Genomic DNA, 48,625 nt, shown 5'->3' with positions numbered 1-48,625 from the left:
GGCAGGACGCACCTAACACGCCCGGGATTTACACACGTTTTGTCCTATAACCCGCGCCCGGCCACCGGAACAAAAGGCCGGGGCCGCCGCTGCCGTAGCCCATGAGCCCATAAGACATAGGGCCCACGCGGCAAAGAAATTCCTCAACGCAAAAACCCCGCTATTTCCAATGTCTTTACGACTGGAAATGCGGGGTTTAGCTGGTGGCTCCGACCGGCGTCGATCCGGTGACCTTTCGATTTTCAGTCGAACGCTCTACCAACTGAGCTACAGAGCCTAGGTGACATGTCACCTTGAGAACCGGAATTCCTTCCGGCGCTCAGAGCGACCCTGACGGGACTTGAACCCGCGACCTCCGCCGTGACAGGGCGGCGCGCTAACCAACTGCGCTACAGGGCCTTGCTTTGCGGTATCTCTACCGCGTTTTTTTCAAGGCTTCCAGCTTACCAGACTTTTTCAGTCCGATTTACCACTTGCCTTGCGTACCCCCAACGGGATTCGAACCCGTGCCGCCGCCGTGAAAGGGCGGTGTCCTAGGCCGCTAGACGATGGGGGCCTGAACTCAATTCGAACTCACAACGGAAGACAACGCTTTATGCGTTCTTTTCCGCTCTCGCTCGTCCGAACTGGACTCTAAAACCTTAGAGCATGGATGGCGATAATCCAAAATCGAGAGGAGCGTGACCTCGGACACGTCTAAAAACAGCGCGCGGGACATTGGCAGTTTTTTGCCCTGACGCGTCCGAAATCCGCCAGCCCCACGGACGGATGCCGCGCTAGATTTGCCCTATGACAACCCCCACCGCGGCCGGATCCGGCCAGCCCTCCAGCGACCAGGAGCGCAGCACCCCCGCGCCGGTCGCCGCGGCAACCATCAGCAAAGCCGGCATAGCCGCCGTCGTGGTCACCGTAGTCCTGTGGGCTTCGGCTTTCGTCGGCATCCGGGCGGTCGGCCCCAGCTTCTCCCCCGGCTCCTTGACGTTGGGACGCTTGGCCGTTGCCGCCGTCGCGCTTGGACTGGTGGTGCTGCCGACGTTGAAGGTGTGGCCGAAAGGCCGCCAGTGGCTGCCGATCGCGGCCTACGGGGTGATGTGGTTCGCCGGCTACAACGTCGCCTTGAACGCAGCTGAGCACATGCTCGACGCCGGTACCAGCGCCATGCTGATCAACGTCTCACCGATCTTGATAGCGGTCATGGCCGGATTCATCCTGAAGGAAGGCTTTCCGCGCTGGTTGCTGATCGGCAGCGCGGTGGCCTTTGGCGGCGTTGCGATGATCGCATTGGGCTCCGGGCAACGGTCGACGGCGGACGTGGCCGGCGTGTTGTTGTGCCTGCTGGCCGCTGTGCTCGCCTCGGTCAGCGCCATCCTGCAGAAGCCCGTTCTACGCACATTCACTGCCGGGCAGGCCACCTGGTTCGGCATCATGGTTGGCGCCGTCTGCTGCTTACCGTGGACGGGCCAGCTCATCAGCGAAATTCAGGCGGCACCAACGGCAGCCACGTTGGGCTTGGTATACCTCGGCGTTTTCCCGACGGCGATCGCCTTCACCACTTGGGCTTATGCGCTGTCCTTGATTCCTGCCGGAAAAATGGCCGCCACGACGTACCTCGTCCCGGGAACCACCATCCTGATTTCCTGGGCCGTCCTGCAGGAAGTGCCCACGATCTGGGGTTTGCTGGGCGGCGTGGTGTGCCTGCTTGGCGTAGCGCTGACCCGCAGGACCCCCAAGGCGGAGCGCGAAACAGTGCTGCGCGCGTCCAAGTCGAGGACGCGCGCAGCCAAAGGTTAGGTTTCAGCAAGAGTCAGCGGGCCATTCCGGCCAGCAGTTCCCGGTGCGTGGGCGGGTTCGCCCCGGAGCGGCCCACGGTAATGGACGCCGCCATGGAGGCGGTGGTGCCGATCCTCTCCAGCACAGTAGGAGCCAAACCATCGCTTCCCCGAAGGAGCAGTCCCAGGATCAGCGCTGACATATAGGAATCCCCCGCTCCGATCGTGTCGGCAACCGTGGACGGGATGGCCGGGACGTTCAACTGCGTCTCCCGCGTGGCCATGAGCGAGCCGTTCGCCCCCTGCGTGACCACTGCCAGCACGGTCCCCAGCGACAGCAAATGGCGGGCCGTTTCCGCCAGGTCCTTGCCTGGATACAGCCACCGGGCATCGTCTTCACTCATCTTGACGACGTCGGTCAACGGCACCAGTTCTTCAAAGAGGGAGAGGGCCTCGTGATGGCTGCCCAGGAGGTCGCGTCGGATGTTGGGGTCGTACGTGACCATGCATCCACCCTGTGCCTGTTCAAGCATGCCGCGCACGACGCTTGCTCCCGGCTGCAGGAACGTGGCGATGGAACCTGTGTGCAGGATCCTGGGCGCGTAAGGGAGAACTACTGGAGGCAGGGACCAGTCAATGTCGAAGGTGTACTCAGCGGACCCATCGTCGCCGATCTGCGCCGTAGCCGCGGCCGTCTTCCCCAACGACTTGGAACCGGGAAGCAGAACCACCCCCGCGCTCTGGAGGTGTTCGGTGATGGCGTCACCGCGCTCGTCGCGCCCGATCGCCGTCAACAGGCCGGCTTTGATGTCCAGGCGCCCCAGGCCGTAGGCCACATTGGCAGGTGAACCGCCCGGATACTCGATCTGCCCATCCGGAGACTGCACGATGTCGATCAGCGCCTCACCCACCACGACGACGTCGAGGGGTTCGGGTGCGAGGGAGGGAGTGGCGGTCATGCGGTTCCTGTTCGTTGGTTGGGGAGGTGTGGAGGTGCGGCCACGGAATGACGTTCAACAAGGGGACATTCGAACAATTCAGTGTGGCCCGGGGTTGGCGTACCGGCAAGGATCAACTCCACGGCACGCCTTCCCATGTCAATGAAGGGCAGTTCCAAGGTAGTCAGGCCAGGCCGCAGATGGGGCGCGAGTGACTCCTGGTTGTCGAAGCCGACCACGGACACGTCATCCGGAACGGCCAGCCCTTTCGACGCCAGCGCCTGGTAGGCGCCCCACGCCGTGCGGTCATTACCGCAGAAAATCGCTGTGGGCGGGCGATCCCCGGCCATCAGCTCAAGCGTCCCCCGGTAACCGCCGGCTTCGTCGCCGTCCCCCGCGAGGTGCAGTCCGCCGTCGTACGCAATACCCGCCTCTGCGAGCGCCTTCCGGTAGCCTTCAAGCCGCCCGACGACGGCAGGCAGTCCGTCCTCCACCGCACCGATGTTGATGAAACCGATCCTGCGGTGGCCTGCCTGGATGAGTGTCCGGGTGGCGGTGTACCCGCCGAGCACCTCCGACGGCGCGATGCTCGCGAAGGCGCCGCTGCGGTCCTGCGCGTTAAGCACGACGGCGGGCAGCTCACCCAGGACGTCCGGAACATCCACCTTCCGGTGATACATCGAGGCGTAGACCACCCCGGCCACTTTGTGCGAGAGCATGGCTTCGAGGGACGCAGCCTCCAGCCCGCGATCTCCGCCCGTGTTCACCGTGAGCAGCAACATCCCGGCCTCCCATGCCCGGGCTTGTGCGCCTTCAATGATCTTCCCGGCAAAAGGTGCGGTGGCCACGTGGTCCCCCACGAAACCGATCATTTCAGCGACGCCTTCGCGGAGAACCTTCGCGTGGGCGTTGGTGCGGTACCCCAGCTCCTTGGCGGCCTGATGGACGCGCCGCCGGGTTTCTTCCGAGACCCGGGCTCCCCCAACGTCGTTGAGGACCAGCGATACCGTGGCTTGGGAAACGCCCGCAGCGGCCGCCACGTGGTGCATCGTGGGGCCGGACTTGCCGCTGGTGCCGGGCCGGATCATGGAAGCCTGTCTGTCGTGCGGCTCCGGTTAGATTCAGGGGTTCAGTTATACGCATAACCGGGCCTCGAAAACAGTAACTCTCATCACACCCCGCGTCAATGCCGCATGCGGGCGTTACAGTCGGAACATGCCCTCAAATCTCCCTCCAGGCCTGCCTATCATCCCTGACGGCGACCTTCCTTCGTCCCCGTTGCCGGGCCGGGTCGCCCCCTTCCGGATGACGCCGGAGGAGTTCGAGGCCGCCGTCGAAGACGCTTTGCACATGATCCCGCCCAAGGCAGCCAGCGCCATGGACAACGTGGCCGTTTTCATTGAGGACACCTACGTTCCGCGGCCAGGCGAAGACCCGGACACGGTACTGCTGGGCCTTTACGAGGGCGTCCCTCTGACGGAACGCGATTCGTGGTGGGAGGCGGGTTCGCTCCCGGACCGCATCACCATCTTCCGCCAGCCCATCCTGGACATCTGCACCACCCGCGACGAAGTCATCGAGGAAGTGGCCATCACGGTGGTGCACGAGATTGCGCACCACTTCGGCATCGACGACGACCGCCTGCACGAACTCGGCTGGGGCTAGCCTTAGAAGTATGGGGCATGACCACAACCACTCGCACGGAGTCACAGCAACCGGCAGGCATCGCAAGAGGCTCATAGCAGTCCTGGCCATCACCCTGGGCGTGGTGGGTATCCAGGTGGTCGGCGCCATTATCTCCGGTTCCCTTGCGCTGCTGGCCGACGCCGGACACATGCTCTCCGATGCGGCCGGCGTGTTCATCGCGCTCATGGCGGCCTGGATCGCGACGCGCCCCGCCAGCGATCAACGCACCTACGGCTACCAACGGGCCGAGGTGCTTGCCGCCCTGGCCAATGCCCTGGTCCTGATAGTCATCGCAGTGGTGATCATGATCGAGGCCATCCGCAGGTTCGGCGAAACCCCGGAGATCCACACCGACATCATGCTGTGGGCCGCAATCCTGGGTGCCGCAGCCAACCTCGTCTCACTGTTGATCCTCCAAGGCGCGCAAAAGGAAAGCCTCAACGTACGCGGCGCCTACCTGGAAGTCCTGGGCGACCTCCTCGGCTCGATCGCCGTCATTGTGGCCGCCGTCGTCATCATGACCACGGGCTTCAGCGCCGCGGACCCCATCGCTTCCATGCTGATCGCGGTCATGATCATCCCGCGTGCCTGGCACCTCCTCCGCGATGTGGTGGACGTGCTGCTTGAAGCCACACCCAAGGGAGTGGACGTCAACATGATCCGCGAGCACATCCTGGCTGTGGACGGAGTGGTGGAGGCCCACGACATCCATATATGGACCATTACCTCGGGAGTGCCGGTGTTCTCGGCCCACGTGGTGGTGGAAGACGAGCTTCTCAACGCCGCCGGCGCGGACAGCATCCTTGACCAACTGGGGTCCTGCCTGGGGAGTCATTTCGATACTGAGCACTGCACCTTCCAGCTAGAACCGGTGAGCCACTCGGAGCACGAATCCCACCAACACGCATAGCTGCAATCGTTGTGCCGTGCCGGGCTTTGAAATGCCTGTTCAGGCGGGCGTTACCGTTCCGGAGGCGCCGTCCACCGTGATGCGCTGGCCGGTTGCGATCCGCACTGTGGCATCGGGGACGCCCACGACGGCGGGTATCCCGTACTCGCGGGCAACCACGGCACCGTGTGAATTGGGACCGCCCATTTCCATGACCAGCCCACCCGCCGTCAGGAACAGCGGCGTCCAGCCCGGATCGGTTGAAGGCGCCACCAGGATTTCGCCGGGCTCCAGGTGGGCTCCTACCGGGTCCATGATCACCCGCGCCAGCCCCGTTACTGTCCCGGTCGACGCCGCACTGCCGGTGAGTACTCCGGCGGACGCGTTGGCCGCTGACTCTTTGGCTGCGGGATCCACCACGGCTTCGGGTTCCGTTCCGTCCGAGAGCAGCATCCGCGGGATGTGGCGGCGCTGCAGCTCGCGGTCGTAATCCTGGCGACGTTCCGCCACCACCTGCTGGAAGCTGGTTCCGGCCAAGGCGAGTTCCACGTCCTTGAAATCCAGGAAGAAGACGTCATCGGCATCGTCCAAACGCCCTGCTTCTGCCAGTTCCCGGCCGATCCGCACCATGTGCCTGCGCACCTCGGCCAGGCCAAGGACCAGGTTGTATTTGGGCAATTCCCGCAGGCCCGCGTAGCGGCGCGTGCGATCGAGGGCGAAACGGATCACCGCGGCATGGAGGGCGCTCTTGGTCCTGCCACGGGCCACCAGATGTGCAACCTGGTCTTCGGCGTCGGTGGCGGCACTCTCAAACTGCCGGGCCGGGTCGGGTTGCGGCGTGGGTTCCGGCTGCCGTGGAAAACTTCCGGCCCCCGGAGCATCGCCGCCCTGCCCAAGCCGCAAGTAGTTCCCAAGAACTCCAAGAATGTGGGCGGGTTCCTCCGACCAGCGCGGCATCCCGATGTCTATCTCCGCGACGGCCCGGTCCCCGTATTCGGCAAGGAACCTCTCAAGACCGGCCTGCGGACGCGCCGGGAGCCCACCTGCTTTGTAGGCCTCCGCCAGTTCTGCGGCGCCACGGTAAACGAAGAACTCTACTGCCTCCGGGTCCTGTCCGATTTTGCTCGCCAACTCCCAGAGCGCAAGGTCCATCTCGGTGGTGACGTTATGGGGCAGGCCACGAATAACTGTTTGAAGTTCGTCGTAGGAAACGTCGGGACCCAGCAATTTCCGGACCAGTGCCAGCAGGGCAAAGCCAAGTGCCGGAAGGGGCAGGACTTGGGGAACTGTGGCAAATATCCGCTCTCCGAGGATTTGCTCCACGTGCCGTAACCTCTGATGGCTCGTGGCGGAGACGGGAAGATCGAAGGCGTCCTCCAAGTCTTGGCTGACCTTATCCAGGTGCCTCATGGCCGCTGCGGGCCTGAACAGACCCCGAAGGACCGTTTCCGGCACCCGGTATCTCGCTGCAACGGGAGCCACATGGCGGATCAGCTTGAAAGGAGTCTTGTTGGTCATGGCGAACCGGGGGTCTTCGCTGAGTCGCCTGATCAAAGCGGCGGACCGGGCCTCCATAATGTCGAAAATCCTGGGCGCAAGGGCCCTGCCCACCCTGCTCCGAAGCACTGAGGTGATGTCGAAGAAGATCCGCTGGCCAGCCTCGTAGTACGGCGAAGGGCCCTTGCGCGGGTCCGGCACGTCAAAGCCGGCCCGGCGGGCGACGCAGGAAGCGATCAGCCTGATTCCCGCCATCCCCATGGGCGTCAGGGGCCGGGTGAGGCCCTGGGCCAGGCTGAAGTTCAAGAACGCATGCTCGCCCCCGGAAGACGGTGTCCTTGTTGGTCGCGGGTACAGGGTGGTGATGGGCCTCGCCTGCGTCAACCACAGTTTCCCGTCCCGGTCCATGGCCCACTCGGTGTCCTGGGGAGCTGCGTAGTGTTGTTCCACCCGGTCACCCAGGGCCGCGAGCGCCCGGATCTGGTGGTCCGTGAGGCACGGTTCCACCCGCGAAACTTCGCCGTCAGTCCCGATCGCCGCAGCGTCAAGCCCGGTCTTTCCAAGCTGTCCGGAGTGTTCAATCCGTTCAGTCCCGCCACCGGGCAGGGGCCGGATCTCCACTCTCCGGTCACCGATGGTGCGCGTCAGGATGTGCCGGCTCCGGATATCCACCACGTACTGGTCGGGATTCACCGCGCCGGAGACCACTGCTTCGCCCAAGCCGGGACTCGCGTCGATGACCGCCTCGTGCCGACGCCCGGTCAGCGGGTTGGCCGTGAACATGACGCCGGCGGTGGCGGCGTCGATCATCTGCTGCACTACGACAGCGAGCGCCACCGTCGAATGCCGGATCCCGTGTGCAGTCCTGTAACTCGCCGCCCGGTCGGTCCACAGGGAAGCCCAGCACCGGCTCACTGCATCCAGCACGGCATCCACGCCAACCACATTCAGGAAAGTGTCCTGCTGGCCGGCAAAGCTCGCAAAAGGCAGGTCTTCCGCCGTGGCCGAGGACCGGACAGCAACCGGGACATCCGGACCCAACCTGTTGTACGCCGTGCGGACTTCTTCGGCCACCTCTGGAGGAACACCGACAGCCAGCACTACGGAGCGGGCACGGGCCGCGAGGGCATCAAGGGAGGAATCAACGACGTCGGTCCCGTCCAGGGCAGCCAGCACCTCACCCAACGCTGCGCCGTCAAGCGCCCGGCGGTAGGCCGCCGTCGTCAGGCAAAATCCGGGGGGCACCGGCAAACCGGCGGTGGACATTTCACCAAGGTTGGCTGCCTTGCCGCCCACCTCCGCCAGCATGTCTGAACGAATCCGGTCCAACGGAAGGATGAAACCGTACCCGGCTGTTGAAGCCTTCCCGGTTTGCCCACCCTGCTGCGGCCCTTCCGCCGCTTCACCGTCCATGCCGCCGTGAAGCGTCAGGTCCTAGTCGTTGCCCAGCATGGGGCCGAACTTGGGCCTGTCCGCAAGCCTGGAGTCTTCGCGATCCGGGACCACCATGACCGGCCCCTTGGCGTGGTGCAGCACGCCGTCCGAGGTTGAACCGAGGAGCATTCCGGCGAACCCGCCGCGTCCACGGGTGCCCAGGACCACCAGTTCCACTCCCCTGCTGGCCTCCACCAGGACGTCCACGGGAGAGCCGTCTGTCAGCTGTGTTTCCACCGTGAGATGCGGGAAATGGCTGCGGAGCCAGGCAACACCGGCATCCAGTTGGACCTTGATATCCGCGAACAGCGCATCCCTGTCCAAGGGAGCCGGAACCCAGGCCAGTGAGCCGCTGTACTGAGGCACAGCGCAGACCACCCGCAGCTTCGCGCCCATGCGTTCTGCCTGTTCAGCAGCCTCCAGGACCGCCACTCGCGCCTGTTCGGAGCCGTCAACGCCAACTACAACGATGTTCTCCACCGTGCGGGGACCGGCCTTCGCGTGTTCGGCCTTGATGTGCTTGTCCTCGGTGCTCTGGCCCAGGCGGTCGGCGCAGTACAACGGCACCGTCACTGTGGGGCACTTCGCGTGGGCCGGCAGCGCGCTGCTGACGGAGCCCAGCAGACGGCCGACGAATCCACCGCGTCCGCGGCTGCCCGAAACCAGGAGGGCGGCTTCTGCGGAGAGATCCAGCAGGACACCGGCGGCATCCCCGTTCTCCACCGAGGCGTCAACGTCGATGTTGTAGCCGGAAACCTTCTCCATGGCCTGTTTGGCGATGGCTTCGGCGCCTTCCCGGATCACGGAGTCGTCCACCGTTGCGTATCCGCCGTCCAACCCTGAAGCGGCGAAGATCGGCACTGAATAAGCGGTCACGATGTGCAAGGGAAGTTGCCGGCGTTCGGCTTCACGCGCTGCCCACACCAAAGCGCATTGTCCGTGTTCGGAGCCGTCCACTCCAACCACGATGCCGCCCGGTGCTACTGCTTCCGCGTCACCGCCGCGGGGATGTTCAACGTGACTACCGTGCTGGTCCATTTGGGGCCCGCCTCTCCACCTGCTGCTTGATGTTCCGGCCATTCTGCCAGAGGTTCCACGTAGGGGTGTTACACCTCATGTTGTGCGCGAATGTCCGTGAACGAGGAAGCCACGGGACTTCCTCGTCCAATGCCAACTATTCTCGTTTGCTTATAGCGAATCAAGGCGGCTTTTCCGCTATCTGCATAACGGTCCGGGCTCGGTTTCAAGGCCCTCCCGGGGCGCTCCGGGAAGAAGTAATAACACGCTGTCAGGAAGGCTACCCAACGCCCCAAAAGTTCTGTAGTGTTCGAGTCACCGAATGGCCGGAGAGAGTGTTCCAGAACACATACCGGCCATTTATTTGCGACCGTTTGGGGAACCGGAAGCGTCCAATTCTGCCTTTGGGCACGTACGTCAAGGAGGAACCACGCAGTGTCACTCATGCCTGATTCCGCCACGGAGCGAACCACCACGGTGGTGATCGGAGCCGGACTCTCAGGCCTCGCCGTGGCCAGCGAACTCAGCCGGTACGGCGTGGGTTCGATCGTGGTGGACGGCTTCGGCCCACTCGCGCAGACGGGTCCTTCCGTGCATACCGGCATGCTGCAACGTTGCGAGGTTGCCGATCCCGCTTCCATGCTGGAACGGAACCAGATCCTCCGCCACCTGCGGAACTACGCGGCCAGTCACCACCTGGATGTACGCAACACCACCAAGGCGGTCCGGCTGGACCTGCTCGCGGCTGCGGAAACTCCCCTCGCAACCCCTCGGCAGTGGGCCGTCCACACAGCCCACGGCATTCTTCTTGCCGACCACGTTGTGGTGACGCGTTGCGCACAGAGCCAGCTGCGCAAAATGCTGGCCGAGCTGGGCATTGCCGTTGGTCAGAACCTCGTGGCCGCCATGCGCGCGGTGGGCATGCATCTGGTGGGAGTGGGAGAACTCATCACGCCAACCCCCAAGGAAGTCCTCCGCCAGGCCAAGGCGGTGGGACAGGCCATCTCTTCGAAGGTGGCACTTCCCGCAGCGCCCGGCCTCGCGATCGCCTAAGTCCGGGCCAACCCCAACAGCGCCACCAAGGCAGCCCTGAAACAGGGCCCTTGAAGCAGTGGCCTTAGACCAAAAAGCTTTAAACCAAAAAGGCCGGCACCCCGGGAGGACAAAGCCTCCGGGGGTGCCGGCCTTTTTGTGAAGCGTAAGGCTTATGCGCCGGCGCGGACGTACGTGAGCGGGCCGGTTGCGGTCAGCCAGCTGATCGGGTGGATGCCGGTCTGGTTACCGTTGATGCCACCGGAGATGGCCTGGCCATTGCCGATGTAGATGGCAACGTGGCCGGACTGGACAATCATGTCACCGGGCTGGGGATCGCTGACAACCTTGCCGTAGTTCATGAACTGCATGGGTGCAAGGTCGCCCACCGGGATACCTGCGGAGCCGAGGGCCTTTTCGACCATGGCGGTGCAGTCCTGCATGACACCGATCTGGGCGTAAGCCGAGGCAACCATTGCTGCGTTGACGCCGCCAACAGCGGGTGCCGGGGCAGGTGCTGCGGGAGCAGCAGCGGCAGGTGCCGAAGCAGCAACCGTGGCGGTAGCGGCAGGAGCTGCAGCAGCCTTGGCTGCTGCCTTCTTGGGAGCCTCAACAACAGGGGCCGGCTTTTCGATGACCGGTGCTGCTACGGAAGCAACAGCGGGACGCTCGAAGTTGACTGTGGCCGTTGCTGCGGCAGTGACAACCTTGTTGGGGGTTTCGGCAACGGTTTCAGCAACCGTGGCGGGGCTGGAGTCCCGCTGGACCGGAGCCTGTGCCGGAGTTTCGGCAGCGTGTGCAGCAATGGAACCGGTCAGGACAAGACCCGAAGCTGCAGCGATGACGGCTGCCTGGCGGCCAGCGCCTGAAGCGTTGCTGGCAACTGCCTTGGAGATGGAGATGAACGGATTGGGGCGTACGCTGTCCGCCTTACGACGGCCGCGAAGAATGCGTGAAGACATGAAAAAGCCTCTCCCGATGCCTGCGAGGTTAGCTGTCGGATTCGGATGGGAGTCACCCGGCCACTATCGACCGCTGTTCAGCGGAAGCTTCGTGGCTTCACCCCAAGGCGCGCTCAATGGCGGCCTAAAATGGGTTCCCCGTCTCTGCCGTAGGTATGTCTGCGAACGGATTCCGACCTGCGGCAGAGCTAGGCAATCAGGCCGGAAGTGCACCGAATGCGGATCGGGCACAGGTACTACCGTACGCGATGATCACGGCAAAGTCACATTTAAGTAACGAGAAGTGCGCGTCGAGCGTGTCGCAGTAACCCTTTCGAGATTTTCGCAGGTATGTAGAAAACCCCGTCATTCCGCGGATTTATCGCCCTCGGCATCATTGGAGGCAGCCAATTTCCGACGGGCCGTAACGGCCAGGAAAATAACGAGCGCAACAGCTAATGCAGCAAACGCCACGATGCTCCACGGGAACGGCTGGGAGGCGTCCGGAGCCGGTTCGCTGACGGGGGTTCCGGGGGCCGCAGTTCCCGCACTCGGAACCGTGCCCGAACCTGCCTGGCCCGACGCGGACGGCGAGGCTCCCGCGGTGGCCCCCTCCGACGTCGTGCTTCCTGCTGTTGCCGTGAACGTAAAGGTGCCTTCGATGGGGTGCGAATCGGAGCTGACGACGCGCCAAACCACCGTGTACTGGCCCGCCGGAGCGCCGGGGCGCAGTTTTTGGACCGCCTGGTTGTCGATGATTTGCACGGCGCCGTCCGCCCAGTTCTCCCCGCCCGCTGTCACCGACATGCCCGAACCAATAGCCAGTGGCCGGTTATTGAACGTGACGGAGACCGACGCCGGAACTTCCGCCACCGTGGCTCCGCTGGCCGGACTCGTGGATTCTGCGACGTCGTGCGCCGATGCCGGGGCGGCCCCGGAAAGCAGCGCCGAGGCGAAGGCGAGGGCAGCAACGACGGCGGCCAGGAGCGGTCGGATGGTGCGCATGGGGCGGTTTCTCCTAATGTTGGCTTCCTTACAGACTAGGCGAATCGTCAGGTCTCCCCGCACGGGCGGGCATAGGATTTGAGAGCACACTCACACGATCCCCGGAGACATCCATGCTTAAACAGGGTTCTGCAATCGACCGCTACTTCAAGATCTCCGAACGTGGATCCACATATTCGCGGGAAATCCGTGGCGGCTTCGCGACCTTCTTTGCCATGAGCTACATCGTGGTCCTGAACCCCCTCATCCTGTCGGGGGCTGACTCGAGCGGGGCATCGCTGGGCTTCACGGCCGTCGCCGCCACCACGGCCTTCGTGGCAGGCATCCTGACCATCCTCATGGGTGCCTGGGCCAAGCATCCCTTTGCCGTAGCCACGGGCCTGGGCGTCAACGCGTTTGTGGCCGTCACTGTTGCCTCGCACCCGGGCCTGACATGGCCGGACATGATGGGTCTGGTGGTCCTCTCCGGCCTGACCATGCTGATCCTCGTCCTCACCGGATTCCGGACCGCCGTCTTCAAGGCCGTCCCCGAGGCGCTCAAGACCGCGATCGTGGTGGGCATCGGTCTCTTCATTGCGCTGATCGGCCTGGTCAACGCCGGCTTCGTACGCCGCATCCCCGACGCCGCCGGAACCACCGTTCCGCTGGGCCTGGGCGTGGACGGCAAACTCCTGGGCTGGCCGACGCTGGTGTTCGCGGTCGGCCTGGTCCTCACCATCGCGCTGGTGGTGCGCAAGGTACGCGGTGCCATCCTGATCGGCATCATCGTCTCCACCGCGCTGGCTGCGATCCTTGAATTCACCCTGCACATCGGCCCGAGCAACGACGGCACCACCATCAACCCCCGCGGCTGGTCGCTCGTGGCGCCCAAGGTGTCCGAGTGGGGCGCTCCGGACCTCTCCCTGATCGGCAAGGCCAACCCCTTTGGCGCCTTCGAACACCTTGGCTTCATCGGTGCCGCCCTGCTGGCCTTCGTGATCCTGCTCAGCATCTTCTTCGACGCCATGGGCACCATGGTGGGCCTGGCCAATGAGGCCGGAACCGTGGATGAGCACGGCAACATCCCCAACGTGGACCGCGTTCTCCAGGTTGATGCGCTCGGCGCCATTGTGGGCGGCGGAGCTTCGGTGTCCTCCAACCAGATCTTCGTCGAATCCGGCGCCGGCATTGGCGAGGGCGCCCGGACCGGCCTTGCCTCGATCGTCACAGGTGTCCTGTTCCTGGTGGCCATGTTCTTCACGCCGTTGATCAACCTCGTCCCGTTTGAAGCTGTTGCGCCCGCCCTTGTTGTGGTGGGCTTCATGATGGTTTCGCAGGTGGGCAAGATTGACTGGCAGGACTGGGGCGTCGGCATCCCGGCGTTCCTGACCATCGCCCTCATGCCGTTCACCTACTCAATCGCCAACGGCCTCGGCGCAGGCTTCATCTCCTACGTCCTGATCCGCACGTTCCAGGGCCGCGCCCGCGAGGTACACCCCTTGATGTGGGCCGTGGCTGCGGCATTCCTGCTGTTCTTCGGCATCGGCACCGTGGAGGAACTGCTCGGGGTGAAGTAGCCCCATTCCGGTATTTCAGACACTCCGGGCCCGGAACTGCTGGCATTGGCAGTCCGGGTCCGGTGTGCTTAAACCATGGAAACCAGCGCCCCCGCCGTAGACGTCACCCCCACCGCATGGACCGGCCGCTTCGACGGCGACGGCCCTGAGCACCGTCGCTGGTGGCAGGCTGTGGCTCCCCACGCTGCCGGGACCGCCGCTGCCGGCGTGCGCTCCGCCGTCGTACTGGGCTTCTGCAGCGACGCAGGGGTTCGCCGCAACAAGGGGCGGGTGGGTGCTGCCGCGGCTCCGGCCGCGATCCGTGCGGCGCTGGGTCCGCTGGCGTTCCACCTGGACCGGGAAGTGTTCGACGCCGGTGACGTGGTGGTGGAGGGCGACCAGCTGGAGGACGGCCAGGCACGCGCCGGACGTGCCGTCTCCGGACTGATCGACGCCGGCAACCTCACGGTTGTGCTCGGCGGGGGCCACGAAACCGCGTTCGCCAGCTACCTGGGGGTGGCCGGCGCCGAAGCGCTCCGCGGCAAACGGCTGGGTGTGCTGAATCTTGACGCCCACTTTGACCTGCGCGACGAGCCCGTCCCGAGCTCGGGAACGCCGTTCCTCCAAATGGCCCAGGAAGAAGCCGCCGCTGGCCGCGAACTGCAGTACGCCGTCGTCGGTATTTCCGAACCCAACAACACGCGGACCCTCTTCGACACAGCGGAGCGGCTGGGCGTGAAGTACTTGTTGGACGAGGCGTGCGCGCCGGAGGTCGTGGAGACGTTCGTGGCCGATTTCCTGGCGGGCATCGACGTCCTTTACTTGACGATCGACCTTGACGTGATGCCCGCAGCGGTGGCGCCCGGCGTCAGCGCTCCGGCCGCGTACGGGGTGCCGCTGCCGGTGATCAGCGCCGTCTGCAAACAAGTGGCCGCCAGCGGGAAGCTTGTGCATCTTGATGTGGCGGAGCTGAATCCTGAGTTCGACATTGATGGGCGTACCGCCAAGGTCGCTGCTCGGCTGGTGAACACGCTGCTGAGCTAACTGTGTTTGGCTAACCCTTTTGTTGGGCACATCATCCCCATAGCCTTGTGGAGGGAAGGATGGCGATGAGCACGACTCCTGTGGATGTTCCGCGAAAGGGCACTGTCCGGAATAAGTGGACCTGGGTGGCCGGACCGGTGGCCGTTGCCCTGGGTCTGGGTGCCCACGTTGTTTCCGGTGGAAGCGCCCCGGCCATCCCCATCCTGCTGGGATTCGTGGCTTTGTCTGCCTTGGCGGCCCAACTGATCACGCACTGGATCCACGGCCCCATCTTGCTGCTGCTTATTTCCGGAGCGGCGCAGCAAGTGCTGTTCTTCGGCTTCGATGCCTTGGGTGGTTCCTTCCCTGGCCTCGGTTCCCTGGACCACCTGCACGGCACGGGGCAGATCCCCGCGGATCTCCCTGCGGCAGCGTCCGGTGGCGGCGCCGTCCACGGGGCGGATCTGATGCTCTACACCCACGCCGCCGCGGCCATTCTCACGTTGCTGATTGGCGCAGGCGTGGCGAAGCTGGGTGGGAGGACCGTGCATCGGCGCACCTTCCATACGGGGCAGCGCGCGGCAAATGTCACGTAGTCCGGCGAAAGCCTGCGGCGGGGTGAAACCGCGGGATATGAACTTTGATTCGCCCCGCTCAATCGCGGTAAAAGCCCGCTATGGCCTCTCCGCGGATCCGGTGATGAATCCTTCAACGGATTAATGCCTGATGCTGTGTCCGCAGATGCAAGGATGAGTCATGAGCAATGTCATCCTCACCGGCCAGCTTGTTTGCATGAACCAGGAACAAGTCGCCGTGGTGGTCCAGCACCTACCCCTGCACACCCAGCTGACGCGCGCTGAGCCAGGATGTCTTTCCTTCGAGGTGAACCCCACCCAAAACCCGCTGATCTGGCAGGTCGATGAAGAGTTCCAGGACGCCGCGTCGTTTCGTGCCCACCAGCAACGAGTCGCTGAGAGCGAATGGGGAAGGGCAACTGCAAACATTGAGCGACGCTACGAGGTCAAAGGCGTATAGCCCGTCCGCTGCATCACTGGTACGGCACACGGCCTTGGCCCGTGGCGCCCGTAAGCCAGACCTCCGCGTACATGGCTCCTCTCAGGGCCCAACGGAAGAGTCCACGGCAGACCTAATGCGCAGTCGCGGAGAAACCGCCCTGTAGCCACTGGCATTAACTGCCATCCCGCGGCGATCATGAAAGCATGGCACCCGGGAATGAGCCGGCCGATGGGTTCCTGACCGACTACTACGAACACGTATCGGACGACGACGTCCGCAATTACACTCCGGAGACACTCCTCGAGCGGGCCCGCTACCATCGGACACTGGCCGAGCGCCGCGAACCCGGGCAGGCCCTGGTAGGCATCCTCCACGAGACCGATTCCAGCGTGGTGGCGATCGTCGCGGATGACCTGCCGTACCTTCTCCCCTCCGTCACGGCCGAGCTTGCCCGCGACACCTCGTCCATCCGGCTCCTGGTCCACCCGGTGTTCCGCGTCGAACGGGACCCTGCAACGCACCGGCTCACCCGAATCCGCAGCGGTCCGCACCGCACGGGATTGCCCACCGGCGTGGCGCCCTCCCCGGCAACGCACGACGACGACCGCACCGAAGCGTGGCTGGCGCTGGACATCCCGCGTTTGGCGGACGAGGACGGCACCGAACTCCTGATTGCCCGGATACATGCCGTGTTGAAGGATGTGCAGGCCGCCGCGGAAGATGCCGACGCCATGCACGCAGGTTTGGAGCGGACACTCGCGGAACTGGAAGGAAGTACCGGCTCGGGCGAAGATGCAGTGAAGGATTCCCGTGAAGCACAGCAGCTGCTTCGGTGGTTGGACGCGGGAAACCTCGTCTTCCTAGGCTACCGGTCTGCCGGCTCCGGCGCTTCGACCTCCCGGGCCGGCGGCTCCGCCGGATCGACCGGGCAGAGCGGCGGCCTGGGGATCCTGCGCGAGCCCGGAGACCCCAACAGTCCCACCACGGTGCAGGGCCCACTCCTGACGCTCACCAAGTCCACCAAACGTTCCACGGTCCTCCGCCACGCCTACCTCGATGAAGTAACGGTAAGGACGCCCGCCGCCCGGGAACACACCTTCGTGGGCTTGTTCTCTCCCAGCTCCTCGGCCCACCCGGTGCTGGACATCCCTGTCATCCGGGACACCGTGTCCGAGGCGTTGCGGACTTTGGGCTACCCGGCCTCATCGCATCACGGCAAGGAACTCCTGGCCGTGATGGACGCCTACCCACGGGACGAGCTGTTCCACATAGAGGCCTCGCAGTTGGCCCTGCACGCCCGGGAGATCCTCCGCTTGCAGGAGCTGCACAGCACCCGGCTGTTCCTGCGTCCCGATTCGTTCGGCCGGTTCATGACTGCTTTGGTGTTCCTACCGCGCCGTCGTTACAACACAGCCGTTCGCCTGAACATCGAACGGGAACTGCGTGAAGCGTTCGGCTCGGATGACATCGAGTTTGAGCTGCGCTTGGGCGAATCCGCAATGGCCCGCGTCTTCTTCCGGATCCTTCTTCCGTTGGCGGCCGGCCCGTACGCCGGCCCGGAAGGCAGCACACCCCCACCTGGCGCCGGCCCGTACGAGGCGCCATCCGCCGTCGTCGATTCCGCGACGCTGGAGCAGCGCATCATTGCCGCCACGCGTTCCTGGGCCCAAGGGCTGGACGAGGCGCTCCAGGCCGCCTACCCGCGGGAGAAGGCCGGCCGGCTTTCCGGGCTGTGGGCCGCAGCTTTTCCAGCGAGCTACAAAGCGGACTATGAAGTAGAGGACGCGGTAACGGACATTGCCCGGTTCGAGAGTTTCCTCCCCGGCGAGGACGAACAGGACCCCATCTTGTCCGTGTACACCCGTCCGGGCACCGCAGTCCTGGCTGAGGACGCCCGCGTGCGCCTTTACCTGACCCGACCCAAGAGCCTCACCCAGATCCTCCCGTTGTTCCACAATCTGGGTCTCCAAGTGCTGGACCAACGGCCGTTCGATGTCCAGCGGGCCGATGAAAGGCAGTTCTTCCTCTACGACCTGGGCTTGAAATACCCGCGGGGCGTGGATCCCCTCGCAACGGGTCACTTGCTCGCCGTGGCGTTCCAGGCGGCGATGCGCGGGGACTCGGAGTCGGACGCCTTTGATGCGTTGGTCATTCGGGAGGGCCTGGGTTGGCGGCACGTTGCCGTGCTGCGGGCCTATGCCAAGTATTTGCGGCAATTGGGCAGTGCCAATTCGTACAGCTTCATGGCAGAGACCCTCCGGACCAACCCTGCGGCAACCCGCGCGCTGTTGGAGCTGTTCGAAGCCAAATTCAACCCGGACCTGATCGCCGCTGACCTGTTCGAACCGGACCCGGGTGCGCACGCGGGCGACGGGGATGTGTTCGAAGAGGGCAGCAGTGAACTGAGCCACCGGACACAGGCCGTCCACGCAGCGCGGGCCAGGCTCGCCGAAGCCATCGACGCCGTCCCCGTCCTTGATGCGGACAGGCTGTTGCGTTCGCTGGCCAGCCTGGTGGAGGCCACTCTGCGGACCAACTTCTACCTGGACAGGCCCTGCATCAGTTTCAAGGTCAGCCCCGCCGGTATCCCTGCTGCGCCGGCGCCGCGGCCGAAGTTTGAGATCTGGGTGTACTCGCCACGGGTCGAGGGCGTTCACTTGCGCTTTGGAGCGATCGCGCGGGGCGGTTTGCGCTGGTCGGACCGGCGGGAGGATTTCCGCACGGAAGTCCTGGGACTGGTGAAGGCACAGACCGTGAAGAACGCGGTGATCGTCCCTACCGGCGCCAAGGGCGGGTTCTTCCCCAAGCGGCTCCCGGACCCGGCAGAAGACCGGGCGGCGTGGCTTGCCGAGGGCCAGGAAAGCTACCGCACTTTCATCCGTGGCCTGCTGGACGTGACGGACAACCTGGTGCCGGATCCCGACGACGGACCGGCCGGCCGGGTCGTGCCGCCGCCCCGGGTGGTAAGGCACGACGGCGACGACTACTACCTCGTGGTTGCCGCCGACAAGGGGACGGCCGCCTTCTCCGACCTCGCCAACGCCATAGCAGCGGAGTACGGCTTCTGGCTGGGTGATGCCTTCGCGTCCGGCGGATCAGTGGGCTACGACCATAAGCAGATGGGCATCACGGCCCGGGGCGCCTGGGAGTCGGTACGCCACCACTTCAGTGAACTGATGATCGATTCCCGCGCAGAGGACTTCACCGTAGTGGGGATCGGGGACATGAGCGGCGACGTCTTCGGCAACGGCATGCTCCTGTCCAACCACATCAAACTGGTGGCGGCGTTCGACCACCGGCACATCTTCCTGGACCCCACCCCTGACCCGCTTGCTTCCTACGCGGAACGGGAGAGGCTCTTCACACTGCCCCGCTCGTCCTGGGCGGACTACGATGCCAGCAAACTGAGCCCCGGCGGTGGCGTGTTCGCCCGCTCGGAAAAGTCCATCCGGATCAGCGAACAAGTGCGCGTTGCCTTGGGCCTGCAGGAAAACACGACGGCGATGACCCCGCCGGAGCTTCTGCGCGCCGTACTAACGGCACCGGTGGACCTCCTGTACAACGGCGGGATCGGGACCTATGTGAAGGCTTCCACGGAAACCAACGCGGACGTGGGAGACAAATCCAACGACGCTATCCGCGTGGACGCCACGCAGCTCCGCACGCACATCATCGCCGAGGGCGGGAACCTTGGCGTGACCCAGCGCGGCAGGATCGAAGCTGCCCTTGCCGGGATCCTCGTGAACACGGATGCGATCGACAATTCCGCCGGGGTCGAATGCTCGGACCACGAGGTGAACATCAAGATCTTCCTGGACCGCATGATCTCCGCCGGAAGGATGCCCGCGGCCGAACGCACAGCGTTCCTGCAGGACCTCCAAAGCGAGGTAGGACGGCTCGTCCTGAAAACCAACGACCACCAGAACACCCTCCTGGTCAACGACAAACAGCTGGCCCTGGAGTGGAGCCCCAGCTTCGAACGGACCATGGACTGGCTGGAATCCGTGACGGAGATGGACCGGAAACTGGAATCCCTGCCGTCCAACGAAGAGCTGCGCGCCCGGGTCCTCACCGGCAAAGGCCTGACCACCCCGGAACTGGCCGTGCTGGCGGCCTACGCCAAGATCGAGCTCGCCCGGGAGCTGACCGACGGTGGACTGGCAGATGATCCCTGGTTCTCGCAAACCCTCCATTCCTACTTCCCCAAGCAGCTCTCCGAAAGGTTCGGCGAGCACCTTGCCACCCATCCCCTCCGCCGGGAAATAGTGGCGACGGTGGTAGCCAACGACATGATCAACATGGGCGGGATCTCCTTCGCCTTCAGGGCCATGGAGGAAACCACCGTGTCCGCTGCGGCAGTGGCCCGTGGATTCGTCGTCATGCGCCGGATCTGGGATTTTGATGCGGTAACAGAGGCAATAGCGGCAATTCCAGCGAACATCCCCACTGAGCATGGAGCGGCGGTTGCCTTGGACATGCGACGCCTGCTGGACCGTTCAGTGCGTTGGTACGTCACCCACGACTTCCGCGACAAGCCCGTAGCCGATGCGTTTGCCCGACTGGAAAGCCCCATGGCATTGATGCGGTCAAACTTCACGCGCTTCCTGCATGGATTCAACTTGAGCTTTTCGCTGGACCTTCTTGCCCACTCGGACGCCGTGGGGCTGCCTCATCAACTGGGGCTCCGTGCCTCCGAGTTGCTGGTCAGCTACGGGCTGCTGGACATCGCGGCGATTGCCGAAGAGCTTCAGGAACCCGCAGAGGCCGTTGCCGAGGTGTACTTTGCCGTGTTCGAGCGGATCTCGGCCATCCGTCTGCTGCAGCACATCACCCGGCTCCCCCGCGACACCCACTGGGAATCCCTGGCGCGTGCCGCCCTGCGGGACGACATGTACCTCGTGCTGGCGGACATGACCCGTGCGGTTGTCCGCCACACACCCCGTTCCCCGGCCGCTGCCCATGACCCCGTGGAGCGGATCATGGACTGGGAGCGCGGAAACATCGAACAACTGACGCGGATCCAGGAGACCATCCAAGAGGCGATCAAGCCCGGACCCATGGATATCGCAGCCCTGTCAGTGGCCGTAAAGCTGCTCCGGGCAATGGTCCGGAGATGAGACACGGATCACAGGGTTGCCAGTCATCTTACAAATAATTGGCTTGAAGGTTTTATGATTGTCGGGTCGCCCTCGCATGCGACAAGTAAGAGGAGGCCCCCAAATGACCACTGCTACGACAGTAGAACGCGAGATTCGCCTGTCCTTTTCGAAGGCAGACGAAATCCACGACGGACTTGACCGTGCCGTGGATGCCCTCATTGAGAGCGCCGCTGCAGACGCCAACTGCGGCATCCTGGTGACCCGGCACGAGCCCGGCACCTACACCGTGGCCCTGGACGAATCCGTTCCCTTCGGTCAGACCCACGAAGTCCTCGCTGCCTGAGCCGCTCTTCAGCAGCTCGCAGCGAAACGACAACCGGGGCCTGCCCCTTCCGCACTACTACCCGCGGAAGGGACAGGCCCCGGTTTGTCGGTTAAGCGGCACCCATCCAGGTCGCATTTGTGCGCGTTTTGAGCGTTCAAAACGCGCAGTAATGCGACCTGGTTGGGTGCTTGGGTGGAGTTGGGTGCAGGAGGGTGCTTTAGGCGCGGCGGAGGATCACGCCGTCGGACTTCATGAAGAGTTCCTTGCCCTCTTCGGTGACGCCGGGTCCCGAATGCTCGAGCCACAACACGTTGCCGCTCAGGGAGACCTCTTCCACCAGACCGGCTGCGATCACGTGGGCGTACTTGATGACTTCCACCCGCTCCCCGACCTTAAGCTGCCTCCAGTCGGCAACCGTTGCCGCGTGTGCGCTTCTTCTGGAAAGTACTGCTCCCCGTGCCTTCATTGAACTTCTACCCCTTTGTGGATGTTCTCTGTTAGTTATTCACTTGACCGTCAAGCCCGGGACACCGTTGTCGCCGGACGTGACGTACACCATAAGTATTACTACATTTGCCACGCCCCGGACGCTGCGTTGCGAACAATTTCCGGGGCGTGACAAATTTGCCGCTCAAATGAGCGTTTTATTCGACGTCAGGCCAAAACCCCGACGGCGGATTCGGCGGCCGCGCGGACCGCACCGGAGCCAACCAGGCGGTCAGCCGCTTCCAGTTCGGGCGACAGGAACCGGTCCGTACCCGGCCCCTGCACCACTTCGCGAAGCACCCCGATCACGGCGGTACCCGCCGGACCCGGGGTGAGTTCGCCGTCGGAAAGCTGCGTCCGGATGTCCAGGGCGCGTGCGCTGGTGACCAGTTCGACGGCGAGCACCCGCCGGAGGTTCTCCACGGCCTTGCGCAGCTTCCGGGCCGCGTGCCAGCCCATGGAGACGTGGTCCTCCTGCATGGCGGAGCTCGGGATGGAGTCCACCGACGCCGGAACAGCGAGCCGCTTGTTGTCGGAAACAAGGCCGGCCTGCGTGTACTGGGCAATCATCAGGCCCGAATCCACGCCCGGATCCGCGGCAAGGAATGCCGGGAGGCCGTGGGAACGGGCCGGATCCAGCATGCGGTCCGTGCGTCGCTCGGCAATGGAACTGAGGTCAGCAACGGCGATGGCAAGGAAGTCCAGGACGTAGGCCACGGGCGCGCCGTGGAAGTTGCCGTTGGACGTCACGCGACCGTCGGGAAGGACCACCGGGTTGTCGATCGCTGCGGCAAGCTCACGCGAAGCCACCAAGGCGGCATGGTCCACGGTGTCGCGGACTGCGCCGGCAACCTGAGGTGCGCAACGGAGCGAGTAGGCGTCCTGGACCTTGGTGTCGTTGATCCGGTGGGAAGCCACGATCGGTGAGTTGGACAGCACCCGGAGCATGTTGTCCGCGCTGGCAGCCTGGCCCGGGTGGGGACGCAGGGCTGCGTGCAGCTCGGGCAGGAACACCTGGTCAGTGCCCAGGAGGGCCTCCACGCTGAGGGCCGCGGTGACATCGGCGGTCGCCAGGAGGACGCGGAGGTCGGCGATGGCCATGAGCAGCATTCCCAGCATGCCCTCGGTGCCGTTGACGAGGGCCAGGCCCTCCTTCTCGGCGAGCGTGACCGGCTCGATGCCGTGCTGCGCGAGCAGCTCAGCAACAGGTGCCTTGCCCTCGGCCCCGTACAGTTCGCCGTCGGGCCCTGATGCTTCACCCTCGCCCATGAGAACCAGCGCGCAGTGGGAGAGCGGTGCGAGGTCGCCGGAGCAGCCCAGCGAACCGAACTCGCGGACCACCGGCGTGATGCCTGCATTGAGGACATCCACCATGGTCTGCAGAACCACGCGACGGACGCCCGTCCGGCCGGACGCGAGGGTCTTGGCGCGGAGGAACATGATGCCGCGGACGACTTCCCTCTCCACCGCCGGTCCCATGCCGGCGGCGTGGCTGCGGATCAGCGACTTCTGCAACTGGGTGCGGAGGTCGTTGGGGATGTGGCGGTTGGCCAGCGCGCCGAAGCCCGTGGAGATGCCATAGGCGGGGACGTCACTGGTGGCCAGACCGTCGATGTGCGCACGGACCTTGGCAACCGTATCCAGGGCTTCGGGGGAAAGGATCACCCTGGCGCCGTGGCGCGCGACGGCGACGACGTCTTCCGGGGTCACGCCGCTGGAGCCAAGGGTGACGGTGAGTTGTTCGTTCGCGATAGTTGTCATGGGATTACTTACCTTCATTCATGGGGATGCGGACGCCGCGTTCCTTGGCTACCTCAATGGCGCGTTCGTAGCCTGCGTCGGCGTGGCGGATGACGCCCATGCCGGGGTCGTTGGTCAGGAGTGCGGTCAGCTTTGCTGCAGCGAGTTCGGTGCCGTCGGCCACGGAGACCTGGCCGGTGTGGATGGAGCGGCCGATTCCCACGCCGCCGCCGTGGTGGATGGATACCCAGGTGGCGCCCGAGGACGCCGCGGTGAGGGCGTTCAGGAGCGGCCAGTCGGCGATCGCGTCCGAGCCGTCCTTCATGGCCTCGGTCTCACGGTACGGAGACGCGACGGAGCCGGAGTCCAGGTGGTCGCGGCCGATCACGATCGGGGCCTTGACCTTGCCTTCGGCCACGAGCCTGTTGAAGAGCAGGCCGGCCTTATGGCGCTCGCCGTAGCCGAGCCAGCAGATGCGGGCCGGGAGGCCTTCGAACTCCACGCGCTCGGCGGCGGCGTCGATCCACTTGTGCAGGTGCTTGTTCTCGGGGAACAGTTCCTTGATGGCCTCGTCAGTGACGCGGATGTCTTCCGGGTCCCCGGAGAGCGCCACCCAGCGGAACGGGCCAAGGCCCTCGCAGAACAGCGGCCGGATGTAGGCCGGGACAAAGCCGGGGAACTCGAAGGCCCGGGTGTAGCCACCCTTGCGGGCTTCGTCGCGGATGGAGTTGCCGTAGTCGAAGACCTCGGCCCCGGCGTCCTGGAATTCCACCATCGCCTGTACGTGGCGGGCCATGGAGGCCTGGGCCTTCTTGGTGAAGCCCTCCGGGTCGGCTGCAGCCTCGGTGTGCCACTCTTCCACCGTGATGCCCTCGGGCAGGTAGGACAGCGGATCGTGGGCGGAGGTCTGGTCAGTGACGATGTCGATCGTCAGTTCGCCTGCCTTGTGGCGGCGGAGCAGTTCCGGGAACACCTCGGCGGCGTTGCCCACATATCCCACGGACCAGCCGCGGCGTTCTTCCTTGGCCTTGAGCACCTTGGCGATGGCGGTGTCCAGGTCGGTCTCCACCTCGTCGAGGTAGCGCTTGCCGGCGCGGCGGCGCAGGCGGGTCTCGTCGACATCGACGATCAGGCACGCGCCGTCGTTCAGCGTGACGGCGAGCGGTTGGGCGCCGCCCATGCCACCACAACCACCGGTCAGGGTCAGCGTCCCGGCCAGCGGACCCTCGGACTCGGCCCCCGCGGCCACGCGGCCCTCTTCAGCGAGCTTGCGTCCGACGGCGGCAAAGGTCTCGTAGGTGCCCTGCAGGATGCCCTGGGTGCCGATGTAGATCCACGAACCGGCAGTCATCTGCCCGTACATGGTCAGGCCCTCGGCTTCGAGGCGGCGGAACTCCGGCCACGTTGCCCAGTCCCCCACCAGGTTGGAGTTGGCCAGCAGCACGCGCGGCGCCCACTCGTTGGTGCGGAACACGCCCACCGGCTTTCCGGACTGGACCAGAAGGGTCTCGTCCTTCTCCATGGTTTCCAGCGTCCGGGTGATGGCGTCGAAGGCATCCCAGGAACGGACGGCCCGGCCGGTGCCGCCGTAAACCACCAGATCGTCAGGGCGCTCGGCAACCTCGGGGTCGAGGTTGTTCATCAGCATGCGCAGCGGTGCTTCGGTCTGCCAGGACTTGGCGGTGAGCTCCGTGCCGCGGGCGGCTTTGACCGGGCGGGCTCCTGTTGTGAAATCGGCGGGTGCCATGGTGGCTCCTTCTCTCGGTGGAACTTTGTGATTGAAAGATCTTCTGTATCCAGTAGAGCCCCTCCGTTCCGCTCGTGGAACGGCTTTTGGATGGGTGCTGTCCGGTATTACAGACCCAACTAGCTCGCATTAGTGGTTGTTTTGAGGGCTCAGAACAACCCCTAATGCGAGCCAGTTGGGTTGTGCGGGGGATCTCGAATTCAGGGGTGAAGAAGAGCATGCTGAAGGCATGGGAACTTACAAGGTTTCGACCTTCATCGCAGCGCCGCCGGAGCAGGTCTTTGCCACCTGGACGGATGCGGACCGCTTCAAGGAGTGGATCGGAGGGGTTACCCGCGTGACAGACCGTGTTGGTCCGGTTGATCAGCCCGGCAGCCGGTACACCGTGTGGTTCGGGCGGATGGCAAGCCCCACCGAAGTCCTTGCCGTCGAGCGCCCCAAACACCTCCGGACGCGCTTCGGAAACGCGATCCTGAAGGGTGAATCTGATGTGACATTCGTGCCTGAAGGTGCGGGCACACGGCTGAACCAGGAGTTCGTGACCCGGGGATTCATCGCGGGAATCTTTGGTCGGCTGTTTTCCCTGGGCTCGTACCGCGGGAGCTTCCGCGGCGAGCTGGAAGCGTTCCGGGAGATCGTGGAACGCGAAACACGGAGCTAGCTAGCTCAGCTCAACCGGCCGGACGGCCGTGGATGCGGACGGACAACTCGTCGGCCGCCTTACGGATGCGGGCAGCGAGTACGGGCCATTGCTCCGCCGGCACTTTGTCTTCCAGGAACGTCACGGCGACTGCCGCCGTCGGCCATCCCAAATGGTCCGTAACAGCAGCCGCGATGGACCCGAAACCCGGTGTCACTTCGCCGTTTTCGGTGGCATATCCCCGCTGCCTGACCTGGTCCAAATGCGACGACAGGGCCGAGTACTTCATGATGGGAAATTCCACTTCGTGCCGCGAAGTGAAGGCGGCAGCGTTCGGGTACAGGGCACGAACCTGCGATTTCGGCAGCGCAGCCAGGATGGCCCGCCCGCTGGCGGTGAGGTGGCTGGGCAACCGGACCCCGACGTCGGTCACCAGGCTGGGGCGGTTCTTGGCGCGTTCCTCAACGATGTACAGCACGTCGCGGCCGTGGAGGACGGCAAGGTGGGCACTCTCGCCGATGGCGTCAACAAGGGAGGCCAACATGGGTCGTCCGAGCCGGGACAAGGGCTCTTGCCGGGAGTAGGCCGAGCTGAGCTCGAAGGCGCTGATCCCCAGCCCGTAGCGCTGTTCTTCGTGGAGGTGCAGCACAAAGCCGTTGGCCTCCATGACACCCAAAAGGTGGTACACGCTGGAACGCGGCAGGCCGAGCGCGGTGGCTATGTTCGACGCCGCCATGGGTCCGCGGCGGGAAGCCAGCAGCTTGAGGATGCGCAAGGTGTTCTCTGCGGCCGGGACCTTGGATTTTCCGGTTGCCAGTGGCGTGGATGTCATGTTGCCTCATTGCTCGGGTGTTCTTGGGGGTTCCTTCAGGAGGCGAAAGTTCCTGCTTGTCCGGTATCCCGTACTTAAGGATGCTCCCCTTCCGGGCATCGTGGCCAGCATTGGGGACCGGGACGCGTCCGGGATACCAGACTATGTGCGCATTTACCCAAGTGTCTGCGATCGAAGACAGCAAACCGCCGTGAATCCGATCACAAGCGGGCCAAAAGTGATCTGCTGGATAGCGATCCCCTCCCAAAGACGAGAAGGTTTTACCATGCAACAGACCAAGCTGGCTGTGGAGACCCCTGCCCTCCAAGCTGCAGGTTCGGCACTCAGCCGTGGCCTCAACGTCCGCCATATCCGCTTCATGGCACTCGGATCAGCCATCGGCACCGGGCTCTTCTACGGTTCGGCCTCGGCCATCCAAAAAGCCGGACCCGCCGTGCTCCTCGCCTACATCATCGGCGGTGCCGCGGTGTTCATGGTGATGCGGGCCCTGGGTGAAATGGCCGTCCGGCACCCGGTCTCCGGTTCCTTCGGCCAGTACGCCAGCCGGTACCTCGGACCGTTCGCAGGCTTCGTGACGGGATGGACATACGTCTTCGAGATGGCGATAGTTGCCATTGCCGACGTCACGGCCTTCAGCATCTATATGGGCTTCTGGTTCCCGCAGGTGGATCGCTGGATCTGGATCCTGGCGATCATTCTCTTCCTCGGTGCCCTTAACCTGTTGAGCGTGAAGGTCTTCGGTGAGCTCGAGTTCTGGTTCTCGCTCATCAAGGTTGTGGCGATTATCGCCATGATCGTTGGCGGCGCAGCCATCATCGCCTTCGGCTTCCAGTCAGGGAACGACGGCGGAGGCGTGGCACCAGGGTTGGGGAACCTGGTGGAGCACGGCGGTTTGTTCCCGAACGGTTTCGAGGGCCTCCTGGCCGCGTTCGCCGTCGTGATGTTTGCCTTCGGCGGGATCGAAACGATCGGCATTACCGCGGGCGAGGCCGCCGACCCCAAGAAGGTCATCCCGAAGGCAGTGAACACCGTTCCCGTCCGCGTGCTGCTCTTCTACGTCCTCACACTCGGAGTGCTGATGAGCATCTTCCCGTGGAACGAGATCGGCAGCAGCGGCAGCCCCTTCGTCCAGATCTTCGACGGACTTGGCATTCCGGCTGCACCCCATATCCTCAACGCCGTGGTGATCACGGCAGCATTGTCCGCCATCAACAGCGACATCTTCGGCGCCGGGCGCATCCTCTTCGGCCTGGCCCAGCAGGGCCACGCACCCAAGAGCTTCGGCAAGATTTCCCGGCATGGTGTTCCCTGGATGACCGTGGTGATGATGGGTGGCATCCTGCTGGTGGGCGTCGTCCTGAACGCCATGATTCCCGAGGACGTGTTCGTGGTGATCGCTTCCATCGCCACGTTCGCCACCGTGTGGGTGTGGGTGATGATCCTGGCATCACACGTGGCCATGAAGCGTGAGATCAAGCGGAAGAGCCTGCCGGCGTCGGAATTCGGTTCCCCGTTGTGGCCGGTCGCCTCAATCCTGACCATCGCTTTCATGGCCATGGTGATCGTGATCCTGGGCGTTTTCGAAGACACGCGCGTTGCCCTCTACGTGGGCGCCACCTGGCTGGGCCTTTTGTTTGTGGCCTACAAGCTATGGGTCCGCGGTGGTGGCCTCCGCCGGGCCGAGTTGGTCGACGAGACTGTGTGATCCCATCTTCCCCGCGCCGAGGTGACAGTTAATGCCAATGTTCGCGTCGAACATTGGCATTAACTGTCACCTCGCGGGGCGTGAAGGGCGGGGGTGCGGGGATTACCTCGCTGACCAGCCGCCGTCCATGGTGTAGCTCGCGCCGGTGACCATTCCGGCGTCGTCGGAGGCCAGCCAGGCCGCCAGCGACGCCACCTCGGAAGGCTCCACCAGCCGTTTCACCGCGGACTCCGTCAGCATCACCTTGGCGAGCACCTCGGCTTCGGGGATGCCGTGGAGCCTCGCCTGGTCGGCGATCTGCCGCTCCACGAGGGGCGTCCGGACGTAGCCGGGGTTGATGCAGTTGGACGTCACCCCGCGCTCCCCGCCCTCCAGGGCAGTGACCTTGCTGAGCCCTTCGAGCCCGTGCTTGGCCGAGACGTAGGCGCTCTTGTACGCCGAGGCCCGCAGCCCGTGGACCGAGGAGATGTTGATGATCCGCCCGAAACCGTTGGCGTACATGTGCGGCAGGGCTGCGCGGATCAGCAGGAACGGCGCTTCCAGCATCAAGGCCACAATTCGCCGGAACTCTGCGGGGTCGAACTCTTCGATAGGCGCAATCTTCTGGATCCCGGCGTTGTTGACCAGGATGTCGCAGTCGATGCTGAGCGCGGCGAGCGCGCCGGTGTCGAGCAGGTCTATTTCCCACGCCGTGCCGCCCAGCTCGTCGGCGAGTTTCCCTGCTCCGGAGGCGTCGACGTCGGCCACTACTACTTTGGCCCCGCGGGCGGCGAGCGCCCGCGCACAGGCGGACCCGATTCCGCTCGCGCCTCCAGTCACCAGAGCCTTGCGGCCATTCAAGGTGTTGTCCATCAGATCAGCCCTTCGAAGTAGCGGTGGCCAGTCCGTGGCGCTCGGCGTCCGCTGCGTCCACGTCCTGAAGTGCGATGCCCTTGGTTTCCTTCAAGGACACGACGGCGACGGCGGTGATCGCGCAGGCGACCACCAGGTAGATGGCGGTGGGCAGCCAGGAGCCGGTGTCCTTGAGCCACTGGGTTGCCAGCAGCGGTGCCAGCGAGCCGGCGAAGATGGACGTCACCTGCGAGCCGAGGGAAACACCGGAGTACCGCATGCGGGTGGGGAAGAGTTCGGACATGATGGCCGGCTGCCCCGCGTACATGAAGGCGTGCAGGCACAGGCCGATTGTCACGGCGAGCACGATGATCACGGCATTCTTGGTGTCGAACATGGGGAAGGCGAAGAACGGCCATACTGCTCCGGTGACGGCACCCACGAGGTACACGGGCTTGCGTCCCCAGGAGTCCACGAGCCGCCCGACCTGCGGGATGACCAGGAAGTGGATGACGTGGGCGATCAGCAGGGCCAGCAGGAGCGATGAAGTGTCGTACTTGTGGACGCTCTTGAGGTAGACGATCGCGAAGCTCACCACGAGGTAGTACATGATGTTCTCCGCAAAACGCAGTCCCATGGCCTGCAGGATGCCCTTCGGGTACTTGCGGATGACTTCACCTACGCCGTAGCTGATGGCCTTGGATTCCTCCACCTGCGCCTTGGCTTCGAGGAAGATGGGTGCCTCGCTGACGTGGGTGCGGATGTAGTAGCCAACGAACACGATCACGGCGGAGAGCCAGAACGCTACGCGCCAACCCCAGCCCAGGAACGCCTCGCTGCTAAGGGTGGTGGACATGATGAAGAGGACCAGCGTTGCCAGGAGGTTCCCCACGGGGACTGCGGCTTGGGGCCATGAGGACCAGAAGGCGCGTGACTTGTTGGGGCTGTGTTCGGCGACCAGCAGCACGGCGCCACCCCATTCGCCGCCGAGCGCGAAGCCCTGGATGAAGCGCAGCGCCACCAGCATGGCGGGGGCCCAGTAGCCGATGTCCATGAAACCGGGGAGGCAGCCCATGAGGAACGTGGAGACGCCGACGATCACGATTGTCAGCTGCAGCGTGGGCTTGCGGCCGAGTTTGTCGCCGATCTGCCCAAAGATAATCCCGCCCAGGGGCCGGGCCACGAAGCCCACGGCGTAGGTGATGAAGGCCTGGATGATGCCGTCAAGCTCGTTGCCGGTGCTGGGAAAGAAGTACTTGCCGAAAACCAGGGTGGCCGCTGTGGCGTACAGGAAGAACTCGTACCATTCCACCACCGTGCCCACCATGGACGCGGCCACGATCTTCTTCAGCCCGGATCCTTTGCCGTTGTTCCCGGCCGTTGATGTGGAGCGTTGCTCTACGCTCATATCCATCTCCTCAGTGTCCTCTTTGACAGTGCCCTATCTTGGTTCGCGCTGTGATCCACAACACGAAATGCTCCACTGAGTATTGCTGCACATTCGGCGCGCCTCAATGACCAAAGAGGCACTTGCTATGTGCAAAATTGCAGATATGAATCCAAACCCGGACGATCTGCTCATCCTCCTGGCCGTCTCGCGTTCGGGAAAGTTCACGACGGCGGCCCAGGCCTTGGGACTGAACCACACCACGGTCTCGCGCAGGATAGCGGCGCTGGAAAAGGCGCTCGGCGGCCGTGTCCTTGCACGGGCCGCCGGCGGTTGGGAGGTCACGGAACTCGGAGCCGAGGCCGTCCAGGTGGCCGAGCGGATCGAATCCGCCGTCAGTGCGCTGGGACCCGACGACCGCGCACCCGACCCCATTGCCGGCGTCGTACGCATGACCGCAACCGACGGCTTCAGCGCCTACATCGCGGCACCTGCGGTGGCGCGTCTGCGCGAGGAGCACCCCGGGCTGAGCGTGGAGATCGTTACCGTGACCCGGCGGGCACTGCAGCAGCGATCCGGCCTGGACATCGAAGTGGTGGTGGGAACGCCGCAGGTGCACCGGGCTGAAGCGACCAGGCTTGGCGATTACCGCTTGGGGATGTACGCGTCGCGGGCGTACCTGGCCAGCCATGGAACACCCGCCAGCGTCGAAGAGCTGACCCAGCACCAGCTGGTGTACTTCGTGGATTCAATGCTGCAAGTGGATGACCTCGACGCTCCCCGCAGGCTGGTCCCGGCGATGCGTGACGGCCTGAGTTCCACCAACGTGTTCGTCCATGTGGAAGCCACACGCGCCGGGGCGGGGGTCGGATTCCTGCCGTGCTTCATGGCCGATCGCCATGCCGACCTGGTCCGGCTGCTGCCCGAAGACTTTGCCGAGCTGCTCCCCTACTGGATGGTCCTGCGGCCGGACTCCATGCGCCGCCCCGCGGTGGCCGCCGTCGTGCGTGCCCTCAAGGCCGAGACAGCAAACCGGCGCGAAGAACTGCTCGGCCGTTCTACCGGCCGCCGAGATGACAGTTAATGGCAATAATTCGAGGAAACATTGCCATTAACTGCCATCTCGCGGGGAGTCAGGGGGTGGGCTCGGGTTCGGGGGTGGGGTCGTGCCGGACGGGGGTCCCGGCCGCGAAGGCGCGGACTTGGGCGTCGTTCCAAATGTGCGCGGGGACTGCACCGCCCAAGAGCTTGCGGGCCAGTGTGGGATCGTCGCCGAAAGGGACGTGGCTGCCTGCCATGATCATGTTGCCGTAGCGCCGGCCCTTGAGCATGGGCGGGTCGGCGATGATCAGCGTGTGCTCGAAGATATCCGCAATCGTGGCTGCGTCGGCCCGGGCGTTCTTGAGGTCGGGCGCATCTCCCGAATTCACCACATACAGGCCGTCAGGGGCCAGCACCGCGTCAGCGTGGGCGTTGAATTCCCGCGTGGTGAGGGCCCGGGGCGTGAAGGCCCCGGCGAACACATCGCGGATGATCAGGTCCCGCGTGTCAGGGGTGAGCGACTCAGTCACCTGCCGGGCTTCGCCCACGCGGATCCGCAGGAGCGGCGCCTTGGGCAGATCGAACCAGCCCCGCACATACTCAGCCAGTTTTCCGTCGAGCTCCACCACCACTTGCCGGGCTTCAGGGTAGGCCGCGTTGAAGTAGCGCGCCATGGAGCACGCTCCGCCGCCCAGGTGCAGGGCACGCAACTTGGGCCTGGATTCACGGGGCCAGCGGGACTCCACCAGCGCCGCAATCCAGCGCATGTACTCAAAGTCCAGGAACAAGGGATCAGCGAGGTCTATGTGCGAACTCAGCACCCCGTTGATCTTCAGGAGCCAGCCGTTTGAATTGTCAGGATCCGGCAGCAGTTCACAGTCCCCGGTATCGATGTAATAGACGCCGGCAACCGGACCGTCAGGCCGGGTGCCCTCAGGCACTTCGATGACTGCCGCCGTCGAACGCCCGAAGCGGGCCGACTTCGGCTCCTTTCCGGATTTGCCGGATTTATTTCCCCTGGCCACTAGTTCCGCACCGCCTCAGTCATGCTTCAAGACTAGTAGCTGACATCACCCGACAGCTGAACGCTGCATCGATTGCTAAGGCTGCTTACCATTTAGGCGGGATCGGCCATAAGATCACTTCATGGAAGTGGAAGCGACGATGTGGGCAGAAGTGTTCTCCGTGGTCGTCGCGTGGTTGACGGTAGTGGGCTTGCTGATAGCCCGAGTGCCCAAACCGCCAAGCCTCCTGGAGGACGCGCCGGTCGACTTCGAACCGGGCGAATAGTCCGCGCCATTCAGCGTCCGGGCCGTGAAAACCCTCAAAGGATCCCTGCGATGGCAAAGCCGTCCCAGCCCTTGGTACCCACCGTTTGGATAGCGGTAGCGTCAATCCGGGGATCCTGACCGAGCTTCTCCAGTACCGCCACAATCCCCGGAGCGTTCACCACGTCGCGCTGGGGATCAAGGATGGCGCCGTCCCAGATGACGTTGTCGATCACAATTACTGTGCCCGGGTGGCCCAGGCGGATGGCCCAATCGAGGTAGTTGGAATCGTTCTCCTTGTCCGCATCAATGAACACGAAGTCGAACGATTCCTCCGACACGAGCGTCGGAAGCGTATCCAGGGCCGGCCCCACCCGGATATCCACCTTGTGGCCCAGTCCCGCGGCGTCGAGGTTGGCCCGCGCAACATCGGCATGCTTCTGAAGGTATTCGCACGTCACCAACCGCCCGTCGTCGGGAAGTCCCTGCGCCATCCACATGCTGCTGAAGCCGGCCAGCGTACCGATCTCCAGAACCCGCCGCGCACCGGAAAGCTGCACCAGCATCTTGAGCAGCTTCCCGGCATTCGGTGCCACCTCGATGGCCGGCATGCCGGCTTCGGTTGCCGACTTCAGGGCGCGCTGATGAGCCGGGCCGGGATGCACGACGACGTCGGTCAGGTACCGCTCCACGTCTTCCCATCCGGGCTCGGTTACGTGTTCAATCATTGCCCCAGTCTGGCACCCGGCGCACAGGGACGGAAGGTGCTACTCCGCGTTGGAAATGGCCTGTTCCAAGCGCTCCACCTTGCCGGTCAGTTCGCCCTCGTAGCCGGGGCGGATGTCCGCCTTGATGACCAGGGAGACCCGGCTGCCGAAGCGGCCCACTGCCTCCGTGGCGCGTTTGACCACGTCGAAGACCTCGTCCCACTCACCCTCGATGGTGGTGAACATGGAATCGGTCTGGTTGGGCAATCCGGATTCACGGACGATCTTGACGGCGGCCGCGACGGCGTCGTGGACCGATGCGTCTGCCGAGGGCTCACCGGCGGGGGCGGATGCGGGCTGGCCCGAAGGGGCGACTGAGAATGCAAGCAACATAAAACCAGTGTTTCATGTGCCGGTTTGTCATATTGACGGCCTACTCCCGCGTAACCACTGGGGATCAGTGCCGCGTTGCTAGTCTGGGCAGCATGGAACAGCCCTCAGAACGCAAGCCCCTCAGGGCTGACGCGGCACGCAATGTGGACAAGATCATCACTGCGGCGCGTCAATGTTTCCGCGAACAAGGTCCCGACGTTCCCCTGCAGACCATTGCCGCCACCGCGGGGGTTGGTCCGGCCACGCTGTTCCGCAATTTCTCCGACAAGGAACAACTGGTGTTGTCCGCCCTTTCCAGGGAGCTGCGCCAGCACGTCGACCCCGTAGCCCAAGCCGGCTTGGACGGCATGGACGCCGCCGAAGGCCTTTTCAACCTGATTGATGCGCTGATGCGGGTTGCCAGCGACGAAGCGAACCTGCTCAGCGCCGTCGCCGGCCGCCGCGGGCTCCTGCTCGGCATTACGCAGGGGCTCATCGAAGCCATGGCCACCTTGCTGGAGCGCGGCCAGGGCCAGGGCTCCCTTCGCCGGGACATCACTATTGAGGACATGGTCCGGCTGGTGGCGATGCTCATCGGCGCCGTGGACACCATGGAACCCGGCTCCGAAGCATGGAAGCGCCCCGTGGCCTTGGCGGAAGACGCCATCCGGACCGAACGCCTGCCGAGGCCGCTTCCGGAGCAATCGGACATTCCGGGCTTCTCGTTCAGCGGGCGGGGCTAACCGCACGATTCCGGCCCGGCCATCATCAATCCGGCCCGGCCATCATCCCGCCCCCGGTCAACCCCAGCCGAGAAGCCGCAGCAGGGCGGCAGCCCCCGCACCGGAAATCACCACCACCAGGAACGGCGCGCGGAGCCAGAGGGCGACGGCGGCAGCCACCAGAGCGCCGATGCGGGCATCGAGCACCAGGCCTTGCCCGGAAGCCACCGCATTGACCACGGTGAGGGATGCCAGCAGGCCAATGGTCATAGTGCCGGCGATGTGCATGATTCGCGGGCTTTGCAGCAGCTTGGCGGGAACGAAGTAGCCCACCAGCTTGGTCAGGTACGCCAGTCCGCAAGCGATGAGTATCCACACCCAGAGGTTCATTTTGTACCTCCTTCATGGTGGGCGCCATGCTCACCAACGCGGTGTCCGTGCTCCGCGGCGTACGGATCGATGTCCGGCTCCAACCCTTCATCGATCCGGGCATGGCTGAACCAGCCGATAACGCCCGCCACCACCGCTGCTACGAGGATGGGCACACCCGAAGGAACGAAGGGAACGGCCAGGACGGTAGCCAAGGCGCAGGCGGCGGCGATGGCCCACGGCTCCCGGCCTTTCAGCCGCGGCCACAGCAGGGCAAGGAAAGCAGCCACCGCGGCACCATCAAGGCCCCACTGCTTGGGGTCCCCCATGGCGTCACCGGCCAAGGCTCCTATGGCCGTGAAGATATTCCAAAGAATGAATATTCCGATTCCGGCAGTCCAGAACCCGCGGCGTTGTTCATCTGCATCCGACTGTCCCGACGCCGTCGCGGTCGATTCATCAATGGTGAGATGGGCCGCGGCGTAACGTTTCCACCCGCCCGGGCGCAGCATCGCATTCATTTGCATGCCATAGATTCCGTTTCGCAGGCCGAGCAGCGCACTCGCTGTCATCGCTGCGACTCCTGAGCCGCCGCCGGCCACCACGCCAATGAAGGCAAACTGCGAACCGCCACTGAACAGCAACAGGCTCAGTGCCATGGTTTGCCAGAAATCAAACCCCGAAGCCACGGACAAAGCCCCGAAGGATATGCCGTACAGCCCCGTGGCAAAACTGAGCGAGACCGCGATCTTGAAGGCGGGCGAGTCCCTCAGCCTCATTTCCGCAGGCTCCAGGACCACACGATGAGCGGCACCTGCAGTGGCAGGCGCAGAGTATGCACCCGTCGCTGCTTCTGCGTTCCGCGCGGACCGTAGGCCCTGCGCAGCGCGTCAATATGCCCGGCAAGGAATGCGACCAACATGGCTGTGGTGGCGTCGGCGGCCACTTTGCGGGTGGCAGGGATCAGGAGTCCGACGGCGGCTGCTGCTTCGAGCAGGCCGGAGGAAGCGATCCATTCCTCGCGGGACATAACAGCTAAGGGCCCACGTGGTCCGGCTGCAGGCTCATCCTCGCGGCAAAGGTAGTCGGGAACCACGGGAGCATAGAAGGCAGGGTCCCGGAAGTGCTTCACGGCACTGGCCAGCAGGAGACCGCTCATACCCATGGCCGAGAGCGTATGTATTGCCTTGGGTATCCTTCGATGCGACATGAGACCACTCAATCACAACGCTTGGCACGCCCGCCAAAAATTTCTCTGCTGCGGCTACGTACTGGGGACGCTGAGCTGGGCAAGAACCCGGGCCGGATTGTTAGTGGTGATCTCGTGGATGCCGAGCCCTTGGCACAGGGCTACGTCGTTTTCTGAATCCACGGTCCACACCCGGAAGATGCGACCGGCTTCCATCCAACGCTGGACGTTGAGCGCATGTTCGCGAACGTAGTCGATTCCCGGACCGGCTATGCCCACCTCGCCCTCATTCAGGACGCGTTCAGCTTCCTCTTGGGTGGCACGCATGACATTGGCCACGGCTCCGGCGGTGATCGGGCCCAATCCCAGCCCTTCACGGATCTCTTGAACCGTGAAGTTGTCCACCAGTTGGCACACATGCTCCGGGGGGACCGTTTCCAACAAGCGCTGTATGGAGTCCGTATCAAAGCTCATGAAGGAGATGTGGATGTTGTCCAGCCGGGAATCGTCCGCTGTCCAGCCTTCCCCGGCGAGAAGTTCCAGCACACGGTCCTCGAGCTTGAGTTGGTAGGGACTGGGGTGTTTCAGCTCAATGGCCAGGCCGATTTCGCGTCCCGCTTCCCTGAGGATGCCCAGCAGTTCGGGCAACGTCAGGAATTGCTCGGCGATGCCACCGTAAGCATCCGGGATCCTTGCACCTTTCCACGAGGAGAAGTCAAGGGAACGGAGCTCTTCCAGCGTCCGCTCCGAGACGGGTCCCGTTCCTGTGGAGGTGCGGTCCAGGGTGGCGTCGTGGAGCAGCACCACATGCTGGTCGCGGGTGAGGTGGACATCGCACTCAACCCCGTCGGCGCCGTCGGCGATCGCTTTCAAATACGCGGCCCTGGTGTGCTCGGCGTAAGTAGCGCTGGCCCCTCGATGTGCATAGACCTTGGGGCGCGCAGGGGCGAAGGATTCGCTGCTCATGCAGACACCGTAACCTACAGTGCTGCACGCACCGGGCTAGTCTGGGCTAATGCAGGTGAACTCTGAACAAATCCCCGCCGAAGACGTCACCAACCAGCCACAGCCAACCCAAACGCAAGGTGCCCGGCGAAGCAAGGCGCGCTCCGCCGTCGTCGGGCTTTCCGCCGGCGACCTGGAAAAGGCTGCCGCGCTGCGCCGGATGAAGCGGCTGGCGCTGTCCCTGCTGATCGTCATGGCCGTGATCTTCCTGTTCGCTTTTGCCCTGCAGAAGCAGTACCCGTGGCTTGAGTACGTGCGTGCGGCGGCCGAGGGCGGCATGGTGGGAGCACTGGCTGACTGGTTCGCGGTGACGGCCCTGTTCAGGTATCCGATGGGGCTGAAGATTCCGCACACGGCCATCATTCCCCGCCGCAAGGACCAGATCGGTGAGTCCCTCAGCGACTTCGTGGAAAGCAACTTCCTCTCGCAGGAGGTGGTGCAGGGCAAGCTGGTCAGCATCGACATCGCCCGCAAGGCCGGAACATGGCTTTCCGCCCCGGGCGGCGCGGAGCGCGTGGCCAAGGAAGGCGGCGCCATGATCCGCGGCGCCTTCACCGTCCTCAACGACGACGACGTCCAAGCCGTCATCGAAGGACTGGTACGCAAGCACCTGCTGACGCCGCCGTGGGGACCACCCGTGGGCCGGATGGCTGAACGGATCTTCGCAGACGGACACCACCACAAACTGGTGGACCTCCTGGTGGACCGTGCCGCCGACTGGGTGGACGCCAACCACAACACGGTGAACCGCTTGGTCTCGGACCGCTCGCCGGTCTGGGTGCCCACGTTCGTGGATGGGATGGTAGGAGACAAGGTCTATGTGGAGCTCTTGAAGTTCGTCCGCGCCGTGCAGAACGACCCCAACCACCAGGTCCGCCAGTCCATCGACTCCTACCTCACCGACCTGGCGCAGGACCTGCAGCATGATCGGGTCATGATCGAACGTGCCGAGGCCATCAAGGCACAGATCCTCGGCGATCCCGAGGTCCGCGAACTTGCTTCCCGCACCTGGGGAACGGTGAAGACCGCCTTGCTCACCGCCGTCGATGATCCGGACAGTGAACTCAGCCAGCGCTTCAAGGGCGCCGTCCGCGACTTCGGTTCGCGGCTGGTCAATGACGACGAACTGGCGGGCAAGGTGAACGCGTGGATCGGTGACGCCGCCGGATACCTGGTGAACACGTACCGCTCGGACATCGCCGGGGTCATCTCGGACACTGTGGCCCGTTGGGATGCCGAGGAAACCTCGCAGAAGATCGAGCTCCAGGTGGGCAAGGACCTTCAGTACATCCGGATCAACGGCACCGTGGTGGGAGCTCTGGCCGGCCTGCTGATCTTCACGGTGGCGCACCTGTTGTTCGGCTAGCGCCTGCGGGGACAGCAAATTTTCTCAGAATGGCCCCCGGTGAGAAAATCCGGGCGCCGCTTTCTCAGCCCAGCAGGTGCACCATCTGCCCCGGCCGCGCTTGGCCGAGGGCGTCGAGGTCCTCGTCACGCACCGTGGCTATGACCGGGGAGGCGCTCGTGGCCGGGTGGTCGGCGAGGGCGATCACCGGAAGGCCCGACGGCGGCAGGAGGACCGAGCCTGTCACCAACTGTCGGGAGCGGGGCGGGCCGGGTTGATGGTCGCCGGGCGTGGCGCCGGAAAGTGGCCGGCCGGCCAGCCGTGCCCCAACCCGGTCCGACTCCGGCGAGAGTATCCACGGTTCCTTTGTCAGCCGAAGCCAGGTGCCGGCGTCGTAATCCTGTGCATCCGGGCCGGGGGCAACCCTGGCAACTACGGGGCGTTCAGAGTCCAGGGCCCGCCGCGCGGGCAGTCCCACGGCGGGAAAACCTTGGCCGTGCGGCCGGCCGAAAGCCAACGTCCGCCCGGTACGGAGCACATCGGGCTGCGGCACGATGCCGCCTTGGACCGCGAGGTAGTATCGGATTCCGAAGTGAGCCCTGCCGAACTCCACCACCGCGCCCGGAGCCACCCTGAGGGCCTTGTTTTGGGGCAGTTCCGAGCCGTTGAGCCTGACCATGCCCTCAGCACCCGAAACTGCGATGGCCGAGCCGGTAACGAACCGCAGGCGCAGGCCGCCCACAAGGATTTCAAGTCCCGGCGCCTCGGCGGCATTGCCCAGCAACGCGTTGGCCAGCTGCAACGAGGCCCGGTCCAGCGCCCGGTCCGGGGGCACCACCAAACCCTGCGTGCCGGCGTCCATCACAATCGCGCTCACTCGGGCCTCCTTTGAACCGGGAACCACAGTTTAGGCGAACGCTTGGATCTCCACACCTGCCCGTTCCAGGCCTTTGCGGACTGCCGCGGCCATCTCCAAGGCTTCGGGCGTATCGCCGTGAATCCATAGCGAATCAGCCTCGACCGCCAAGACCGTTCCGTCGTGGGCGACGACTTCCCCGCGGGTGGCGAGCCGGACGGCCTGCGCCACTGCATCGTCGGAGTTCTGCAGGACGGCGCCCTCCTGCGAACGAGGCACCAAACTTCCGTCCGGGTTGTAAGCGCGGTCAACGAACGCTTCGCGGAACACGGGGTGTCCGGCTTCTTCCGCCAGGGTCAGCCACGCCGAGCCCGGCAGCCCAAGGACCGGCAATCCGGGGTCGTAGGCATGAACGGCAGCAACCACGGCCTCGGCTTGCTCTGTGTCCCGGACCAGCCGGTCATAGAGGGCGCCGTGCGGCCTGACATAGTCAACGGTAGCGCCCACGGCATGGGCCACTCCGTCCAGGGCACCCAACTGGTAGAGCACGTCGCCGAACAGTTCATCGAAGCTCATGTCCAGCGCACGACCGCCGAACCCGGCCAAGTCCGGGTAGCCAACATGCGCTCCGACCCGGACATCAAGGTCGAAGGCCGCGCGGCAACTGTCCAACATGGTGATTGGATCTCCGGCGTGGAAGCCGCAGGCCACATTGGCGCTGCTGACGAGCCGGAGCATGGAAGCATCATCGCCCATCGACCAAGCTCCGAATGACTGTCCGACGTCAGCGTTGAGGTCCACGAGCGCCTCCTTCCATGACCGGAGCGTTTTCCAGGGCAGGAGCGTTTTCCAGGACGCGCGCCTCGGGGTTGGCCAGCAGTTCTCCGGGGATCGTGTCCGGCAAGGCACCGAAAGCTTCCTTGGCCGTTGCGACTACCGCCCGTCCCATCATGAGGTTGCCGGCACCGCCCACCACCGCGCCGACGCCGAACGGTAGGGCCCTGCCCAGGAAGGCAGTACCTTGCCGCTTGATGAGGTTCTTGAGGAACGCTCGCTGGATGGCGTCCCGGATCACGCCGAAACCGCTGCCGGGGATCTTCTTGGTCAGCGTGGTCCCCCATGCATTGGTCACGCCCTTGCTCCGGCCGAGGGACTGGCCGCTCAACGCGCCCAGCAGCGACGTGCCTTCTTCGCCCAGCATGATGGCCATGACCATGGTCCGGGCGCGTTCCGGATCGGTCAGCCGGATACCGTGCAATTCAGCCAGCGAGGACGCGTACAGCGCCGTGGTCTCCAGGAATCCGACCGTTGCGAGCGCCGAAAGTCCCAGCGACGCCGCGGTTCCCAGACCCGGTACGACGGCGATGGCACCTACGCCTGCTCCCCCGCCGGAGACGGCGGTCAGGTAGTCGCGCTCCAGTTTCGCGGCAAGCTGCGCTGGCGTGGCGTTCGGGTGCCGGCGCTGCATCCGCCGCAGGTTGGCCAGGACCAGGGGCCGTTGCACTTCGACGGCTTTCAGCAGCACGTTGTGCACGCCGGGCTTGGTGTTGCCTTCGGCGTCGAACACCGCATTATGGGCAGTTTTCTGGGCGATTCGCACCGCCGGATTGGATCGCTTTGGCATCTTCACAGCCTAAGCCACCCACCACCCCGGGCGCATACTAAGGGCACTTATAAATTATTTTTTGGCACCGGCCCGGTGGTGCCACGAACCACCAGGTGAGGGATCCGGACAAGGTGGGCGGCCGGCGTCGTGCTTTCCAAGCGCTGGATGGCACAGTCGACGGCGGCACTCGCCAGGAGCGGCGCGTCCTGGCTGACCGAGGACAACCGGATGTAGCTCAAACGGGCGAACTGGCTGTCGTCATAGCCCAGCACGGAAACATCCTGTGGAACGCGGAGTCCGGATGCGCGGAGGCTCTCCAGGATCCCCAGTGCGCAGCGGTCATTGAAGGCGACCACGGCGGTGGGCGGATTGTCCTGCAGTTCGCGTCCGGCCCGTATCCCGTCCTCTTCGGTGGGACCGCCCGGAATCACCCTTGGCTCCAGGCCCAGCCCGGCCATTTCGGCAAGGTAGGCCTCCCGGCGCTGCGGACCGCTCACCATGCTGCCGCCGTCGACGTGGGCGATTCGCGTGTGGCCCAGCGAGGTGAGGTGCCCCAGGGCGATGCGGATGCCCTCGCGGTCGTCACTGCTGACTGAGTCGAGGGACTCCCCGACGTCGTCACGGAGGAGGCTGACCACGGGAAGCCGCGCGGCGAAACGGGCAAGTTCCTGTTCATCCAGGGTGGGCGAGATCATGATTAAGGCTTCGCAGCCCAAGTCCACAAGCGCCTCAACAGCGTGGGTTTCCGTCCGGTCGCGGGTGACGGCACTCAGGGCAAGCTCGTAGCCCCGCTGTGCCGCTGCCGCGTACGCCGCGTCCACGATTTCGGCGTGGAAGGCGTGCGAGGTTGAAAACGTCACCCCCAGGAGCCTGGTTCGACTGCTCCGCAGGAGGCGGGCGCGGCTATCCGGGCGGTAGCCCAGCAGCCGGGCTGCTTCCTGGACTTTGCGTCGCGTGGCTTCGGATGCGCCGGGAGCGTCCCGCATGACGATGGATACGAGGGCGCGGGAGACACCCGCCGCTTCCGCGACGTCCATCAACGTTGGCCGCTTGCCGGTCATGGCCCTCCTCTGCTCGGAGAGCCAGTCTATAGAACGATCCATGGCTCAACCCGCAGGTCTGCGTTCGAGGATAGACGTGCGGCCGGCCGCGACTCAGACGACCGACCGCACTAGCCCGGTTATACGCAGTGACGGCGCCCCGGGCGGGCCCCAGAACCCGCCACATCCCTCACTGCTAACTCAGCGTTGATCGCGCGGCATGGGCCGAAAAGGGCGACGGCGCAGCACGCGGTTCAACGACTAGGGCACTGGTTATGTGTGCACCTTCGCGGGATCGTGACGCTGGGTTCGGAGCAATATTTTGGCGCTGCCTCCGGACGGTGCATGAGGGGCGGGATTCCTCGTTTCCCGGCCGGGAGCAGAGGGAGGGAGCGCCGGGCCGGTCGCAGGGCAAAACGAAGGCAAGACGACCAGGGGTCGCCTTGCCTTCGTGTTGTGCCTGTGATGGACCTGCACCCGACCGTCGGGTTTCCTGTTGCGTGGGAACGCAGGTCCCCTTGGCACCTGCCGGACGGAGGTCCGGCGAGCTGTGGCTGCTACATGATTCCCGTGGGAACCAGCAGCGCCCAAGCGAGGGCCGGAGCGGCGAGGACAACTCCGCCGGCGTACATCATCAACTGGCGGTAGACGCGCTGGCGGTCTGCTTCCCGGGCGTTCGCCACAACCAGGGCTCCGTCAGTGGAGAAGGGCGATACATCCACAACGGTTGCAGCGATAGCAAGGGCCGCCACCGTGCCCGACGCGCTGAGGGAACTGGTTGCCAGCAGCGGGCCTGCCATGGGGATGAATGCAGTCAACAGGGCGGTGGACGATGCGAACGCCGAGCCGACGCCAATGACGTAGCAAAGAACCAGGGCAATCAGCAGGGGCGCTCCAAGAGCCAGGGCCATCTCGGCCAGCGTATCGATCACGCCGACGTGCTGGAGCAAGGAGACGTAGGTGATCATGCCGGCGACCAGCAGGACGGTGGACCACGAGACGCCACCGATGAAGGTTTGGTGTTCCTTGATGTTGACGAACGCCAGCAGCAGACCTGCGGACAGGGCCACGAACCCGATCGGCATATGGAAGCCCAAGGTGCAAACGAGGATGGCGACGATCAGAGCCAGCGTGAAGAACTGCTGCCCCGTGGGCCGTCCGATGCGGGGAGTGTCCAGGGCGGTGTATTCGTTGGAATGCTTGTCCCGGAGCTTGCCGAGGAGCGCGAACAGCACGATCGTCAGCGCGGACAGGATGAAGTTAAGGGCGAAGCTGGCCAGGAAGAGCGCACCCTGGTCGATGGGGAAACCGTTCTTGTTCGCGATGTCGTGGACCAGCACGCCGGCCACGGACAGCGGCGAGAAACCGCCGGCGTGGGCACCATTGATGACGAAGGCCCCCATCAGGACGGGGTGGAGGCGGGACTCGTAAGCGAGGCCGAGGGCAGCAGGTGCCAGGAGTGCCACCGCTGCGGGAGAGAAGGTTCCCAGCGCCGTCAGGGCAGCGGCCATCAGGAAGAACACCCACGGAAGCATCATGGTCTTGCCGCGGACAAGGCGGACACAGCTCTGCACAATGATGTCGATGGACCCGTTGCGTTGCGCCATGCTGAAGAAGTAGGTGACACCGATGATGGTCAGGACGATGCTGGCGGGAAATTCCTCCAGGATCTGCTTGTCCGTCATGCCAAGGACGAAGTAGCCCACTCCGAACGAGGCAACCAGGCCCATGACGCCGATGTTGAGCGGCCACTTGGTGGCTACGACGAACATCACGACGAGGATGACCAAGGGAATGATCTGGGTGATGGTCATGGTCGGCTCCGTATCCGAGGCGGCCGAAGGGGTGCCCGGGACACCCCCAAACAGGAGGGCGGCCATGCCCAGAATGGCGATGACGGCTGCCGTCACCAGAAGAATACGACGGCGACGCTTGGGTGGCGCAGTTTGGTCCTGCGACGCGGTGGTTAGGGTGGTCTTTTCTGCAATCTTTGTGGTCATGATGGCTCTCTCTTCATTGAGCAGCGGCCTCGTCATCGAGTAGCGCCGGCAAGGGAAGCCCCTGCCTTGGGTGCCTTGATATCGAGGGTTTCGGGGAGATGGATGGTGGTGGAGGCAATGGTGCGGGCCGTCCGGTCCACGCCGACGAGCAGGGAACCGTCCCGTTCCTCGCTCCATGTTTCGATGACGCCGGCCGGAGTGCGCAGCCGTAGCGTCGGCGATCCGAAATCTCCGAGGAACCGCTGCATCACGGTGCCCGGAGTCCTGGCGGCGAGCGTGAGCCCAATGCTTCCCGTGATCGCGAGGGCGGGGTGGGGCTTACCCATGGACAGCATCATGATGCCGGCGTCACTCCCCTGATCAGTGGATGACGGCGGAGCAACTATGGCGACTTTGGGAATGGCCCTGGCCGCCTCGCCGGCCGTTGCGGCCAGGCCCATGCGCACGGCTGCTTGGCGGCGGATACGTTCCAGGGTTTGCAGCAGCAGTTCGACGCCGCCGAACCAGGAATCGTACGCCTCCGGATCCAGGCCAAGGTCTTCGGCCCTGATGATGACCACCGGAGCGCCGGCATCCACCATGGAGACGTTCCACGTGGTGCCGCCCACCGTCAGGGCATCTGTCGCCGCGCCGGACGGGAGGAGGCGGCCGGTGGTCTTGCCTGCGGGATCCAAGAATCCCAGCCCCACTTGGTGTCCGGGGAACGGCACTCCGGGCATTTCCGCCAGGGGCTCGGCAGGAAGGCCGGCATCCGGGGTAGCTATACGTTGGATAATGATCTGCCCGGTGTTCGTATTGCGGGTGACGATTCGGGTGACGTCACCGCGCGGAACCACCCAGCCTTTCTCAATCGCGTACAGGCCAACCACGGCCGAGCAGTTGCCGCAGTTGCTGCCCCAGTCCACCGCCGCTTCCTCGATGCCTACCTGGGCAAAAGTGAACTCGACATCTACATCGCCCGTTTGCGGCCTGTGCAGGATCATCGCCTTGCTGGTTGTAGAGGTAGCTCCGCCCACGCCATCAATCTGGCGGTGGTCCGGACTGCCGAAGAGGCGCGGAAGCAAGACATCCGGGCTTGCTTGGGTCTTCTCCAGCTGTGCTGATTCAAACACCCAGCACTTACTGGTGCCGCCGCGCATCCATTCTGCTTGGATCTTCATGGTCTATTCCTTGCTTCTCGACGCCCCAGGTGTTGAGGGGATATTTCGAGAATGAGCCAGATCACAAATGAAGACAATGTTGGAAATCTTGATGGGGATGTAGCAGCACTTCATTCACTGGCAGGAAAGCTCCGAACGTCCGCATTAAACCCCGCTCTGCCGTCAGAATTGGCGCCCAAGTGTCGGGATCAACCCTGTGAATGCATAGAATGAACCAATCCTGAGGAGGGGTAAAGCATTGCTTAACGATGATTCCCAAAGTCTTTTTGATATCCGGCGCCTGGCCCTCTTGGTGGAAGTGGTTGAGCAGGGCTCCATCACGTCAGCGGCGGAATTGATGATGTACACGCCCTCGGCGGTCTCGCAGCAACTCCGGAAGCTCGAGCAGGAAGTCGGACAGCCATTGCTCAACCGCCGCTCCCGGGGCGTCGTCCCCACGGAGGCGGGGCAGGTCCTGGCCGGTCACGCCCGGAAGATCGTGGAACAGATGCTGGCCGCCCAAGCCGACCTTGCCCAGATAGCCGGGCTCAAGCGCGGGTCGTTGGTGGTAGGGACTTTTCCCACTCTGGCCGGATCCTTCCTTCCCCTGGTGATCCGGGTCTTCAAGAAGCGCTACCCGGCAATCGGGCTATCGGTCCGGAGCGCGCGCTTCGACGAGCTCGTCTCCGACCTTCAGTCAGGCGTCACGGGATTGTGCCTGCTGTGGGACTACCCTTGGAACCGCTTCCATGACGACGCGATCCGCGTCACCGAAGTCTTCCGGGAGAGCACGGTCCTTCTCGTCTCCCGCAATCACCCCTTGGCCGAGCGGGATGAAGTCCGCATGGAGGAGTTAGGCAAGGAATCCTGGATTGTCCGCGCCGAGGCCCACCCCGTCGTGGAAGTTCTCAAACGCTCGGCGCACGACGCCGGTTTTGAGCCGTCCATTGGATTCCTCGCCAACGACTACCAGGAGGCGCAGGCGATGGTCAGCGTCGGCATGGGAGTGGCGATGGTCCCCCGGACCGCCGTGGCCTTGCAACACCCCGACGTGAAGGTCATCTCCCTGGGAGATGCCGCACCCATGCGCCGCGTCCTGCTCGCGCAGCGGCAAGACAAGGTCTACGCCCCGGCAGAAGTGGCGTTCCAGTCCACGCTCATGGAACTGGCGAAAAAGCACGCCGAGGATTACCTCTAACCACCACCATCGGAGCCCGGACGCTTCCCGCTGCGGATACCTTCGAGGCGCATCACGGTGGAGCAAGAAGACTACTAGAACGATCTAGACAGAACTATCGGCATAGTGCCACCATGGATGAACTAGAACGATCTAGAAGCTATCCCACAGGAGTCCCGTTGAGCTACCTCCACCACCCCGCCACCGCAGACCAGCCCGTACGCGTTGCCTTGATCGGCGCTGGTTGGATCGGCAAATTCCACGCCGAGTCCATTGCCAGGCGCATTCCAACAGCACACCTTGAGGCAATTACCGATCCCGTGCTTCCCGCAGTCCAGGAACTCGCTTCCAGGCTGGGAGTGTGGAAGATCAGCACCGACGTCCAGGATGTCCTCGCGGATCCGGACGTTGATGCGGTCCTCATTGCAGCGCCCATGCGCTTCCACTCAGACCTCATCACGGCCGCCGCCCGCGCCGGCAAGGACGTTTTTTGCGAGAAGCCCGGCGGGGCCACCCTGGATGAACTCGACGCCGCCATCGACGCCGCGGCGAGTGCCGGCGTCGTACTCCGTTTCGGCTTCAACCGCCGCTACTCCAGCGACTTCGCGGCCGCCCGCAAGCTGATCGACGGCGGCACTGTGGGGACCCCGCAATTGCTTCGCTCGCTCACGCGCGACCCCGGGACCGAGGCCGGCATCAGCAACCCTGAACGCATCGCACCCGGCACCATCTTCCTGGAGACCCTGATCCACGACTTCGACACCCTCAACTGGCTCAACCCGGGCGCCGTGCCCGTGAAGGTCCATGCGGTTGCGGATGCCTTGGTGGCACCCGAGGCGAAGCCGGGCGGCCTGCTGGATACCGCCGTCGTGACCGTCACTTACAGCAACGGCGCAATCGCAGTGGCGGAAGCCAATTTCAACGCCCTCTATGGCTACGACGTCCGCGGCGAGGTCTTCGGCTCCGCCGGCATGGTCACGGCGGGTTCGCCCCAGGCCACGAATGCCACCAGCTACACGGCTGCCGGCGTCGCTTCTGACACGACGCGGTTGAACATAGATCTGTTCCATGACGCGTACACGGCCGAACTTGCGCACTTTGTGCACGACGTCGCCGTCCGGCGGGGCTATGCACCGGAAGGTACGACGGCGGCCACCGCGCCTGCCGCCGTGGCAGCACCGGGTGGTGTGGACGCGCGAAACGCCTTGGCTGTGGCGCTGGCCGCGTTCAAGTCAGCGGAAACCGGCCTGCCTGTGGAGATTTCCGACATTGCAGAGCTGCGGACCGCCGAAGGTGCCGTGGAATTGCAGGGCGCATGAGCTTCCGTCTGGCGGTCTGCGCGGAGATGGTCTACGGCGAACTGCCCCTGATCGACCGGGTGCGGAGGATCCACGAGCACGGCTTCGACGTGGAACTGTGGGACACCCGCGGACAGGACATCTCCGCCCTCGCCGCGACGGGAGCCCGGTTCTCGTCGATGAGCGGCTACTTCGGCGGCAGCGTCGTCGATCCTTCAAATGCCCATGAAGTGCTGGCCTCGGCAGAGAAGCTGATCCCCACCGCATTGGAACTGGGGGTGGAACGAATGGTGGTCCACCCGGCCGAACTCGGCGAAGGCGGGCGTGCCGTCCGGCCGACCCACCGGTCCACGGGAGAAATGTGGCTGACCGGGCTCCGCACGCTGGAGAAGCTCGGCGCCCTGGGCGAACAGCATGGCATCACGTTTGCCTTGGAGAACCTCAACACCATCCTTGACCATCCGGGCATCCCGTTGGCCCGGGCAAAGGACACTCTTGCGTTGGTGCGGGCAGTGGACCATCCGAACGTGAAGATGATGCTGGACCTCTACCACGCACAGATCGGCGAAGGGAACCTGATCGAACTGGTCCGTGCGGCCGGGCCGCACATCGGGGAGATCCAGGTGGCGGACGTTCCCGGGCGGTTCGAGCCCGGGACGGGAGAGATCAACTACCCGGCCATTGCCAAGGCACTCCGGGATGCCGGGTATGCGGGAGTGATCGGCATGGAGGCGGGTGCGGTCGGCGGCCAGGGAGTCGAGGCAGGCGACGTAGCACTGTCCGCTTTCCGCGCCACCTTCGCCTAACCCCGCCCCCTCCACCCCTCCCCTCCTCCCCCTCCCCTCGTCCCCCTCCCCCTCCCTGGGGTTGCCCGCAAGTTGTGGACAGTCGGTCAGGCGGCTTGTGCCGGCTGAGG

At 64.5% G+C, this 48,625-nt stretch carries 44 protein-coding genes, 3 tRNA genes and 1 riboswitch; of the genes, 19 read left to right on the top strand and 28 right to left on the bottom strand.

What is annotated here, in order from left to right; all coding sequences use genetic code 11:
- Positions 1-201: 201 nt before the first annotated feature.
- From OCL88_RS15700 to OCL88_RS15690, 3 genes are all read right to left on the bottom strand, one after another.
- Positions 202-277: transfer RNA gene (locus OCL88_RS15700), tRNA-Phe, on the bottom strand.
- Positions 278-325: 48 nt separating this feature from the next.
- Positions 326-399: transfer RNA gene (locus OCL88_RS15695), tRNA-Asp, on the bottom strand.
- Between the two features lie 84 nt (positions 400-483).
- Positions 484-556 (bottom strand) — tRNA-Glu (locus OCL88_RS15690).
- 233 nt (positions 557-789) lie between these two features.
- Here OCL88_RS15690 and OCL88_RS15685 point away from each other — a divergent pair.
- Positions 790-1,791, top strand: a complete 1,002-nt coding sequence (locus OCL88_RS15685; RefSeq protein WP_264963091.1) for a DMT family transporter — start codon at positions 790-792, stop codon at positions 1,789-1,791.
- 13 nt (positions 1,792-1,804) lie between these two features.
- Here OCL88_RS15685 and OCL88_RS15680 read toward each other — a convergent pair whose 3' ends face one another.
- Positions 1,805-2,728 (bottom strand): carbohydrate kinase family protein, encoded by a 924-nt coding sequence (locus OCL88_RS15680; RefSeq protein WP_264963090.1) that lies wholly within the window; start codon positions 2,726-2,728, stop codon positions 1,805-1,807.
- Positions 2,725-3,795, bottom strand: a complete 1,071-nt coding sequence (locus OCL88_RS15675; RefSeq protein ID WP_264963089.1) for a LacI family DNA-binding transcriptional regulator — start codon at positions 3,793-3,795, stop codon at positions 2,725-2,727. Before OCL88_RS15675 ends, OCL88_RS15680 begins: the two co-directional genes overlap by 4 nt.
- Positions 3,796-3,922: 127 nt before the next feature.
- On the opposite strand from OCL88_RS15675, the gene OCL88_RS15670 reads away from it, so the two are divergent.
- Together OCL88_RS15670 and OCL88_RS15665 are read left to right on the top strand one after the other, a co-directional pair.
- Positions 3,923-4,372: a metallopeptidase family protein gene (locus tag OCL88_RS15670; RefSeq protein WP_264963088.1), complete on the top strand. Its 450-nt coding sequence runs from the start codon at positions 3,923-3,925 to the stop codon at positions 4,370-4,372.
- Positions 4,373-4,382: 10 nt separating this feature from the next.
- Positions 4,383-5,303, top strand: coding sequence for a cation diffusion facilitator family transporter (locus OCL88_RS15665; protein WP_264963087.1), 921 nt, complete (start codon positions 4,383-4,385; stop codon positions 5,301-5,303).
- A gap of 39 nt (positions 5,304-5,342) precedes the next feature.
- Here the strand turns inward: OCL88_RS15665 and OCL88_RS15660 are convergent, their stop codons facing one another.
- Positions 5,343-8,192, bottom strand: coding sequence for a PEP/pyruvate-binding domain-containing protein (locus tag OCL88_RS15660; protein ID WP_410868821.1), 2,850 nt, complete (start codon positions 8,190-8,192; stop codon positions 5,343-5,345).
- A gap of 21 nt (positions 8,193-8,213) precedes the next feature.
- Positions 8,214-9,251, bottom strand: coding sequence for a universal stress protein (locus OCL88_RS15655; RefSeq protein WP_264963086.1), 1,038 nt, complete (start codon positions 9,249-9,251; stop codon positions 8,214-8,216).
- Positions 9,252-9,674: 423 nt separating this feature from the next.
- On the opposite strand from OCL88_RS15655, the gene OCL88_RS15650 reads away from it, so the two are divergent.
- Positions 9,675-10,283, top strand: coding sequence for an FAD-dependent monooxygenase (locus OCL88_RS15650; protein WP_264963094.1), 609 nt, complete (start codon positions 9,675-9,677; stop codon positions 10,281-10,283).
- 152 nt (positions 10,284-10,435) lie between these two features.
- Here OCL88_RS15650 and OCL88_RS15645 read toward each other — a convergent pair whose 3' ends face one another.
- Complete coding sequence (locus OCL88_RS15645; protein WP_166186900.1) at positions 10,436-11,224, bottom strand: NlpC/P60 family protein; 789 nt, start codon at positions 11,222-11,224, stop codon at positions 10,436-10,438.
- Between the two features lie 3 nt (positions 11,225-11,227).
- Positions 11,228-11,390: riboswitch (cyclic di-AMP (ydaO/yuaA leader) on the bottom strand.
- Between the two features lie 179 nt (positions 11,391-11,569).
- Positions 11,570-12,208: a copper resistance protein CopC gene (locus OCL88_RS15640; RefSeq protein WP_264963085.1), complete on the bottom strand. Its 639-nt coding sequence runs from the start codon at positions 12,206-12,208 to the stop codon at positions 11,570-11,572.
- A gap of 113 nt (positions 12,209-12,321) precedes the next feature.
- Between OCL88_RS15640 and OCL88_RS15635 the strand changes: the two genes are divergently transcribed.
- The 6 genes from OCL88_RS15635 (at position 12,322) to OCL88_RS15610 (ending at position 21,225) form a co-directional block, all read left to right on the top strand.
- On the top strand, positions 12,322-13,764 hold the full coding sequence (locus OCL88_RS15635; protein ID WP_021471139.1) for an NCS2 family permease: 1,443 nt from the start codon (positions 12,322-12,324) through the stop codon (positions 13,762-13,764).
- 75 nt (positions 13,765-13,839) lie between these two features.
- On the top strand, positions 13,840-14,787 hold the full coding sequence (gene hutG, locus OCL88_RS15630) for a formimidoylglutamase (protein WP_264963084.1): 948 nt from the start codon (positions 13,840-13,842) through the stop codon (positions 14,785-14,787).
- A 65-nt stretch (positions 14,788-14,852) separates the two neighbouring features.
- A complete protein-coding gene (locus tag OCL88_RS15625; RefSeq protein WP_264963083.1) occupies positions 14,853-15,362 on the top strand; it encodes a hypothetical protein in 510 nt (169 codons plus the stop codon).
- A 160-nt stretch (positions 15,363-15,522) separates the two neighbouring features.
- The gene (locus OCL88_RS15620; protein ID WP_264963082.1) at positions 15,523-15,801 is read left to right on the top strand and encodes a putative quinol monooxygenase; all 279 of its coding nucleotides are present in this window, start codon (positions 15,523-15,525) and stop codon (positions 15,799-15,801) included.
- 185 nt (positions 15,802-15,986) lie between these two features.
- Complete coding sequence (locus tag OCL88_RS15615; RefSeq protein ID WP_264963081.1) at positions 15,987-20,900, top strand: NAD-glutamate dehydrogenase; 4,914 nt, start codon at positions 15,987-15,989, stop codon at positions 20,898-20,900.
- 103 nt (positions 20,901-21,003) lie between these two features.
- Positions 21,004-21,225: a hypothetical protein gene (locus OCL88_RS15610; RefSeq protein ID WP_021471143.1), complete on the top strand. Its 222-nt coding sequence runs from the start codon at positions 21,004-21,006 to the stop codon at positions 21,223-21,225.
- A 199-nt stretch (positions 21,226-21,424) separates the two neighbouring features.
- Here the strand turns inward: OCL88_RS15610 and OCL88_RS15605 are convergent, their stop codons facing one another.
- The 3 genes from OCL88_RS15605 to OCL88_RS15595 all read right to left on the bottom strand — a co-directional run bounded on the left by OCL88_RS15605 (position 21,425) and on the right by OCL88_RS15595 (position 25,180).
- Complete coding sequence (locus OCL88_RS15605; protein ID WP_021471144.1) at positions 21,425-21,673, bottom strand: hypothetical protein; 249 nt, start codon at positions 21,671-21,673, stop codon at positions 21,425-21,427.
- A 188-nt stretch (positions 21,674-21,861) separates the two neighbouring features.
- Complete coding sequence (hutH, locus tag OCL88_RS15600; protein WP_264963080.1) at positions 21,862-23,454, bottom strand: histidine ammonia-lyase; 1,593 nt, start codon at positions 23,452-23,454, stop codon at positions 21,862-21,864.
- A gap of 4 nt (positions 23,455-23,458) precedes the next feature.
- Positions 23,459-25,180, bottom strand: a complete 1,722-nt coding sequence (locus OCL88_RS15595) for a urocanate hydratase (protein ID WP_201434102.1) — start codon at positions 25,178-25,180, stop codon at positions 23,459-23,461.
- 229 nt (positions 25,181-25,409) lie between these two features.
- Here OCL88_RS15595 and OCL88_RS15590 point away from each other — a divergent pair, with 229 nt between their 5' ends.
- Positions 25,410-25,841, top strand: a complete 432-nt coding sequence (locus tag OCL88_RS15590; protein ID WP_166186891.1) for an SRPBCC family protein — start codon at positions 25,410-25,412, stop codon at positions 25,839-25,841.
- Positions 25,842-25,851: 10 nt separating this feature from the next.
- Here the strand turns inward: OCL88_RS15590 and OCL88_RS15585 are convergent, their stop codons facing one another.
- Positions 25,852-26,652 (bottom strand): IclR family transcriptional regulator, encoded by an 801-nt coding sequence (locus OCL88_RS15585; protein WP_062094797.1) that lies wholly within the window; start codon positions 26,650-26,652, stop codon positions 25,852-25,854.
- A gap of 265 nt (positions 26,653-26,917) precedes the next feature.
- On the opposite strand from OCL88_RS15585, the gene OCL88_RS15580 reads away from it, so the two are divergent.
- Entirely contained in the window at positions 26,918-28,357 is a 1,440-nt protein-coding gene (locus OCL88_RS15580) for an amino acid permease (protein WP_264963079.1), read from the top strand.
- A gap of 102 nt (positions 28,358-28,459) precedes the next feature.
- Here OCL88_RS15580 and OCL88_RS15575 read toward each other — a convergent pair whose 3' ends face one another.
- Together OCL88_RS15575 and OCL88_RS15570 are read right to left on the bottom strand one after the other, a co-directional pair.
- Positions 28,460-29,209: a 3-hydroxybutyrate dehydrogenase gene (locus OCL88_RS15575; protein WP_264963078.1), complete on the bottom strand. Its 750-nt coding sequence runs from the start codon at positions 29,207-29,209 to the stop codon at positions 28,460-28,462.
- 4 nt (positions 29,210-29,213) lie between these two features.
- Positions 29,214-30,596, bottom strand: a complete 1,383-nt coding sequence (locus tag OCL88_RS15570; RefSeq protein ID WP_264963077.1) for an MFS transporter — start codon at positions 30,594-30,596, stop codon at positions 29,214-29,216.
- A 145-nt stretch (positions 30,597-30,741) separates the two neighbouring features.
- Between OCL88_RS15570 and OCL88_RS15565 the strand changes: the two genes are divergently transcribed.
- Complete coding sequence (locus OCL88_RS15565) at positions 30,742-31,659, top strand: LysR family transcriptional regulator (protein WP_264963076.1); 918 nt, start codon at positions 30,742-30,744, stop codon at positions 31,657-31,659.
- A gap of 49 nt (positions 31,660-31,708) precedes the next feature.
- Here OCL88_RS15565 and OCL88_RS15560 read toward each other — a convergent pair whose 3' ends face one another.
- Positions 31,709-32,557 (bottom strand): spermidine synthase, encoded by an 849-nt coding sequence (locus OCL88_RS15560; protein ID WP_264963093.1) that lies wholly within the window; start codon positions 32,555-32,557, stop codon positions 31,709-31,711.
- A gap of 205 nt (positions 32,558-32,762) precedes the next feature.
- Between OCL88_RS15560 and OCL88_RS15555 the strand changes: the two genes are divergently transcribed.
- Positions 32,763-32,906: a hypothetical protein gene (locus tag OCL88_RS15555; RefSeq protein ID WP_264963075.1), complete on the top strand. Its 144-nt coding sequence runs from the start codon at positions 32,763-32,765 to the stop codon at positions 32,904-32,906.
- Positions 32,907-32,940: 34 nt separating this feature from the next.
- Here OCL88_RS15555 and OCL88_RS15550 read toward each other — a convergent pair whose 3' ends face one another.
- Complete coding sequence (locus OCL88_RS15550; RefSeq protein ID WP_264963074.1) at positions 32,941-33,612, bottom strand: O-methyltransferase; 672 nt, start codon at positions 33,610-33,612, stop codon at positions 32,941-32,943.
- Positions 33,613-33,651: 39 nt separating this feature from the next.
- Complete coding sequence (locus tag OCL88_RS15545) at positions 33,652-33,984, bottom strand: MTH1187 family thiamine-binding protein (protein WP_021471156.1); 333 nt, start codon at positions 33,982-33,984, stop codon at positions 33,652-33,654.
- Between the two features lie 92 nt (positions 33,985-34,076).
- Here OCL88_RS15545 and OCL88_RS15540 point away from each other — a divergent pair, with 92 nt between their 5' ends.
- A complete protein-coding gene (locus OCL88_RS15540) occupies positions 34,077-34,706 on the top strand; it encodes a TetR/AcrR family transcriptional regulator (RefSeq protein ID WP_021471157.1) in 630 nt (209 codons plus the stop codon).
- Positions 34,707-34,763: 57 nt separating this feature from the next.
- Here the strand turns inward: OCL88_RS15540 and OCL88_RS15535 are convergent, their stop codons facing one another.
- The 4 genes from OCL88_RS15535 to OCL88_RS15520 all read right to left on the bottom strand — a co-directional run bounded on the left by OCL88_RS15535 (position 34,764) and on the right by OCL88_RS15520 (position 37,209).
- Entirely contained in the window at positions 34,764-35,075 is a 312-nt protein-coding gene (locus OCL88_RS15535; RefSeq protein WP_021471158.1) for an AzlD domain-containing protein, read from the bottom strand.
- Positions 35,072-35,833 carry an AzlC family ABC transporter permease gene (locus OCL88_RS15530; RefSeq protein ID WP_264963073.1) on the bottom strand — a complete coding sequence of 254 codons (762 nt, stop codon included), beginning with the start codon at positions 35,831-35,833 and terminating at the stop codon, positions 35,072-35,074. Before OCL88_RS15530 ends, OCL88_RS15535 begins: the two co-directional genes overlap by 4 nt.
- Positions 35,830-36,213, bottom strand: a complete 384-nt coding sequence (locus OCL88_RS15525; protein ID WP_410868431.1) for a hypothetical protein — start codon at positions 36,211-36,213, stop codon at positions 35,830-35,832. Before OCL88_RS15525 ends, OCL88_RS15530 begins: the two co-directional genes overlap by 4 nt.
- A 105-nt stretch (positions 36,214-36,318) precedes the next feature.
- Positions 36,319-37,209 (bottom strand): glycerophosphodiester phosphodiesterase, encoded by an 891-nt coding sequence (locus OCL88_RS15520; RefSeq protein WP_264963071.1) that lies wholly within the window; start codon positions 37,207-37,209, stop codon positions 36,319-36,321.
- Positions 37,210-37,258: 49 nt separating this feature from the next.
- On the opposite strand from OCL88_RS15520, the gene OCL88_RS15515 reads away from it, so the two are divergent.
- Entirely contained in the window at positions 37,259-38,614 is a 1,356-nt protein-coding gene (locus OCL88_RS15515; RefSeq protein WP_264963070.1) for a DUF445 domain-containing protein, read from the top strand.
- Positions 38,615-38,678: 64 nt separating this feature from the next.
- Here the strand turns inward: OCL88_RS15515 and OCL88_RS15510 are convergent, their stop codons facing one another.
- From OCL88_RS15510 to OCL88_RS15485, 6 genes are all read right to left on the bottom strand, one after another.
- Positions 38,679-39,470 (bottom strand): biotin-dependent carboxyltransferase family protein, encoded by a 792-nt coding sequence (locus OCL88_RS15510; protein WP_264963069.1) that lies wholly within the window; start codon positions 39,468-39,470, stop codon positions 38,679-38,681.
- Between the two features lie 30 nt (positions 39,471-39,500).
- The gene (locus tag OCL88_RS15505; protein ID WP_264963068.1) at positions 39,501-40,250 is read right to left on the bottom strand and encodes a LamB/YcsF family protein; all 750 of its coding nucleotides are present in this window, start codon (positions 40,248-40,250) and stop codon (positions 39,501-39,503) included.
- Positions 40,234-41,073: a hypothetical protein gene (locus OCL88_RS15500; protein ID WP_264963067.1), complete on the bottom strand. Its 840-nt coding sequence runs from the start codon at positions 41,071-41,073 to the stop codon at positions 40,234-40,236. Before OCL88_RS15500 ends, OCL88_RS15505 begins: the two co-directional genes overlap by 17 nt.
- A 47-nt stretch (positions 41,074-41,120) precedes the next feature.
- Entirely contained in the window at positions 41,121-42,158 is a 1,038-nt protein-coding gene (locus tag OCL88_RS15495) for a LacI family DNA-binding transcriptional regulator (protein WP_264963066.1), read from the bottom strand.
- 494 nt (positions 42,159-42,652) lie between these two features.
- On the bottom strand, positions 42,653-44,095 hold the full coding sequence (locus OCL88_RS15490) for an SLC13 family permease (RefSeq protein WP_264963065.1): 1,443 nt from the start codon (positions 44,093-44,095) through the stop codon (positions 42,653-42,655).
- A gap of 32 nt (positions 44,096-44,127) precedes the next feature.
- Positions 44,128-45,255, bottom strand: coding sequence for a PrpF domain-containing protein (locus tag OCL88_RS15485; RefSeq protein WP_264963064.1), 1,128 nt, complete (start codon positions 45,253-45,255; stop codon positions 44,128-44,130).
- Positions 45,256-45,493: 238 nt separating this feature from the next.
- Here OCL88_RS15485 and OCL88_RS15480 point away from each other — a divergent pair, with 238 nt between their 5' ends.
- From OCL88_RS15480 to OCL88_RS15470, 3 genes are all read left to right on the top strand, one after another.
- Positions 45,494-46,432, top strand: coding sequence for a LysR family transcriptional regulator (locus OCL88_RS15480; RefSeq protein ID WP_264963063.1), 939 nt, complete (start codon positions 45,494-45,496; stop codon positions 46,430-46,432).
- A 158-nt stretch (positions 46,433-46,590) separates the two neighbouring features.
- The gene (locus OCL88_RS15475) at positions 46,591-47,730 is read left to right on the top strand and encodes a Gfo/Idh/MocA family oxidoreductase (RefSeq protein ID WP_264963092.1); all 1,140 of its coding nucleotides are present in this window, start codon (positions 46,591-46,593) and stop codon (positions 47,728-47,730) included.
- A complete protein-coding gene (locus OCL88_RS15470) occupies positions 47,727-48,515 on the top strand; it encodes a TIM barrel protein (protein WP_264963062.1) in 789 nt (262 codons plus the stop codon). Before OCL88_RS15475 ends, OCL88_RS15470 begins: the two co-directional genes overlap by 4 nt.
- Positions 48,516-48,625 lie beyond the last annotated feature (110 nt).

This window comes from Paenarthrobacter sp. PAE-2 (genome assembly GCF_026013155.1).
Taxonomy (GTDB): Bacteria; Actinomycetota; Actinomycetes; order Actinomycetales; family Micrococcaceae; genus Arthrobacter; species Arthrobacter ureafaciens.
This window is presented reverse-complemented; position numbering and strand designations above follow the sequence as displayed.

Excerpts from the sequence above, each read along its gene's own strand:
- OCL88_RS15685 (WP_264963091.1), top strand. The coding sequence starts at position 790 with ATGACAACCCCCACCGCGGCCGGATCCGGCCAGCCCTCCAGCGACCAG.
- OCL88_RS15680 (WP_264963090.1), bottom strand. The coding sequence starts at position 2,728 with ATGACCGCCACTCCCTCCCTCGCACCCGAACCCCTCGACGTCGTCGTG.
- OCL88_RS15675 (WP_264963089.1), bottom strand. The coding sequence starts at position 3,795 with ATGATCCGGCCCGGCACCAGCGGCAAGTCCGGCCCCACGATGCACCAC.
- OCL88_RS15670 (WP_264963088.1), top strand. The coding sequence starts at position 3,923 with ATGCCCTCAAATCTCCCTCCAGGCCTGCCTATCATCCCTGACGGCGAC.
- OCL88_RS15665 (WP_264963087.1), top strand. The coding sequence starts at position 4,383 with ATGGGGCATGACCACAACCACTCGCACGGAGTCACAGCAACCGGCAGG.
- OCL88_RS15660 (WP_410868821.1), bottom strand. The coding sequence starts at position 8,192 with ATGGACGGTGAAGCGGCGGAAGGGCCGCAGCAGGGTGGGCAAACCGGG.
- OCL88_RS15655 (WP_264963086.1), bottom strand. The coding sequence starts at position 9,251 with ATGGACCAGCACGGTAGTCACGTTGAACATCCCCGCGGCGGTGACGCG.
- OCL88_RS15650 (WP_264963094.1), top strand. The coding sequence starts at position 9,675 with ATGCCTGATTCCGCCACGGAGCGAACCACCACGGTGGTGATCGGAGCC.
- OCL88_RS15645 (WP_166186900.1), bottom strand. The coding sequence starts at position 11,224 with ATGTCTTCACGCATTCTTCGCGGCCGTCGTAAGGCGGACAGCGTACGC.
- OCL88_RS15640 (WP_264963085.1), bottom strand. The coding sequence starts at position 12,208 with ATGCGCACCATCCGACCGCTCCTGGCCGCCGTCGTTGCTGCCCTCGCC.
- OCL88_RS15635 (WP_021471139.1), top strand. The coding sequence starts at position 12,322 with ATGCTTAAACAGGGTTCTGCAATCGACCGCTACTTCAAGATCTCCGAA.
- hutG (WP_264963084.1), top strand. The coding sequence starts at position 13,840 with ATGGAAACCAGCGCCCCCGCCGTAGACGTCACCCCCACCGCATGGACC.
- OCL88_RS15625 (WP_264963083.1), top strand. The coding sequence starts at position 14,853 with ATGAGCACGACTCCTGTGGATGTTCCGCGAAAGGGCACTGTCCGGAAT.
- OCL88_RS15620 (WP_264963082.1), top strand. The coding sequence starts at position 15,523 with ATGAGCAATGTCATCCTCACCGGCCAGCTTGTTTGCATGAACCAGGAA.
- OCL88_RS15615 (WP_264963081.1), top strand. The coding sequence starts at position 15,987 with ATGGCACCCGGGAATGAGCCGGCCGATGGGTTCCTGACCGACTACTAC.
- OCL88_RS15610 (WP_021471143.1), top strand. The coding sequence starts at position 21,004 with ATGACCACTGCTACGACAGTAGAACGCGAGATTCGCCTGTCCTTTTCG.
- OCL88_RS15605 (WP_021471144.1), bottom strand. The coding sequence starts at position 21,673 with ATGAAGGCACGGGGAGCAGTACTTTCCAGAAGAAGCGCACACGCGGCA.
- hutH (WP_264963080.1), bottom strand. The coding sequence starts at position 23,454 with ATGACAACTATCGCGAACGAACAACTCACCGTCACCCTTGGCTCCAGC.
- OCL88_RS15595 (WP_201434102.1), bottom strand. The coding sequence starts at position 25,180 with ATGGCACCCGCCGATTTCACAACAGGAGCCCGCCCGGTCAAAGCCGCC.
- OCL88_RS15590 (WP_166186891.1), top strand. The coding sequence starts at position 25,410 with ATGGGAACTTACAAGGTTTCGACCTTCATCGCAGCGCCGCCGGAGCAG.
- OCL88_RS15585 (WP_062094797.1), bottom strand. The coding sequence starts at position 26,652 with ATGACATCCACGCCACTGGCAACCGGAAAATCCAAGGTCCCGGCCGCA.
- OCL88_RS15580 (WP_264963079.1), top strand. The coding sequence starts at position 26,918 with ATGCAACAGACCAAGCTGGCTGTGGAGACCCCTGCCCTCCAAGCTGCA.
- OCL88_RS15575 (WP_264963078.1), bottom strand. The coding sequence starts at position 29,209 with ATGGACAACACCTTGAATGGCCGCAAGGCTCTGGTGACTGGAGGCGCG.
- OCL88_RS15570 (WP_264963077.1), bottom strand. The coding sequence starts at position 30,596 with ATGAGCGTAGAGCAACGCTCCACATCAACGGCCGGGAACAACGGCAAA.
- OCL88_RS15565 (WP_264963076.1), top strand. The coding sequence starts at position 30,742 with ATGAATCCAAACCCGGACGATCTGCTCATCCTCCTGGCCGTCTCGCGT.
- OCL88_RS15555 (WP_264963075.1), top strand. The coding sequence starts at position 32,763 with ATGGAAGTGGAAGCGACGATGTGGGCAGAAGTGTTCTCCGTGGTCGTC.
- OCL88_RS15550 (WP_264963074.1), bottom strand. The coding sequence starts at position 33,612 with ATGATTGAACACGTAACCGAGCCCGGATGGGAAGACGTGGAGCGGTAC.
- OCL88_RS15545 (WP_021471156.1), bottom strand. The coding sequence starts at position 33,984 with ATGTTGCTTGCATTCTCAGTCGCCCCTTCGGGCCAGCCCGCATCCGCC.
- OCL88_RS15540 (WP_021471157.1), top strand. The coding sequence starts at position 34,077 with ATGGAACAGCCCTCAGAACGCAAGCCCCTCAGGGCTGACGCGGCACGC.
- OCL88_RS15535 (WP_021471158.1), bottom strand. The coding sequence starts at position 35,075 with ATGAACCTCTGGGTGTGGATACTCATCGCTTGCGGACTGGCGTACCTG.
- OCL88_RS15530 (WP_264963073.1), bottom strand. The coding sequence starts at position 35,833 with ATGAGGCTGAGGGACTCGCCCGCCTTCAAGATCGCGGTCTCGCTCAGT.
- OCL88_RS15525 (WP_410868431.1), bottom strand. The coding sequence starts at position 36,213 with ATGAGCGGTCTCCTGCTGGCCAGTGCCGTGAAGCACTTCCGGGACCCT.
- OCL88_RS15520 (WP_264963071.1), bottom strand. The coding sequence starts at position 37,209 with ATGAGCAGCGAATCCTTCGCCCCTGCGCGCCCCAAGGTCTATGCACAT.
- OCL88_RS15515 (WP_264963070.1), top strand. The coding sequence starts at position 37,259 with ATGCAGGTGAACTCTGAACAAATCCCCGCCGAAGACGTCACCAACCAG.
- OCL88_RS15500 (WP_264963067.1), bottom strand. The coding sequence starts at position 41,073 with ATGCCAAAGCGATCCAATCCGGCGGTGCGAATCGCCCAGAAAACTGCC.
- OCL88_RS15495 (WP_264963066.1), bottom strand. The coding sequence starts at position 42,158 with ATGGATCGTTCTATAGACTGGCTCTCCGAGCAGAGGAGGGCCATGACC.
- OCL88_RS15490 (WP_264963065.1), bottom strand. The coding sequence starts at position 44,095 with ATGACCACAAAGATTGCAGAAAAGACCACCCTAACCACCGCGTCGCAG.
- OCL88_RS15485 (WP_264963064.1), bottom strand. The coding sequence starts at position 45,255 with ATGAAGATCCAAGCAGAATGGATGCGCGGCGGCACCAGTAAGTGCTGG.
- OCL88_RS15470 (WP_264963062.1), top strand. The coding sequence starts at position 47,727 with ATGAGCTTCCGTCTGGCGGTCTGCGCGGAGATGGTCTACGGCGAACTG.